General features: G+C 39.2%; 50 protein-coding genes and 2 tRNA genes (1 of these 52 cut by a window edge). 20 read left to right on the top strand and 32 right to left on the bottom strand.

Annotated elements, in window-relative coordinates; genetic code table 11:
- The first annotated feature begins 24 nt into the window (after window positions 1–24).
- Complete coding sequence (miaE, locus tag GLP24_RS03545; RefSeq protein WP_232615534.1) at window positions 25–828, top strand: tRNA isopentenyl-2-thiomethyl-A-37 hydroxylase MiaE; 804 nt, start codon at window positions 25–27, stop codon at window positions 826–828.
- Between the two features lie 74 nt (window positions 829–902).
- Here miaE and topA read toward each other — a convergent pair whose 3' ends face one another.
- On the bottom strand, window positions 903–3,554 hold the full coding sequence (topA, locus tag GLP24_RS03540) for a type I DNA topoisomerase (RefSeq protein ID WP_232600030.1): 2,652 nt from the start codon (window positions 3,552–3,554) through the stop codon (window positions 903–905).
- A 616-nt stretch (window positions 3,555–4,170) separates the two neighbouring features.
- Here topA and GLP24_RS03535 point away from each other — a divergent pair.
- The gene (locus GLP24_RS03535; RefSeq protein WP_101767082.1) at window positions 4,171–4,428 is read left to right on the top strand and encodes a DUF2498 family protein; all 258 of its coding nucleotides are present in this window, start codon (window positions 4,171–4,173) and stop codon (window positions 4,426–4,428) included.
- A gap of 56 nt (window positions 4,429–4,484) precedes the next feature.
- Here GLP24_RS03535 and sohB read toward each other — a convergent pair whose 3' ends face one another.
- Window positions 4,485–5,546, bottom strand: a complete 1,062-nt coding sequence (gene sohB, locus GLP24_RS03530; protein WP_101767083.1) for a protease SohB — start codon at window positions 5,544–5,546, stop codon at window positions 4,485–4,487.
- Between the two features lie 265 nt (window positions 5,547–5,811).
- Between sohB and GLP24_RS03525 the strand changes: the two genes are divergently transcribed.
- Window positions 5,812–6,582, top strand: a complete 771-nt coding sequence (locus tag GLP24_RS03525; RefSeq protein ID WP_232574849.1) for a YciK family oxidoreductase — start codon at window positions 5,812–5,814, stop codon at window positions 6,580–6,582.
- A 102-nt stretch (window positions 6,583–6,684) separates the two neighbouring features.
- Here the strand turns inward: GLP24_RS03525 and rluB are convergent, their stop codons facing one another.
- The 3 genes from rluB to rnm all read right to left on the bottom strand — a co-directional run bounded on the left by rluB (window position 6,685) and on the right by rnm (window position 9,673).
- On the bottom strand, window positions 6,685–7,860 hold the full coding sequence (rluB, locus tag GLP24_RS03520) for a 23S rRNA pseudouridine(2605) synthase RluB (RefSeq protein ID WP_101767085.1): 1,176 nt from the start codon (window positions 7,858–7,860) through the stop codon (window positions 6,685–6,687).
- 302 nt (window positions 7,861–8,162) lie between these two features.
- Window positions 8,163–8,783, bottom strand: coding sequence for an L-threonylcarbamoyladenylate synthase (locus tag GLP24_RS03515; protein WP_101767086.1), 621 nt, complete (start codon window positions 8,781–8,783; stop codon window positions 8,163–8,165).
- The gene (rnm, locus tag GLP24_RS03510; RefSeq protein WP_232577118.1) at window positions 8,780–9,673 is read right to left on the bottom strand and encodes an RNase RNM; all 894 of its coding nucleotides are present in this window, start codon (window positions 9,671–9,673) and stop codon (window positions 8,780–8,782) included. Before rnm ends, GLP24_RS03515 begins: the two co-directional genes overlap by 4 nt.
- A gap of 583 nt (window positions 9,674–10,256) precedes the next feature.
- Here rnm and GLP24_RS03505 point away from each other — a divergent pair.
- The 10 genes from GLP24_RS03505 to gspS2 all read left to right on the top strand — a co-directional run bounded on the left by GLP24_RS03505 (window position 10,257) and on the right by gspS2 (window position 18,796).
- A complete protein-coding gene (locus GLP24_RS03505) occupies window positions 10,257–11,759 on the top strand; it encodes an anthranilate synthase component 1 (RefSeq protein ID WP_232615533.1) in 1,503 nt (500 codons plus the stop codon).
- A 10-nt stretch (window positions 11,760–11,769) separates the two neighbouring features.
- Entirely contained in the window at window positions 11,770–12,399 is a 630-nt protein-coding gene (locus GLP24_RS03500; RefSeq protein WP_221942668.1) for an aminodeoxychorismate/anthranilate synthase component II, read from the top strand.
- Between the two features lie 8 nt (window positions 12,400–12,407).
- The gene (trpD, locus tag GLP24_RS03495; RefSeq protein ID WP_232615525.1) at window positions 12,408–13,418 is read left to right on the top strand and encodes an anthranilate phosphoribosyltransferase; all 1,011 of its coding nucleotides are present in this window, start codon (window positions 12,408–12,410) and stop codon (window positions 13,416–13,418) included.
- 2 nt (window positions 13,419–13,420) lie between these two features.
- Window positions 13,421–14,821, top strand: a complete 1,401-nt coding sequence (gene trpCF, locus GLP24_RS03490; RefSeq protein ID WP_232615524.1) for a bifunctional indole-3-glycerol-phosphate synthase TrpC/phosphoribosylanthranilate isomerase TrpF — start codon at window positions 13,421–13,423, stop codon at window positions 14,819–14,821.
- 2 nt (window positions 14,822–14,823) lie between these two features.
- On the top strand, window positions 14,824–16,014 hold the full coding sequence (gene trpB / locus GLP24_RS03485) for a tryptophan synthase subunit beta (RefSeq protein ID WP_101767091.1): 1,191 nt from the start codon (window positions 14,824–14,826) through the stop codon (window positions 16,012–16,014).
- The gene (gene trpA / locus GLP24_RS03480) at window positions 16,014–16,820 is read left to right on the top strand and encodes a tryptophan synthase subunit alpha (RefSeq protein WP_232615523.1); all 807 of its coding nucleotides are present in this window, start codon (window positions 16,014–16,016) and stop codon (window positions 16,818–16,820) included. Before trpB ends, trpA begins: the two co-directional genes overlap by 1 nt.
- Window positions 16,821–16,946: 126 nt before the next feature.
- Complete coding sequence (locus tag GLP24_RS03475; protein ID WP_152652873.1) at window positions 16,947–17,486, top strand: septation protein A; 540 nt, start codon at window positions 16,947–16,949, stop codon at window positions 17,484–17,486.
- Window positions 17,487–17,499: 13 nt separating this feature from the next.
- Entirely contained in the window at window positions 17,500–17,901 is a 402-nt protein-coding gene (gene yciA / locus GLP24_RS03470; protein ID WP_045035667.1) for an acyl-CoA thioester hydrolase YciA, read from the top strand.
- A gap of 174 nt (window positions 17,902–18,075) precedes the next feature.
- Window positions 18,076–18,375 carry a YciI family protein gene (locus GLP24_RS03465; protein WP_152652875.1) on the top strand — a complete coding sequence of 100 codons (300 nt, stop codon included), beginning with the start codon at window positions 18,076–18,078 and terminating at the stop codon, window positions 18,373–18,375.
- Window positions 18,376–18,394: 19 nt separating this feature from the next.
- The gene (gspS2, locus tag GLP24_RS03460) at window positions 18,395–18,796 is read left to right on the top strand and encodes a type II secretion system pilot lipoprotein GspS-beta (RefSeq protein ID WP_101767095.1); all 402 of its coding nucleotides are present in this window, start codon (window positions 18,395–18,397) and stop codon (window positions 18,794–18,796) included.
- 95 nt (window positions 18,797–18,891) lie between these two features.
- Here the strand turns inward: gspS2 and sbmA are convergent, their stop codons facing one another.
- The 4 genes from sbmA to GLP24_RS03440 form a co-directional block, all read right to left on the bottom strand.
- Entirely contained in the window at window positions 18,892–19,893 is a 1,002-nt protein-coding gene (sbmA, locus tag GLP24_RS03455) for a peptide antibiotic transporter SbmA (protein ID WP_101767096.1), read from the bottom strand.
- Between the two features lie 266 nt (window positions 19,894–20,159).
- Window positions 20,160–21,101 carry a class I SAM-dependent methyltransferase gene (locus GLP24_RS03450; RefSeq protein WP_232615522.1) on the bottom strand — a complete coding sequence of 314 codons (942 nt, stop codon included), beginning with the start codon at window positions 21,099–21,101 and terminating at the stop codon, window positions 20,160–20,162.
- 87 nt (window positions 21,102–21,188) lie between these two features.
- Window positions 21,189–21,395 (bottom strand): hypothetical protein, encoded by a 207-nt coding sequence (locus GLP24_RS03445; protein WP_101767098.1) that lies wholly within the window; start codon window positions 21,393–21,395, stop codon window positions 21,189–21,191.
- Between the two features lie 138 nt (window positions 21,396–21,533).
- The gene (locus GLP24_RS03440; RefSeq protein ID WP_232615521.1) at window positions 21,534–22,220 is read right to left on the bottom strand and encodes a TIGR01621 family pseudouridine synthase; all 687 of its coding nucleotides are present in this window, start codon (window positions 22,218–22,220) and stop codon (window positions 21,534–21,536) included.
- Between the two features lie 278 nt (window positions 22,221–22,498).
- On the opposite strand from GLP24_RS03440, the gene cls reads away from it, so the two are divergent.
- Window positions 22,499–23,959, top strand: coding sequence for a cardiolipin synthase (cls, locus tag GLP24_RS03435; protein ID WP_101767100.1), 1,461 nt, complete (start codon window positions 22,499–22,501; stop codon window positions 23,957–23,959).
- Between the two features lie 133 nt (window positions 23,960–24,092).
- On the opposite strand, the gene yiaY is transcribed toward cls, so the two are convergent.
- Entirely contained in the window at window positions 24,093–25,241 is a 1,149-nt protein-coding gene (gene yiaY / locus GLP24_RS03430) for an L-threonine dehydrogenase (protein WP_101767101.1), read from the bottom strand.
- 628 nt (window positions 25,242–25,869) lie between these two features.
- Window positions 25,870–27,144: a DEAD/DEAH box helicase gene (locus tag GLP24_RS03425; RefSeq protein WP_152652881.1), complete on the bottom strand. Its 1,275-nt coding sequence runs from the start codon at window positions 27,142–27,144 to the stop codon at window positions 25,870–25,872.
- A 399-nt stretch (window positions 27,145–27,543) separates the two neighbouring features.
- On the opposite strand from GLP24_RS03425, the gene GLP24_RS03420 reads away from it, so the two are divergent.
- The 5 genes from GLP24_RS03420 to GLP24_RS03400 all read left to right on the top strand — a co-directional run bounded on the left by GLP24_RS03420 (window position 27,544) and on the right by GLP24_RS03400 (window position 32,480).
- A complete protein-coding gene (locus GLP24_RS03420; protein WP_232615520.1) occupies window positions 27,544–28,470 on the top strand; it encodes an NmrA family NAD(P)-binding protein in 927 nt (308 codons plus the stop codon).
- Between the two features lie 175 nt (window positions 28,471–28,645).
- Entirely contained in the window at window positions 28,646–29,992 is a 1,347-nt protein-coding gene (locus GLP24_RS03415) for a Na+/H+ antiporter NhaC family protein (RefSeq protein ID WP_232615519.1), read from the top strand.
- A gap of 22 nt (window positions 29,993–30,014) precedes the next feature.
- On the top strand, window positions 30,015–30,890 hold the full coding sequence (locus tag GLP24_RS03410; RefSeq protein ID WP_045035677.1) for an AraC family transcriptional regulator: 876 nt from the start codon (window positions 30,015–30,017) through the stop codon (window positions 30,888–30,890).
- 135 nt (window positions 30,891–31,025) lie between these two features.
- Window positions 31,026–31,835 (top strand): nuclear transport factor 2 family protein, encoded by an 810-nt coding sequence (locus GLP24_RS03405; RefSeq protein ID WP_232615518.1) that lies wholly within the window; start codon window positions 31,026–31,028, stop codon window positions 31,833–31,835.
- Between the two features lie 459 nt (window positions 31,836–32,294).
- Window positions 32,295–32,480, top strand: a complete 186-nt coding sequence (locus GLP24_RS03400) for a hypothetical protein (RefSeq protein ID WP_232615517.1) — start codon at window positions 32,295–32,297, stop codon at window positions 32,478–32,480.
- Between the two features lie 15 nt (window positions 32,481–32,495).
- Here GLP24_RS03400 and GLP24_RS03395 read toward each other — a convergent pair.
- The 6 genes from GLP24_RS03395 to GLP24_RS03370 all read right to left on the bottom strand — a co-directional run bounded on the left by GLP24_RS03395 (window position 32,496) and on the right by GLP24_RS03370 (window position 37,464).
- Window positions 32,496–32,586 (bottom strand) — tRNA-Ser (locus tag GLP24_RS03395).
- 27 nt (window positions 32,587–32,613) lie between these two features.
- Window positions 32,614–32,701, bottom strand: a tRNA-Ser gene (locus GLP24_RS03390).
- A 214-nt stretch (window positions 32,702–32,915) separates the two neighbouring features.
- The gene (locus GLP24_RS03385) at window positions 32,916–33,371 is read right to left on the bottom strand and encodes an L-alanine exporter AlaE (RefSeq protein ID WP_101767107.1); all 456 of its coding nucleotides are present in this window, start codon (window positions 33,369–33,371) and stop codon (window positions 32,916–32,918) included.
- Window positions 33,372–33,686: 315 nt separating this feature from the next.
- On the bottom strand, window positions 33,687–34,886 hold the full coding sequence (locus GLP24_RS03380; protein WP_101767108.1) for an L-lactate MFS transporter: 1,200 nt from the start codon (window positions 34,884–34,886) through the stop codon (window positions 33,687–33,689).
- Window positions 34,887–35,075: 189 nt separating this feature from the next.
- A complete protein-coding gene (locus tag GLP24_RS03375; RefSeq protein ID WP_279147195.1) occupies window positions 35,076–35,804 on the bottom strand; it encodes a LytR/AlgR family response regulator transcription factor in 729 nt (242 codons plus the stop codon).
- Window positions 35,805–35,811: 7 nt separating this feature from the next.
- Window positions 35,812–37,464: a LytS/YhcK type 5TM receptor domain-containing protein gene (locus GLP24_RS03370; protein WP_232615516.1), complete on the bottom strand. Its 1,653-nt coding sequence runs from the start codon at window positions 37,462–37,464 to the stop codon at window positions 35,812–35,814.
- Between the two features lie 303 nt (window positions 37,465–37,767).
- On the opposite strand from GLP24_RS03370, the gene GLP24_RS03365 reads away from it, so the two are divergent.
- Complete coding sequence (locus GLP24_RS03365; RefSeq protein WP_101767109.1) at window positions 37,768–38,343, top strand: UPF0149 family protein; 576 nt, start codon at window positions 37,768–37,770, stop codon at window positions 38,341–38,343.
- A gap of 113 nt (window positions 38,344–38,456) precedes the next feature.
- Here the strand turns inward: GLP24_RS03365 and nadA are convergent, their stop codons facing one another.
- The 15 genes from nadA to cydA form a co-directional block, all read right to left on the bottom strand.
- Window positions 38,457–39,518 carry a quinolinate synthase NadA gene (nadA, locus tag GLP24_RS03360; RefSeq protein ID WP_232615515.1) on the bottom strand — a complete coding sequence of 354 codons (1,062 nt, stop codon included), beginning with the start codon at window positions 39,516–39,518 and terminating at the stop codon, window positions 38,457–38,459.
- Between the two features lie 373 nt (window positions 39,519–39,891).
- Window positions 39,892–40,257 (bottom strand): hypothetical protein, encoded by a 366-nt coding sequence (locus tag GLP24_RS03355; protein WP_101767111.1) that lies wholly within the window; start codon window positions 40,255–40,257, stop codon window positions 39,892–39,894.
- A 21-nt stretch (window positions 40,258–40,278) separates the two neighbouring features.
- A complete protein-coding gene (locus GLP24_RS03350) occupies window positions 40,279–40,599 on the bottom strand; it encodes a hypothetical protein (protein ID WP_232615514.1) in 321 nt (106 codons plus the stop codon).
- Window positions 40,600–40,615: 16 nt separating this feature from the next.
- The gene (locus GLP24_RS03345) at window positions 40,616–40,942 is read right to left on the bottom strand and encodes a hypothetical protein (protein WP_101767113.1); all 327 of its coding nucleotides are present in this window, start codon (window positions 40,940–40,942) and stop codon (window positions 40,616–40,618) included.
- A 238-nt stretch (window positions 40,943–41,180) separates the two neighbouring features.
- Entirely contained in the window at window positions 41,181–41,909 is a 729-nt protein-coding gene (gene ybgF / locus GLP24_RS03340; RefSeq protein WP_232615513.1) for a tol-pal system protein YbgF, read from the bottom strand.
- A gap of 21 nt (window positions 41,910–41,930) precedes the next feature.
- On the bottom strand, window positions 41,931–42,485 hold the full coding sequence (pal, locus tag GLP24_RS03335; protein ID WP_101767115.1) for a peptidoglycan-associated lipoprotein Pal: 555 nt from the start codon (window positions 42,483–42,485) through the stop codon (window positions 41,931–41,933).
- 65 nt (window positions 42,486–42,550) lie between these two features.
- Entirely contained in the window at window positions 42,551–43,873 is a 1,323-nt protein-coding gene (gene tolB, locus GLP24_RS03330) for a Tol-Pal system beta propeller repeat protein TolB (RefSeq protein ID WP_101767116.1), read from the bottom strand.
- A gap of 83 nt (window positions 43,874–43,956) precedes the next feature.
- Window positions 43,957–45,054 (bottom strand): cell envelope integrity protein TolA, encoded by a 1,098-nt coding sequence (gene tolA / locus GLP24_RS03325; RefSeq protein ID WP_232615512.1) that lies wholly within the window; start codon window positions 45,052–45,054, stop codon window positions 43,957–43,959.
- A gap of 3 nt (window positions 45,055–45,057) precedes the next feature.
- Complete coding sequence (gene tolR, locus GLP24_RS03320; RefSeq protein ID WP_101767118.1) at window positions 45,058–45,510, bottom strand: protein TolR; 453 nt, start codon at window positions 45,508–45,510, stop codon at window positions 45,058–45,060.
- 6 nt (window positions 45,511–45,516) lie between these two features.
- Window positions 45,517–46,203 carry a protein TolQ gene (tolQ, locus tag GLP24_RS03315; protein ID WP_221942685.1) on the bottom strand — a complete coding sequence of 229 codons (687 nt, stop codon included), beginning with the start codon at window positions 46,201–46,203 and terminating at the stop codon, window positions 45,517–45,519.
- Window positions 46,204–46,608 carry a tol-pal system-associated acyl-CoA thioesterase gene (gene ybgC, locus GLP24_RS03310; RefSeq protein WP_101767120.1) on the bottom strand — a complete coding sequence of 135 codons (405 nt, stop codon included), beginning with the start codon at window positions 46,606–46,608 and terminating at the stop codon, window positions 46,204–46,206.
- A gap of 272 nt (window positions 46,609–46,880) precedes the next feature.
- Window positions 46,881–47,183, bottom strand: a complete 303-nt coding sequence (locus GLP24_RS03305; protein ID WP_227990233.1) for a cyd operon YbgE family protein — start codon at window positions 47,181–47,183, stop codon at window positions 46,881–46,883.
- Window positions 47,176–47,283 carry a cytochrome bd-I oxidase subunit CydX gene (gene cydX / locus GLP24_RS03300; protein WP_036795409.1) on the bottom strand — a complete coding sequence of 36 codons (108 nt, stop codon included), beginning with the start codon at window positions 47,281–47,283 and terminating at the stop codon, window positions 47,176–47,178. Before cydX ends, GLP24_RS03305 begins: the two co-directional genes overlap by 8 nt.
- A 14-nt stretch (window positions 47,284–47,297) precedes the next feature.
- Complete coding sequence (cydB, locus tag GLP24_RS03295) at window positions 47,298–48,434, bottom strand: cytochrome d ubiquinol oxidase subunit II (RefSeq protein WP_101767122.1); 1,137 nt, start codon at window positions 48,432–48,434, stop codon at window positions 47,298–47,300.
- 18 nt (window positions 48,435–48,452) lie between these two features.
- Window positions 48,453–49,744: the 3' portion of a cytochrome ubiquinol oxidase subunit I gene (gene cydA / locus GLP24_RS03290; protein ID WP_101767123.1), read on the bottom strand. 295 nt of this gene lie beyond the right edge of the window; 1,292 of the gene's 1,587 nt are visible here — the last part of the coding sequence; the start codon falls outside the window, past its right edge — the gene reads right to left on this strand; the stop codon is at window positions 48,453–48,455.

The raw sequence follows: 49,744 nt of genomic DNA, 5'->3' as shown, positions 1-49,744 counted from the left end.
ATAACAATAAAAAAGATATGCCTTATGAATATCGATAGCACTCAACACATGGTTAATGAATTACTTAAACCTATCAATCAATTTCTTCAATGTGGCACCCCTGATAGCTGGATCAAGGAAGCTATTAAACCTGAAAATCTGATCCCATTATTGGTCGATCATTGTAATTGTGAGCTTAAAGCAAGTCAGACGGCCATGTTTATGGTGCGTAAATATGCCGTCGATAAACAAAGTGGTGAGGCACTAATGGCATGGGCGAAACCTTATGAAGATTTCGTTTATAGTGGAAATAACCGCTCAACAGCCCATTTTCACAGTAAGAAAAATGGCCTACTCGCCCCACTCACGCCTCGCAGTGATTTTTATCATGGCCAAGAATTGATCGATAAAATGGTGCGGCTAATAAAAGAAGAATTTCATCACTTTGAACAAGTGTTAGAAATTATGGATAAGCGTGGTATCCCTTATAGCAACCTTCATGCTGGACGTTATGCCAAAGGGTTAATGAAAGCCGTACGTACTCATGAACCAGCAACCTTAATCGATAAGCTTATTGTCGGTGCATATATAGAAGCACGTTCTTGTGAGCGATTCGCCAAACTTGCTCCTTATTTAGATCCAGAACTTAAAAAGTTCTATATTTCATTATTACGTTCAGAAGCGCGTCATTATCAAGATTACCTGACATTGGCTGAAAAAATCGCTGGAACAAATATTGCCGATCGTATTCGAGCAATTGGTAACAAAGAAGCAGAATTAATTATGACGCCAGATGATACATTCCGGTTTCACAGTGGTCTTCCTGTCACCACCAACGCTTGTGTTTAAAATCATAAGATCACGTGTAGCACCTACAAAAAAACCGCCAAATTTGGCGGTTTTTTTAATCACAGAATAATGAATTACTCTTCTTCTGCTACTTTTTCTTTTTTAGGCTTTTTACGCTTATCGGTAATTTCCCACTTACCGTCCACAAATAGACCCGTCCAACCACTTGGCTTACCGTCTATTTCTGAGCGCACATAGTTTTCTTTCGTTTTACGAGAGAAACGAATCACTGTTGGTAAACCATCAGGATCAGCCACTGGCGCGTCAGTTAAGTATAAGAACTTAGGTGATAAACGTTCTTTAAAGCGTACAAGCTCTTCCACTAACGGTGCACGGGTTTCACGTGATTTAGGGAAGGTACTCGCTGCCATGAACAAACCAGACGCACCATCACGTAAAACAAAGTACGCATTAGTATCTTGTGTACATGGAATTTCAGGTAAATGTACAGGATCTTCTTTTGGTGGCGCAACTTCGCCATTCTTTAGAATCTTACGGGTGTTCTTACACTCTTCGTTAGTACACCCCATGTACTTACCAAAACGACCGTTCTTCAGTTCCATATCAGAACCACACTTGTCGCATTCAATCAGCGGACCTTCATAGCCTTTAAGCTTGAACTCACCTTTCTCAACAATGTAACCATCACAGCTTGGGTTATTACCACAAACGTGAAGTTTACGATCTTGATCAATCAGGTAAGCATCCATTGCTGTGCTACAAATAGGACAACGTTTCTTGGCACGTAATGCTGCCGTTTCAACGTCTTCCTCTAGAACATTAACAATGCCTTCTTCACTGCCTAAATTGATCGTTGTTTTACAACGCTCTTTAGGTGGCAATGCGTAGCCAGAACAACCAAGGAATACCCCAGTTGATGCGGTACGAATACCCATTGGACGCGAACATGTTGGACATTGAATGTCAGTTAGCACGATATTGTTAGGCTGCATACCGCCTTCTGATTCATCTAACTCCGCTTTTTGAAGCTCAGTCGTAAAATCAGAGAAGAACTCATCGAGTACTTTCTTCCAGTTTTTCTCACCTTCAGCGATTTTATCAAGATTACCTTCCATGCGGGCAGTAAAATCAAAATCCATCAAATCAGGAAAACTGTTATCAAGGCGGTCAGAAACAATCTCACCCATCTTTTCTGCATAGAATCGACGTTGATCAACACGTACATAACCACGATCTTGAATGGTTGAAATAATCGATGCATATGTTGATGGTCGACCAATACCACGCTTTTCAAGTTCTTTAACCAATGCTGCTTCTGTAAAGCGAGCTGGTGGCTTAGTAAAATGTTGTTTAGACTCAACGTGTTCTAACTTCAAGACATCGCCAACGTTTACTTCTGGCAATGTTGTATCTTCATTTTTACCAGATGGGCGCTGTACTAATGTCCAACCTGCAAAACGTAATGTACGGCCTTTCGCTTTTAGCAAGAAATTACCTGCTTTAACGTTGATCGTACTTGAATCGTATTTTGCTGGCATCATCTGACAAGACACAAATTGACGCCAAATTAAGTCATATAACTTAACTGCATCTTGATCCATGCCTTCTAAATTTTCAGCTTTCACATCAACACTTGAAGGACGAATGGCTTCGTGCGCTTCTTGAGCATTTTTCTTATTGCCATAAACATTGATATTTTCAGGTAAATATTCATTACCATACTCATTACCAATAAACTCACGAGCAGCTTCAACGGCCTCTTTTGAAAGATTGGTTGAGTCAGTACGCATGTAAGTAATGTAACCCGCTTCATACAGACGCTGTGCAAGGCCCATAGTGCGCTTAACACCATAACCTAAACGTGTACTTGCCGCCTGTTGAAGTGTCGAGGTGATATAAGGCGCTGATGGCTTACTGCTGGTTGGGCGATCTTCACGCTCAATCACTTTATAAGCTTCTTTTTCAAGTAGCGCATGCGCTGCCATCGTATCGACTTTATTCTCAGGACGGAAAGCTTTACCCGCCTGTTGCGCAACCATTAACCGTAATGCATCTTTGCCTACAGTTAGTGTATCAGCATGAATATCCCAAAACTCTTCAGGATCAAACGCGTTAATTTCATGCTCACGCTCAACAATCAGTTTTACCGCAACTGATTGTACACGACCAGCAGATAGCCCACGGGCAACTTTTTTCCACAATAGTGGTGATACCATGAAACCAACAACACGGTCGAGGAATCGACGTGTTTGTTGTGCATTCACACCATCAATATTTAGCTCACCAGGTTGTTCAAACGCTTGTTGAATCGCATTTTTAGTAATTTCATTAAATACAACGCGTTTGTAGCGTGATTCATCGCCGCCGATGATCTCACGAAGGTGCCACGCAATGGCTTCTCCTTCGCGGTCTAAATCCGTTGCGAGATAAATACAATCAGCATCTTCTGCTAATTTTTGAAGTTCACTAACGACTTTTTCTTTACCAGGAAGTATTTCGTAATGCGCATTCCAATCATCATAGGGATCAACACCCATCTTGCTGATTAACGCTTTACGATCTTTCTTGTGTTTTATCGCCGCTTTTTCTTCAACACTCAACCCTTTAGTCGATGTTGCCACAGCTTTTTTACCGCCACTTCGGGCGCCCGTTGGTAAATCACGTACGTGACCAACGCTTGATTTTACAATGAAATCCTTGCCCAAGTACTTATTGATTGTTTTCGCCTTGGCAGGGGACTCCACGATAACGAGAGATTTACCCATAATGACCCTATTACGTCCTCGTGCTCGCTAATTCTAAAAATATAAATAACTGCTTAGCTAATCATTAGCGCCACAACATTCGACCAATCTCATTAAGTCACTGATCGAAATATCTAAGAGCAGTGAATTAATATGATGAGTTACAATTTGAGAATGATACATATTTACAATTAATTATTGCACTTCATTTTTGTAAAATACTCTTTACATATTGGGCTAGAAAACAAGAAGGTCAACTGCTTTTTAATTAATTTCGTCTATTTGGTTGTACCTTCCGCACTTGTTATTAATTTGTAAATATTTTTCACGTTACGTTTTAGCCCCTTACAACGTACTGATTATCAAGGTGATAAAATCCTAATTTACCTTACAGGACAACCACTTTGATGCTTTATAACTATAGTAAGAATATAACGCTACACCATCATTATCATCTATATAGAATTATTTGATCAGTTTTACTAAATTTTTTTGCATTTAATCACAATATTGATTCTTTTTAGTAAAATCCTTACTCATATTTGAATAGATATTAACCAATTAACAATCCCGTTATTTGTTTTCTAGCAGCAACTTACTTAAACTGTATCCATTCTACTATCGATGAGTATTAATCATGGCTAATAAAGCTGAAATTTCAATCAATGAACTATTAATGATCGCTAACCAAGTCATTCAAGATCACCAAGATTACGTTGACGGCATGCGCGCAACATCTGTCATAGAAAAAGATGGCGTATTGATATTCAAAGGTGAATATTTCCTCGATGATGACGGTTTACCAACAGCTAAAACTACCGCCGTATTTAATATGTTTAAATTTCTTGCGCATAAATTATCACCTGAATTTACACTCAATACACTGCTTGTTTAAGTAAAAAAACCCGCAATAAAATGCGGGTTTATTTTATTTAAGCAAAACGAACCATATTACATAAATGGACGCTGACCGCGTGCAACCCACTTCATTAATAATGTATCAGCAGCTTCACTTGAAGCACCTGATAGTTTTTCGATTAACTTCTTACGACGCACATATTTAACTTGTAACACTTCACGCACTTTACATGCTTCAGTGATCAAATCATCACTGGTGCTAATTTGATCAACTAAGCCTAATTCAAGTGCTTGTTGACCAAACCAATGCTCACCTGTTGCGACTTTATTAAGATCAAGCTCAGGACGGTGAACAGCAATAAATTGCTTAAATAGACCGTGTGTTTCTTCAATCTCTTCTTTGAATTTTTCACGCGCTTTATCTGAGTTTTCACCAAACATAGTTAACGTACGTTTGAACTCACCCGCTGTGATTTGTTCAAACTCAATATCGTTTTTCTTCAATACCTTACTAAAATTAGGCAACTGTGCAATAACACCAATTGAACCTACGATAGCAAACGGTGCTGATACAATTTTATCCGCAACACATGCCATCATATAACCACCACTTGCAGCCACTTTATCAACAGCAATCGTTAGTGTAATGCCTGCTGCTTTTAAACGGTCAAGTTGTGATGATGCCAAGCCATAAGCATGCACCATACCGCCACCCGTTTCTAAACGTAGCAATACTTCATCGCCTTCAATTGCAATCGCTAAAATAGCACTGATTTCTTGACGCAATGACGACACTTCACGCGCATCAATACTGCCATGAAAATCAATCACGAATAAACGTGGATCACGCGTTGTCGTTAAATCGCCATTTTTTACTGCTTGTTTAATTTCATTTTGGCGTGCTTTATCTTGCTCTTTCTCTGTTTTTTTATCCGCTTTATCACGTGCTTTTAACAGTGCTTTATCAAATAAATGTAATTCTAACTGATCAATAGTGTCTTTATATTGTTCAGTTAAATCGATAACTTCTAGTTCACCTTTTTGTGAACCATGGCGACCATTTAACGCTTTTGCTAACACCAATACGCCAACAATCGCAATCACAACTGTCGCTATTTTGGCAAAAAACAAACCATATTCAAACAAAAATTCCAAGATTCAACCCTCTATTTTGGCAAGAAAAAATGCCATAAATTATTATAAATGTGTAATCACTATCGCCGTTATTAACTCAACTTATCGCTATAATAAATCAAATTCACCGTTACGATATTCAAATAAAAGTACATTCTCTCAGAATGTAAATTCTGATATGTTTTAGTAGTAATCGATATTACAGCCAAGCTCAAGACTTGATACGTTCTTCGACGAAAAAACAGTCAAATAACGACAAAAAGACATTTTTCAAAAGGAAGCGACTGTGGATTATCAAATTGCTGCAAACAATTTAAAAGATCGCGTGATATTAGTAACAGGCGCTGGTGATGGTATCGGCCGTGAAGCGGCAATCCAATATGCAGCTCATGGTGCAACTGTGCTTCTACTAGGAAGAACCGTTGCCAAACTTGAAGCGGTTTACGATCAAATAGAAAAAAATGGCAATAAGCAAGCTGCGATTATTCCTTTAGATTTAATGGGTGCTACCAAACAACACTACCTTGATATGGCAAACACCATCCAGCAACAATTTGGGCGTTTAGACGGTGTACTACACAATGCGGGATTATTAGGCGCATTAAGTCCACTTGAGCACATTGAAGAAGCAATTTTTGATGATGTTATGCAAGTTAACGTTAAAGCACAATTGTTACTTACCCAAGCAATTTTGCCATTAATCAAACAGTCACCGGATGGGCGCATTATCTTTACCTCATCAACCGTTGGTCACAGCGGACGCGCATTTTGGGGTACGTATGCTATTTCTAAATTTGCTACAGAAGGTATGATGCAAGTACTAGCGGATGAGCTTACTGATACAACGGTAAATGTTAATGCCATTAATCCTGGTGGCACTCGCACCAGTATGCGAGCGCAAGCCTTTCCCGCTGAAGATCCACGTTTATTGAAAACACCGCAAGATATTATGCCACTTTATTTATATTTAATGGGACCTGAAAGCCGTCATATTTCAGGGCAATGTATTGATGCTCAGCCACAACGTAAACCAGGTATCAGTGGCGAAGAAGAATAATGACTCTGTGCTGTAATCAGTAAATAATAGCCATAAAAAAAGCCGACATCACTGTCGGCTTTTTACTATTCATTGTATGCGTTTACTAATACTGTCTAAGTATTACTGACGTGTACGAGGCTTAACGGGCTTATTCGCTAACGGGTTACGACGATTTGCCGCATTACCTGAAGGCTTACGCTTGCCAGATCCACCTTGTGGTTTATCTGATGCATTATAAGGCTTCTTCTCATCATCTCGTGGCTTACCCGCAATGTGCACAGGTTTGCTTTGAGCACGATCTGAACGTGGTTTAGTATTATCACGAGTAGGTGCTGGTTTAATTCGACCACGGCCACCACGTTGCTCTTGTTGTTGTGAATCAACCTCAGTATTACGGCTTGCACTTGATGGTGCACGACGGTCATTATTACGACCGCGACGACCGCTAGGACCCGTTGTATCAACACGCTCTTCATGACGACGAACAGCACGACGAATCTGACGAATACCTTTCTTACGCTTCTGACCTTCAACGGTTAATAACGTTTCAGTTTCAGGTGGCAATTCTACTGCTGTACGCAGTTCATTTACTTCTTTTAATTCAAGCTCGCTCCAACCACCACGAGGCATATCTTTAGTTAAGTAAACATCACCATAACGAACACGTTTCAAACGGCTAACGGTTACACCTTGTGAATCCCATAAACGACGTACTTCTCGGTTACGGCCTTCAGTGATCATAACGTAGAAAGTATGATTCATACCTTCACCGCCAGAATAAACAACATCTTCAAAACGTGCCACGCCGTCTTCTAGCTCAACACCTTTAACGACATTTTTTATCATCTGTTCGTTTACTTCACCAAATACACGTACCATGTATTCACGTTCAACAGTACGGCTTGGGTGCATTAAACGGTTAGCCAATTCACCATCGGTGGTGAAAAGTAACAGACCTGATGTGTTCGCATCTAAACGACCAACAGAAACCCAACGGCCTGTTGTTAGACGTGGTAGACGATCGAAAACAGTACGACGACCTTCAGGATCATGACGAGTACATAGCTCACCTTCAGGCTTGTTATAAGCCAAAATGCGACAAATTTCTTCATCTGATGAAATTAATGTAATGTTATTACCATCAATACGAACATTAACACTAAGATCTTCAAGACGATCACCCAGTGTAGCAACAACACCATCAACACTAACACGGCCGTTTTGAATCATTAATTCAATTTCACGACGAGAACCTTGACCAGCACGCGCTAGTACTTTTTGTAATTTTTCGCTCATTGTAAATAAACCTTTGTCGCCTTCACAGGCGTCGAAATTCTCATCAAAAAACCACCAATTGATACGTTCTAGTAGCAAGAATTGCTTTAAAAAGAAAGTGACATGGGGTGATTGATGCGAATAGCAATAATTTGGATTCTAACGCGATAATCTATCATGCTAGATATGTAGCCGATTATTATCGCAAATATAACGATTATTTACCATAAAAATAGCGATAAAAAAAACGTATCATAAACAACATGATACGTTTATAAAAACACATATAACAACAATATAATTACTACACAAATTAAACGGTTTTATTCAAAAGGCGTAATATCACCAGCGCCAATACGTACAATATCAATATTGCCGTCACTAAAATCAATAACCGTCGTTGGTTGTTCGCTAAGATAACCGCCGTGCATAATCAAATCGACAGCATGTTCTAATTGATCACGGATTTCATCGGGATCCGCTTCTGTGGTCTCTTTACCCGGTAAAATCAAACTGGTCGACATCATCGGTTCACCCAATGCTTCAAGCAACGCTAAAGCAATATTATTATCGGGAACACGAATACCAATCGTTTTACGCTTAGCGTTCATTAATCGACGTGGTACTTCTTTGGTACCTTTAAAAATAAAAGTATAAGCACCAGGGGTATTATTTCGCAATAAACGAAACGCGATATTATCAACTCGGGTATAAAGCGATAACTCAGATAAATCACGGCATAATAACGTGAAATTATGCTTATCGTTTAAACGTCGTATTTGACAAATACGCTCAAGCGCTTGTTTGTTTTCCATTTGACAACCCAAGGCATAACCTGAGTCGGTAGGATAAACAACAACACCACCATTTTTAATAATATCAACAGCTTGAGTTATCAGCCTTGCTTGAGGTGTTTCTGGATGCACATAAAAAAATTGACTCATTTATCCTCCTTCGAGGCAGATAACTCTGCAGTTATTTCTACCTCTACTCGCTTTTTCTCTACCGTCCAATCTTGCCATAGCGGCACTACATCTTTAGGTAACCACAAATTACGGCCTAATTCGGTCCATGGTGATGGATAATGAAAATCAGACCCTTGCGAAGCGAGTAAATTATATTCGATGGCGTAATCCCCAAAGGTACGTCGTTCTTGCGGTGCTTGTTGAGGCTGAGCAACTTCAATGCCATCGCCTTCTGCTTCAATAAAGTGCTGAATTAAGCGCTTTATCCATTTTGCCGTCATTTGATAACGACCGGGATGAGCAATAACAGCTTGACCACCAGCAGCATGGATCACGGTCACTGCATCAGCAATTGAGCACCAACTTGGTGGTACATAACCGGGATTACCTCGGGTTAAGAATTTCTTAAACACCGCTTGCATGGTTTTGGCATAACCTTGTTCAACTAACCAACGAGCAAAATGCGCACGCGTAATCGACGCGTCGCCCGCTAATGCCATCGCACCTTCAAAAGCACCTGGCATTTTGTTTTTTTCTAACCGTGCGCCAATCTCTTTTGCTCGTTCAAGCCGATGCGCAGCTTGAGCGCTAATAAATGAAATTAACTCAGGATGATTGGGGTCTATATTAAGCCCAACGATATGAATATCAAAATTTTGCCACACCGTTGATATCTCAATACCATTAATTAATGTAATTGGTAATTGCTCTTGTTCGATAACCGCATGAGCTTGTGCAAGCCCATTAATCGTATCGTGGTCAGTAATTGCCAACACATCAACCCGCTTTTCAACAGCACGGCGAACAAGATCTTGCGGCGATAAGCGGCCGTCTGACGCTGTAGTATGACAATGTAGATCAAACAACATAACTTTACTTCTTGACTTTGTTTTAATGAACTAGTTTACTAGTACGCGATTACTGAGGCAGTTATTATTATTTTTCTAACTGCTACTTTAAGCTAGTTTAAACCTATTCACTCTTATATACCTCAATGAACCTAGGATATAGAAACAGGCAAAATAAGATAACGTCATGTTACAGCAAATTAGTATCCAACGACCGCCTTTCTTGATTATTTACGAATGGCAAGCAATGTTACAGAAATAGTAAAAGACAGTAACATTTGGTACTTTTACTCAAGCCCGTCATTATATAAGACTTTTTTTAGTCATAACAACATGAGTAATAATTACCCAACATATTGATTATTATCAATTTGACTAAAATAAAATATCACAAGGTATTTTGTTAAAAATTATCAGTAAAAGTAAAAAACTAATCTTGCTCAAATGATCAGTTTACGCCACTATCGAATAATAAAAGCAGGATCGCATTAGTACAAACGACAGGGAGAACGCTGTGACAACTCACTCTATTGGATCGCATATCGATAACACAACACCAGAAAATCAACATCAAATTAAGGTACTTAACCTCGATGTACCTTATATGGCTGACCCTACTGATGCTTATTTTACACTGTGTGGTGATAGCCCTTGCCATCTATTATTAGAATCAGCTGAAGTCAATTCGAAACAAGATCTTAAAAGCTTATTATTGATTGATGCCGCCGTGCGGATAGTTTGTCGTGGCAAAAAGGTTATATTAGAAGCTCTGTCTGACAATGGTCAACGCATCCTGCATGTTCTCAACAGCCATCTCAAGTCTGATATTAAAGCGACCTATAGTGCTGATACGCTGCGCTTACATTTTCCAACCCATGTTCAGACGTTAGATGAAGACTCTCGCCTACGCCAAACCTCATCTTTTGATGCATTACGACTGATTCAACATGCCTTTGATACCAAAAACCATCCTCGCGATGCATTATTCATTGGTGGCTTATTTGCTTATGATTTAGTGGCAGACTTTGAACCACTTATCGCCGTTGATGCGGATAATAGCTGTCCTGATTATATTTTCTATATCGCTGAAACATTGTTGATTATCGATCATCAACACCAACAAGCACACTTACAAGCAACCTTGTTTGAGCATGATACCCCGTCAATTGCTGATGATCTTCAACACCGTTTAGTCACACTTAAAACCCGTTGTCTTAATCCTCAGTCATTACCCGTTGCACCCGCTATCACCGCTTGTGTACCCGTTCCAACGATAACGGATCATGACTTCAGCCAAACCGTTGCCGCCCTAAAACAATTTGTTATTCGAGGTGATGTGTTTCAAGTTGTGCCATCTCGACAATTTAAGCTGCCGTGTCCCTCGCCGCTTAACGCGTATAAAGCATTGAAGATTGGTAACCCAAGTCCATATATGTTTTATCTGCATGATACTGACTTTACCTTATTTGGTGCCTCGCCAGAGAGTGCATTGAAATATTGTACCCAATCTAACCAAGTTGAAATTTATCCAATTGCAGGTACACGTCAGCGCGGTAAAAACAAGGATGGTTCAATTAATCTCGATCTCGATACGCGTATCGAACTAGAACTTCGCTGTGACACCAAAGAAAATGCTGAACATATGATGCTGGTTGATTTAGCCCGTAATGATGTCGCCCGTATTAGCCAAGCAGGAAGCCGCCACGTAGCTGATTTATTACATGTTGATCGTTATAGCCATGTGATGCATTTAGTGTCACGAGTCGTGGGTCAACTACGCCATGATCTTGATGCCCTGCACGCTTATCAAGCTTGTATGAACATGGGTACCTTAACGGGCGCACCTAAAATTAGAGCCATGCAACTTATCCGTGAAGTTGAACAACGTCGCCGTGGAAGCTATGGCGGTGCGGTTGGTTATATTACAGGGCATGGGGATATGGATACCTGCATTGTGATCCGTTCCGCTTATGTCGAAAACGGTATCGCCAGTGTTCAAGCAGGTGCAGGGGTGGTTTATGACTCCATACCACAAGCTGAAACAGATGAAACCAAATCGAAAGCACAAGCGGTAATCAATGCCATTCGTCACGCCCATCAAGGTTAAGGAGCACAAGATGACCATCACGAAAAATCACCATAATGCCCATATTGTGCTGTTAGATAACTTTGATTCCTTTACTTACAACCTTGTTGATCAATTTCGAAGTCTGGGTTTTCCCGTCACGATTTATCGTAATAATTTATCAGCGCAACAAATCGAACACGCATTACTTGAACATAAAAACCCGGTATTAGTGTTATCACCAGGCCCTGGCGCACCAGCTGATGCCGGATGCATGCCTGAACTAATTCAACGCATCAAAGGCAAAATCCCAATGTTGGGTATTTGTCTGGGTCATCAAGCGATTGTTGAAGCTTATGGAGGCACCGTTGCCGGCGCTGGCGATATCGTACATGGTAAAGCGGCAATGATGACCCATAACCAGCACCCTGTTTTTGGTCAACTTGCCAGCCCACTTACTGTCGCCCGTTATCATTCTTTGGTCGCAACCCATGTTCCTGCGAGCCTTGAAACGATTGCTGAGGTGAATGGATTAGTGATGGCGGTTGTTAATGAACACGATAAAGTCTGCGGCTTTCAATTTCATCCTGAATCTATCCTCACCACTCAAGGCGCGGAACTACTTACTCATACACTGGCTTGGGTTATCAAAGCACCCACCACATGCCTAAATACCCATTAAGGAAGATGATGAACGCTACTATTGCTAAACTCGCCGATAAACTCTACGCCCAGCACCCCTTGAGCGAAGAAGAAAGCCATGTTCTCTTTGATGCGATCATCAACGGTGATGTTGAGCCGATTGTATTATCAGCCGTATTAACAGCATTAAAAATTAAAGGTGAAACCCCCGCAGAGATTGCAGGTGCAGCTAAAGCACTGGTTAAAAATGCCAGCCCTTTCCCCCGCCCAGATTATGATTTCGCAGATATTGTTGGCACGGGTGGCGATGGCGCTAATACCATCAACATTTCTACTACCGCCGCCTTTGTCGCTGCTGCCTGTGGTGTAAAAGTGGCTAAACATGGCAACCGTGGCGTATCAAGCAAATCAGGATCATCCGATTTATTAGATAAATTTGGGATTAATTTAGCCATGCCAGCCCAAACAGCACGCCAAGCATTAGATGAGCTCGGGATCTGTTTTCTATTTGCGCCTGAATATCACGGTGGCGTACGTCATGCGATGCCGGTACGACAAACATTACAAACGCGCACTATTTTTAATGTCTTAGGCCCATTAATTAACCCTGCCAAACCTAATATTCAATTAATGGGGGTTTATGATATCGCTTTGGTTCTCCCTATTGCTGAAACCTTAGCAACAATGGGATTAAAACGTGCTGCGGTGGTACATGGTAGCGGACTTGATGAAGTTGCCATTCATGGTGAAACCCATGTAGCTGAAATTATTGATGGGGTGATCACCGAATATACTCTTACTCCGGCTGACTTTGGGCTCAAAAGCTATCCTTTAGAAGCTATTCGTGGCGGTGAGCCTGATGAGAACTGTACCCTCATTAAACATATTCTAACGGGTAAAGGAACACCCGCTCAAGAAGGTGCCATCGCTGTTAATGTTGCACTCTTATTGCGCCTTTTTGGCCATCAGGATCTTAAAGCAAATACTCAACGCGCAATCACCATCATGCGTTCAGGTAACGCGTATCAACTTGTAGAACAACTGGCAGCACGAGGTTAATCATGGAAACAGTCCTTGCTAAAATTATCGCGGATAAAAAAATCTGGGTCGACGCCCGCAAAGAAGCGCAACCACTCGCCAGTTTTCGCCACCAGCTTACGCCTAGCGATCGTGATTTCTACCACGCACTTACCAATACAGATCAACATGGGTGCCATCGCCCTGCTTTTATTCTTGAATGTAAAAAGGCATCACCATCAAAAGGCTTAATCAGAGAAAATTTCGACTTAGATTATATCGCGACGGTTTACAACCAATACGCCAGTGCCATTTCAGTATTAACTGACGAGAAATATTTTCAAGGCAATGTTGAGTTTTTACCGAAGGTACGCAGCCAAGTTACCCAACCAGTATTATGTAAAGACTTTATGATTGATAGCTACCAAGTTTATTTGGCGCGTCATTATCAAGCAGATGCGATTTTATTGATGTTATCTGTACTGGATGATGAACAATACCAAACGCTTGCCGCTGTGGCTGAATCACTCCAACTCGGTATTTTAACCGAAGTAAGTAATGAAGCTGAACTCACGCGCGCCATCACACTCAAGGCAAAAGTCGTCGGTATTAACAACCGTAATTTACGCGATTTAAGTATTGATCTAAATCGAACTAAACAGCTCGCGCCCGATTTACCTAAAGGCACAATTGTTATTTCTGAGTCAGGGATTTATACCCACCAGCAAGTACGTGAACTCTCGCCTTATGCCAATGGTTTTTTAATTGGTAGTTCATTAATGGCAGCTGATAACCTTGATTTAGCGGTTCGAAAAGTCTTATTTGGTGAACATAAGGTTTGCGGGTTAACCTCAAATGAAGATGCTCATCAGGCTTATCAACAAGGGGCAACCTATGGGGGTTTGATTTTCGTACCATCATCACCACGAGCTATTGATCTCGACCACGCTTTAGCGGTTACCACCTCCGTTCCACTTAATTTTGTCGGTGTATTTCAAAACAGCCCATTGACAGACATTGTGACGACAGCAACAACTTTAGCCTTAGCGGCAGTGCAATTACACGGTAATGAATCACCACAATATATTGCGCAATTACGTGAACAATTACCGGTTAACTGCCAAATATGGAAAGCCCACGCCATCACTGACAGCGTACCTGATCTTACTCAATGGTCAGTCGACAAGCACCTATTTGACAGTAAAACTGAAGGCAAAAGTGGAGGCACAGGTATCACCTTTGATTGGTCTTTAATTACACCAGAAAATAGATCAAACAGCTTACTTGCTGGTGGGCTCAACCCAGATAATGTACACCATGCCGCCTCGCTTGGTTTTAGCGGCTTAGATTTAAATTCCGGTGTAGAGAGTGCCCCGGGTAAAAAAGATCCCCATAAATTAGCGGCAGCCTTTACGGCAATCAAACATATTAAGGACAATAAATAATCATGAGTAAATTGAATGCCTACTTTGGTGAATTTGGTGGTCAATATGTCCCTCAAATTCTAGTACCAGCCTTAGACCAACTTGAAGATGCTTTTATTGAAGCTCAACAAGATCCCGACTTTCAGCTGCAATTTATAACGTTATTAAAAGACTATGCAGGACGACCAACAGCGTTAACGTTATGCCAAAATTTAACGCAAGGCACAAAGACCAAGCTTTATTTAAAACGTGAAGATCTTCTTCATGGTGGCGCGCATAAAACTAATCAAGTATTGGGCCAAGCATTACTGGCACTGCGTATGGGTAAAACTGAAATCATCGCAGAAACAGGCGCGGGTCAACACGGGGTTGCTACAGCATTAGCGTGTGCTTTACTCGGGTTAAAGTGTCGCATCTATATGGGCGCGAAAGATATTGAACGTCAAAGTCCTAATGTTTTTAGAATGAAATTAATGGGCGCAACGGTTATTCCTGTAACGTCAGGTTCAGCAACCTTAAAAGATGCATGTAATGAAGCGATGCGCGATTGGTCTGCTAGCTATGACAAAGCCCATTATCTATTAGGAACTGCCGCCGGTCCTCACCCATTCCCAACCATCGTGCGTGAATTTCAAAAAATCATTGGTGAAGAAACAAAAACCCAAATTATTGCAAAAGAAGGCCGTTTGCCCGATGCGGTTATTGCTTGTGTCGGTGGCGGATCAAATGCAATTGGTATGTTCGCTGATTTTATCGAAGAAAGTAGTGTCCGTTTAATTGGCGTTGAGCCTGCTGGAAAAGGGTTAGATACCAACATGCATGGCGCGCCATTGAAACACGGAAAAATCGGTATTTTCTTTGGTATGAAAGCACCGCTAATGCAAGATGAACATGGTCAGGTTGAAGAGTCATATTCAATTTCAGCAGGGTTAGATTTTCCTTCTGTTGGCCCACAACACGCGCATCTTAATGCGATTGGTCGTGCAGAATACGGTGCTGTTACCGACGATGAAGCATTAGATGCATTTCAACTATTAGCCCGTAAAGAAGGCATTATTCCAGCACTTGAATCTGCACATGCATTGGCTTATGCACTAAAAATAATTGCAGATGAACCTGAAAAAGAACAATTATTGGTGGTTAACCTTTCAGGCCGAGGTGATAAAGACATTTTCACTGTGCACGATATTTTAACGGCAAAAGGAGTTTTATAATGGATCGCTACCACAATTTATTTACTCAACTTAGTGCCCGTAATGAAGGTGCATTTGTCCCTTTTGTTACCCTTGGTGATCCAACGCCACAACGCTCAATGGATATTATTGATACTTTAGTTGCCGCAGGGGCTGATGCCTTAGAGTTGGGGATCCCTTTTTCAGATCCTTTAGCTGATGGCCCAACGATTCAAGGGGCCAATATTCGAGCTCTTGCAGCCCAAACCACCCCCATTGTTTGTTTTGAAATGCTCACTCAGATTCGCGCTAAATATCCTCAATTACCGATTGGATTACTGATGTATGCCAATTTAGTGTTTGCGACAGGTATTGATAATTTTTATCGTCGTTGTGCTGATGCTGGAGTTGACTCAGTATTAATTGCTGATGTACCTGTTAATGTGTCACTTGAATTTAGAGTTGCAGCAGAAGCTCAGGGGATTCACCCTATCTTTATCGCGCCACCTAATGCTGATGCTGCAACCTTAAAAACAGTCTCAGAGCTTAGCGGTGGTTATACTTACCTACTTTCACGCGCTGGCGTCACAAGTGCGGAAACGAAAGCAGAAATGCCGATTGAGCCATTATTAGCCGCATTAAAAGCTCATAATGCGCCACCTGCGTTACTCGGTTTTGGTATTTCAACCCCAGAACAAGTTAAAGCCGCCGTAAGTGCTGGTGCTGCAGGCGTGATTTCAGGTTCAGCCGTCGTTAATATTATCGAACACAACCGCAATGATCATCCCGTTATGCTGCAGAAATTAAGCGATTTTATCTGTACGATGAAGTCAGCCACACTTCGCTGATTAAACAATATAGCGTTAATAAAACAGCAACTAATAACTAGCTACTTAGACAACTAAGTGGCTTTTTTTCATTCAGAGCTTGGAACAGGTATACTCTGATTAATTATTTTTAATGAGCTTGCATCAATGAAGCAACTGATAGAATTTATTCCGTTACTGATCTTTTTTGTATTATTTAAAACCAATGGCATTTTTGTCGCGACAGGTGCGTTAATTGTCACAACAGCAATTCAATTAATCGTGACATGGGTTATCTATAAAAAAATAGAAAAAATGCAGCTAATCACCTTTGTTATGGTGGCTATCTTTGGTGGTTTAACACTGTTTTTACATGATGAAAACTTCATTAAATGGAAAGTGACCATCATTTATGGTCTATTTGCTCTCGCATTACTTATAAGTCAATTGATGCATAAGCCATTAATTAAATCGATGCTAGGCAAAGAGATGACACTGCCAGAGAACGTTTGGTTACGTATCAATCTAGCATGGACAATATTTTTTGTTGTTTGTGCTATTGTAAACATTTATATTGCATTCAATTTTCCGCTTGATGTCTGGGTGGATTTCAAGGTATTTGGTTTGTTAGGACTAACATTACTCTTTACCTTCGCTACGGGTGGCTATATTTATCGCCACTTACCGAAAAGCCCTGATGATCAATAAAGTTGTATAACTGATGACTACTGAAAACAATATCCCTCGTGGACAGCTTCTACTACGCACATTAGCGATGCCTGCCGACACCAATGCAAATGGTGATATTTTTGGTGGTTGGATCATGTCGCAACTAGATTTAGCGGGTGCTATTTTAGCCAAAGAGATCTCTCGCGGCCGAGTCGTTACCGTTTCTGTTGATAAAATAGAATTTAAAGCCCCTGTTGGCGTTGGCGATGTCGTTTGCTGCTACGGTGAATGTAAACGTATCGGTAATACATCGATGAGTGTGGGTTTAGAGGTGTGGGTAAAACCTGTTGCTGTTGATGGCATCGGTGAACGTTACCGCGTCTGTGAAGCGACATTTAATTATGTCGCAATTAACAGCGAAGGTCGTCCACGTAAGATTGAAGTCACACAATAATCCCATAAATAAAAAAGCACTTAATTAACAATAAGCACTAACTAACGTTGGTGCTTTTTATTATTTGCCTAAATCTACTTGTCCCCTCTCAATATTTAGTTAGTATGGTGCATATTAAAACAGCACGAAGCGTTATTCGTGGTTTAAACCATAACTGAATAAGGAATACCCACGATGTGGTATGTGATTTTTTCTCAAGATGTTGAAAATAGCCTAGAACGCCGCATGAGTGTTCGTGAACAACACTTAGCTCGATTAAAAGAATTACAACAACAAAACCGTTTATTGGTTGCAGGGCCAATGCCTGCGATTGATAATGAAAATCCAGGTGACGCGGGATTTACAGGTTCCACCGTTATTGCTGATTTTGATTCATTAGAACAAGCACAGCAATGGGCCAATGCCGATCCGTATATTGATGCAGGTGTTTACGCGAATGTGATCGTTAAACCCTTCAAAAAAGTCTTACCTTAAATATATTCAGGATCAATTTGTGAACCTAACTAAAACAAAAAAATTACTGGTTGCCGCTGTCGGTCTGTTTATCCTTGGTGGCTGTGCATCACACGACCAACAGATGGTGGCTGAATCACTAGCACAATCACGAGCAGCAGCGATTGATAGTAAAGCACCCTACCCAAGAATTGATGCTTACCAAATCACTCAAGCCTACGCGAGTAAAAATGTTGTAAAAATCAATATTATTTATGGTGGCAATGGGCGCATAAAACCCACAACAGCGATAAAAACAGCCAGTACCAATTACTGTAATAACGCTGAATTAATACCTTTGTTTAAACATGGGGTTAATTATTTAATTACCGTTCGAGATGTGAGTGGTCGACAGTTAGTATCACAAACCATTTCAGAAGAATATTGTGACTCGTTAAAATAACCAGTATGCAATAATCAAGAAATCCCTAACTGCAACGACCATTTTATAATGTCAATATTGCTGGTTAGGGTTTTTTATTTCTTCATAATAAGCCACTATTCAACAGGAATAGTTTCAACATTAATTGCATCATTAATTTGCACTTCAAACGATCGTAGTCTTTTATAAATAGACATTAATTCAACAATCGTGCTCCATGAATGCACTAGAAATTGAAATGATTCTTCTACTTTTCCAAACGCTCTGAGTATCTGCTGCAATACCCCCAACGTTAATGCGCCAGAAATAATAGCAGGACCCAGTGCGATATAAGGCACAATCACGGTATATTGAATATATGACCATTTTGCGATATCAAAATATAAATAATGACGATAAAGATTAAAGTAATTTTTACGAACATTAAAAAAGAGGTCTTTCACTGTTTCTGGTTTTGCTCGCTGTGGATTATCTTCCCCAAACACTAACTCTTTACGATAAGCGGCTTCTACTTTTTGATTTTTAAATTCTAAGCCCGGTAAACGAATACCAACAATCGCCAATAATACCGTTCCAAATAATGCCGAAATAATGGCTAAATACACCAACGAACGATCGACACTGCCTATCCATGGTAACTCGGTAACATTTTCACTTAACGTCCATAAAATAGGTAAAAACGCAACCAACGTCATTAAGGAGCGCATAAAACTCACGCCAAGACTTTCGACTATACGAGCAAAACGCATTGTATCTTCTTGAACCCGCTGTGATGCACCTTCAATATGGCTAATTTTATCCCAATGTTTCATGTAATAATTATTCATCGCAGTACGCCAACGAAAAACATAATGACGAACAAAAAAATCGAGAATAACCGCAATAATGATATACATTGAGACAATATTGAAGAACTCAATACAACCCGCCAAAAATTCATCAAATGTCACAGCGTTAGGTTTAGCGAGTGCCTTTTGAATAAGATCATAAAAACTCCCAAACCATTGATTCACTTCTACATCTATCTGAACTTTATACCAAGTAACATATAAAATAACGATACTACCGACAATCGACCATAGAAACCAACGCCGATCAAGAAAGAACGATTTAAACATAGTCACACATCCTTAATGTATTTATATTGAGTGCACCCCTTGCACTAACAACGTAATCAATTCATTTAATTGTTAATCACTTATTTTAGTATTTGTCACCACACACGAAAGCGCAACAAAATCCTTACAATAAAGTTCATATCGCTTATTATAATAAAAAGATGACTACTAAATTTAGACAAAAAAATCCCTTATAAACGCTTAACTAAAAATAGTAGAGTCGATAAGGGATTCTTGTTTTAGCTGTCTATTCTGACGCTAAAAACTTAGCAATGACGCTCAAAAACTAAAGCTTTAAGCCCTCCTTCTGGCTCAATATCTTTAAACTCAGCAGGGTTATCTAAACGGTGAGAAAACACCATATCAGGCGCTTCAGCAGCCATTCCATCAATCAAGAATTGACTGGTTAAGGTTGGATCATTAACACAAGCTAATACAACACCCTCTTCCGTTAATAATTCAGGTAAACGGCGCAAAATCTTTTGGTAATCTTTGGTCAGTGCAAAACTGCCTTTTTGAAATGATGGTGGATCAATAATGATCAAATCATAAGGACCCATCTTCCGTACTTTACCCCATGACTTAAATAACTCATGGCCTAAGAAACTCACTTTCTTTAAATCATGGTTATTGAGGTGATGATTATCACGCCCGCGACTTAAAGCCGCTTTTGCCATATCAAGATTAACCACATAATCTGCGCCACCCGCAATGGCTGCCACAGAAAAACCACAAGTATAAGCAAATAAATTCAACACTCGTTTACCTGCGGCATGCTCACGTACCCAATCACGACCATAACGCATATCAAGAAATAGACCGTTATTTTGATTACGGCCTAAATCTAATTTATACGTTAAACCACTTTCAATAACATCTTGATAGTCAGAGCTTTGTCCCCACAATACATCCATAGGTGAACCTTGACGATCACGATGTTGCAACAATAAAGAACGCGCACCACTTGCTTGCCAAGCATCAGTTTCTGTTAACGTAATGAGCAAATCAGTTAACACTTGCATAAAATCAGCATCGGGCTCTTTGAATAAGGAAACCAGTACTTGACCTTGAAGCCAATCAACAGTGATTTGTTCAAGCCCTAGCCAACAACGACCGCGGCCATGAAACAATCGGCGAACTTCTGATGGTGGTGTCGCTAAAGCCGTTAATAAATGGGCTTCTAAAGTAGGTAAAGCGCTAATTTCCATAACATCATTCAAAGTAGTCAATTAAGGCGGGCTATTCTATACGTTGAGCCTCAGAATACCAACCGTGGGATAAAATAGAGTCATTTACTAATGTTGAGCACGTAAGACATATTCAACCGAATAATCAATAAGACTCGTGGAATGTAATGTCAGTGTTGCTGATGATGAAATAAAGTGACGCGGGGTAGTTTCAGGTAATATCAAATGTTGTTGAGCACGATTTCGACGATGATGTGATTGACGTTTTTGTTGAGAAACTCGCATTTTCAGCGTACGTGAATGAGCACTGCGCATTGTAAACCTCTAACTAATACATTCTTGGATACAGTATAAATTATCAATACCAAAAAGAAATGCACATCCACGTTTTACTTTTCAACTGCTTATAATATGCTCAATTAGCATGTGCATATCTGCATTTAATTCATGTTATTATTTTTTATTCGCTAATACAGGCCATGATAGCATCCAAGGTTGCTGCCATTTAGTTAATGCTAGCTCAGCCTCAGGTGTTGACCATAACTCTCCGATAGTAGGCGGACATAAAAATTGTTGTAGCTCACCTTGATAAGGAAAACGTAAACCATAAGCATGTAAATAGCCGCGATCTGCCGCTTCATTACCATAAATATCATCACCCGTAATACCAGAACCAACGCTGCGCAATGCCACCCGAATTTGATGGGTTTTTCCTGTATAGGGTTTACATAAAAAGATACGACGGCCTTCGCCACCAGCAGTGGAAAAAAACTGAGTAATTGCAGGGTTTACTTTGGTTGTTTCTAACTTCCAACTACTACGGCGTGAACGGGTCATATCACCAATCACAACACCTTGTTTTTTCTTTGGTTTTTTAGTACTAATCGCTACATAAAACTTTTCAACCCGACGTTCAGCAAAATTAGCGCACAATGCAGCTGCGGCCGTTTTATTGCGTCCAAGTAGCAATAAACCTGATGTCATTTTATCAAGCCGATGAATTAAATACAGTTTTTCATCGCCAGTTTGCTCGGCAACGGCTGCAAGTAATGGCTGATCATTATCGTCTTTATGTACACTAATCCCTGGGTGTTTATTAATAATTAAGAAATCAGTGTGCTGGTAAACAAGATCAAACATAATGAAAATAACGCCTTTACGGTACAAAGATGGCGCGAGTATAACTAGCCACTAAAAAAATAAAAGTATTAAGATTAAAGTTATAACAGTGCGCAACATTTAATCACCGCTAAGACAATCAAAATTACCTTATTTTTTTATACTAAAATGGTAACGCCTCCTCAAAAATAACCTTGATAATTCAACATAAGCATTAAAGAGCACTGAATATTAGGTTTTTTTTCCGTTTCAATGCACTATATATACAAATTGTATTTATATATTGATGAAGTCATTCGATGGAACAGTTTTATCAAATCTTAACGTGGATTGGCATTTTCGCCTATTGGCTGTTAATTGCATCTGTCACTGTGCGTGTGGTCTTTAAACGCCGAGCTGTTGGTGTATCTCTCGCATGGATGATGATTATTTATATCGTCCCCATTGGCGGTGTTATTGCTTATCTATTATTTGGCGAGCTTAATTTAGGAAAAAAACGGGCGGAACGGGCTCGTGAAATGTTTTTCCCCTTTCAAAGCTGGTTTCAATGCCTAACTGATTGCCCCGGCCACATGCCACAAAAAATGAGTGATGTTGCAAAACCAATTAACGATCTGTGTGAGAACCGTTTTGGGTTACCCGGATTAGTCGGTAATCACCTGTCATTAAAATCATCAACCGATGAGATTTTACGATCGCTTATTGCTGATATAAATAATGCACAACATTCAATTCATCTAGAGTTTTATATTTGGTATCCAGGCGGCCTTGCTGATGAAGTAGGTGTTGCCCTGATTAAAGCAGCAAAACGTGGTATTAGAGTTCGCATATTGCTTGATTCCGCCGGTAGCATGCGTTTCTTCCGCTCTCATTGGCCGAAATTGATTCGAGGTGCAGGTATTGAGCTTGTCGAAGCACTCGCTGTTTCACCATTTCGTATGTTCTTACGCCGCTTAGATTTACGTCAACACCGTAAAATAGTGGTTATTGATGACAACATTGCTTATACCGGTTCAATGAACTTAGTTGATCCCGCCTTCTTTAAAGTTGATGCGGGTGTCGGTCAATGGGTGGATGTCATGGTCAGAATCAGTGGTCCTACGGTTTCAGTACTTAATTGCATTCAAGCATGGGATTGGGAAGTGGAAACGGGACAACGTTTTTTACCGCCATTACCTACTTGCCAGATACCAACAGAAGATGAACCAGAGTATGACACGGTACAAGTGATCCCTTCAGGTCCAGGTATGCCCGATGACATTATCCATCAGGTGTTGCTATTAAGTATTTACCAAGCAAAGAAAAGTATTGTTATTACTACGCCTTACTTTGTGCCAAGTGAACACTTATTGCATGCAATGAAAGGTGCCGCTGAGCGTAATATCGATGTTCATATTGTACTACCCGATAAAAACGATTCGACCATGGTTGAATGGGCAAGTCGTTCTTTCTTTAGTGATTTATTAAAATCAGGCGTGCATATTCACCGTTTTCATGGCGGTTTATTACACACTAAATCAGTGGTGATTGATGATACTCACTGCTTAATCGGTACGGTTAACCTTGATATGCGCAGTTTATGGCTTAATTTTGAAGTCACAATGGCGGTGGATAATCTTGAGTTCACCCATAAACTGAGCCAATTACAGCAAAGTTACATTGCCGATTCAGAGCCGGTAGATAAAGAACAATGGGAAAAACGTTCAGTACGTAATAAATTTGGTGAACGCTTCTTCTATATGTTTAGCCCATTATTATAATACGGTAAATATACTGATAATAATTTGATAATAATTTGATAATAGCTTAATCATAAAAACAAAAACGCCTCAACTAGTGAGGCGTTTTTTATACATTATATATTGCTAATCTTGTTTCACTAACAATGAGCGATTACATTGCAGCCATAAAAATTTGTGAAATTTCTTCATGCGTTGCTTGCTTAGGATTAGTAAAACCACACGCATCTTTTAATGCATTATCCGCTAACAATGAAACATCTTCAGCTTTCACATTAAGATCTTTTAAGCCAGCAGGAATACCTACATCTTGAGATAGCGCCATGATTGCATCAATGGCAGCAGCAGCGCCCTGTTGTGGCGTCATTTCAGTCACATTCACACCCATTGCTGCGGCAACATCACGTAAACGCTCAGGACAAACCTGCGCGTTATAACGTTGAACATGAGGCAATAGAACAGCATTACATACACCGTGTGGCAAGTTATAAAAACCACCTAACTGGTGCGCCATTGCATGAACATAACCTAACGATGCATTGTTAAATGCCATGCCAGCCATAAATTGAGCATAAGCCATTTGCTCACGCGCATTTAAGTTTTGACCGTCTTTAACGGCTGTACGTAAGTTCGCTTCAATCAATTCAATCGCTTTAATCGCAACTGCATCTGTGATTGGTGTAGCGGCAATAGACACATAAGCTTCAATAGCATGGGTTAATGCATCCATACCTGTTGCAGCAGTCAATGAAGCAGGTTTTGCTAACATTAATTTAGGATCATTAACTGACATTAATGGCGTAGTGTTCTTATCAACAATTGCCATTTTAATATGACGTGCTTCATCTGTAATAATACAGAAACGGGTCATTTCAGAAGCAGTACCCGCAGTGGTATTAATGGCTACAACAGGTAGTTGTGGTTTTGCAGAACGGTCAACACCTTCGTAATCACCAATCTGACCACCATTCGCTGCTAACAATGCAATACCTTTTGCACAATCGTGAGGTGAACCACCACCTAATGAAATAACAAAGTCACAGCCGTTATCTTTTAACAGTGTTAAACCTTGATCAACATTGGTAATGGTTGGGTTTGGTTGAGTACCAGCGTAAACAACTGAATCAATTCCACGCTCAGTTAATAGCACAACAACTTGCGAAACCACACCAATTTCATTTAATACTTTATCGGTTACTATTAATGCTTTTTTAAAACCGTGAGCCTTAACGGCATCCGCCGCTTCTGTCAAACAACCAGCACCCATAAAATTAACACTTGGGATATAAAATGCACTGCTCATAATAACTTACCTTATTTTTCAAATATTCATTATTAAATATGTCTTATTCTATAAAACAGGTTTAAATAATGACACTCAGCGAAAATACGTCTTAAGTATTTTTACGCCTTTGGTTTTAAAATCTATTTGATCTAAAACAAGTATTGAAAAAACATTGCAACTTATATGCAAAACCATGAGCAAGATCTCAAAAAAACACCCACATTGTTTCCCTATAAAAACAATAACATTCATTAAGGAAACATAAAGCCTTAAAATAACTTATGAAGCAATATCACATCTCAATTTAATCGGTACAAAAGTCCAGTAAATGATCACTTTGTCATCTTACTATGAGCAGTATTTCCACCTACTATGCAACTAAAGCAACTTATTATTACTCTTAGTGCCTTAGAATATTCACGATTGATCAATGTGAACATTCCTGAGCTACATATTTGTTAGGTGGAAGATTATGACGTTTAAATTGACTCCAATTGCTATCTCTCTGGTATTATCCTTCGGTTTATTTGGGTGTAACAACGATAAGAATCAGCAGATATAAAAAATCCCTCGTTAGTTATAACGAAGGATTTTTATGTTTAGCTCAAGCTATTATGACAGCCTGCTATCAATCTAATAATCAGTCTTATGACCAAAAATCATCAACGGGTGCAGCTTTATTTTTACGTTTCTTTTTGCCTGTGCCTTCAGGTTTTGCCATTGGCTTTTCTGCCGCTAATAAGGCTTCTGACTCATCAACTTCAAAACCGGCAACTTGTTCACGCTCAAGTCGAATTTTATTTTTCTTCTCGATAACTTTAAAGTGATGGCTGTCTTCATAATCAATCAGTGATAATGCTAAACCAACTTCACCCGCACGACCACTACGACCAATACGGTGCATGTAATCTGCTGGGCTACGCGGTAAATCAAAGTTAATCACAACAGGTAGCTTTTCAATATCAAGACCACGTGCCGCAATGTCAGTTGCAATCAATACTTCAATATCGCCTAATTTAAACGCTTCTAATACACGAGTACGTGCACCTTGACCTTTATCACCGTGGAATACTTCAGCACAAATACCACGTCGAGAAAGTTTATCCGCTAAGTGTTCACACGTGTTTTTAGCATTCACAAATATAAGCGTTTGACGCCATTGATTTTCTTTAATCAATTGCGCTAATACTGCGGTTTTTTCGCCTTTATTAACGGTAAACACACGCTGTACTAACGTACTTGCATCAACACTTTGTAATTGAAGCTCAACCGGATCATTAAGTAATTCTTGAGTTAATGTCTTTACTTGCTCAGGAAACGTTGCTGAGAATAATAACGTTTGCTTGTTTTTAGGTAACAATGCTAATAATGATGATAATTCTTCAGTAAAGCCAAGACTTAACATACGATCAGCTTCATCAAGCACTAAGGTTTTAACCCGATCAAGCTTAATAGCATTACTTGAAATCAAATCTAATAATCGACCCGGTGTTGCCACTAAAATATCTGTACCACCACGTAATGCTAGCATTTGGGTATTGGCTGATACACCACCAAATACAGCAACAGTTTTAATTGCGCCGTTAAAATGGGTCGCATAAGATTTAATGCTATCTGCAACTTGTTTTGCTAGCTCACGGGTTGGAACTAAAACAAGCCCTGAAACATAGTTACCCTTTGCATTCTTATTTTCAGTAGCTTTAGTTTGATGCAACTGTTGTAACAACGGCAAAGCAAATGTTGCCGTTTTACCTGAACCTGTATTTGCACCCGCAATTAAGTCACGTCCCGCTAATACACTCGGAATAGCTTGTGCTTGAATAGGCGTTGGCTGTTGATATTCCAGCTCCGTTAATCGTGCTAACAAAGGTGAAATAAGGCCAAGTTCTGCAAAGTTGGCTGGTGTTGTAATAGTGGTCATTAATATACAGGCTCAAAACTAAAATAATTGCTGTCATTTTAGCTTATTTAGCCTGTACTCAGTTAGTGATATTCTGTTATGAAGGTAACTTGAGGGTTTATCGGGCTATTGCTGATGGGTTATTTTCAGTCCCCCACTTCATTTGAGCTTGTTCTATCGCACGACAGAAAACAACCGCAAATTAACTGCCAGAACATATTCTAATATAAGTACGTATTGCAATACCTCTTACCCCCCCCTTTTGGGTTTGTTATTTACCATTTAAAGTCTCGCTCTGACCATGAAATGAACGTTGTTATCTATTAACATTACAACAAGAAAAACAAGGCAGGGAATAATTCAATTAGATCATTTTGATACTCATCCCCCCTGTTACTAAATATCACCTAGGAGCTTTCTATGAACAAAAAACACGTTGCTGTTATTGGTGCTACAGGTCAAATAGGGACACCTTTAACTAACGGTTTACTCACGTTAGGGCATGATGTCACCGTCATCACTCGTGAGCGTAACGCAAGAAATAGTGCTAAATTAGCGCAGTTTGAAAAGCAGGGAGCGAAGATCGTTGAGTGTGCATATATGCATGATGTGGATTCAATGGCAAACATTCTTCAAGGGATTGATACATTAGTAGCAAGCGTTCCTGGCTCTAAAGAAATCATCCAGAAATCCGAACCGATTTGGCTAGCAGCCGCGGTAAAAGCAGGTGTTGAGCGATTTGTACCTACCGAGTTTGGTTCCCACACTCAGGCGATTGAAATGGGAGATGGTGAAATATTTGACCAAAAAAAACACTTCCATGATTTACTCATGAACTCAGGTATTGGTTGGACACTTTATTATAATGGTGGGATTTTTGACTATTTCTTACCTAACTTAAGATTCTTTCGCAAGATCACCACATTTGGAAATCTTGAGTTACCTATTTATACCCACGATATTGAAGATATTGGCTACCTCGCCGCTATGGCAGTGACGGATGAACGGACGATTAACAAATGTGTCCAGGTTGATTTCAATGCCTTAACTCAAAACGAAATGTTAGCTCAAATCAAACAGAATTGGCCTAATTATCCCTTTGAATATGAACACTTCTCTTCAGAATACATCACAGAAATGAAAGAAAACTCAGGTGATGAGATCACATCAAAGAAAGGGAACGAAACTGACAAAGAGCGTTGGGGCATCAACTATGTTAATTATGTAATTGATAAACTTGCTGCATTTACCGAACAAACTTTACGAGCCAGTGATCTATACCCTGACTATGTGTGTAAACGCCCAGAAGAAGCATTGAACGATGCGAAATTTGTCTTCGAGGATTAATCAGCCAACATGATAAAAAGAGATAACCTTCTCGTTATTTCTTTTTATCCAAGGTACAAGATATAGCAATTTCAACGTTCGATATTAACCATTTTTCGCCAGAGGTTGACCGTGAATGTCATGTGTTGAGACATTAATATAAAGGCATCACTAACCTAATATACAAGTTCTCATTATGGATTCTTGGTTAACCTTATTACCTCCCTGTTTATCAATACTGCTTGCCATCACCACAAAGCAAGTTTATGTGGCCATTTTTGCTGGCATCATGGCGGGATCTATCCTGCTATCTCATAATGTCTTACTGGGTATTACAAATAGTTTCAATGCGGTCGCTGATACTTTTCAGTCATCAAACTCAGTAAAAAGCTTGATATTTATCTTGATGATTGGCGCAATTATCAATGTGATGAAACAATCTGGTGGCATTGATACGCTCATTTATCAACTGGTATACAAACGAAATATTGTAAAATCAAAAGGGAGTGCACAGCTTATCACCATCGCCTTTGGCTTTTTAATGTGCCTAGAAGGAGTTGGCTCCATGATGTTAATTGGTCTTGTTGGCCGTCCGCTATTTAATCAGTTTGATATTTCACGCGAAAAGCTTGCGTTTATAGCTAATTGCACCGGAGCACCCTTAGCCTGGCTGATGCCATTTAGTGGCGCAGGGATTTTTCTTGCCAGCCTAATTGCAGTTCAAGTGGAAAATGGCACTTTGGACAAGCCGCCGATGTACTATGTATTAGCCGCATTACCTTATCAAATCTACACGATGGCTATACTGGTTTTAGTGCTATTGCTGGCGTTGAAGCAGCATGATTTCACTGCTCAAAGTACATCTGCAAATCAAGTTAATATTGTACCTTCATCTGATCATCAGCCACAAACCAGCATCTTGGCTATTATATTACCTGTTGCTATCTTATTAGCGTCGATTCTTGTTATTACTTACGTAACCAGAGACATCAGTTCAGCGGTTTATTGGAGTGGTTTCATCTCGCTTATCGGATCAGGGATCTACTTTCGAGTCTGCAAAGTTAACATTAACCAATATGTAGAATGGTGCGTAAAAGGGATGGAAAACATGCTACCCGCAGCCATCATACTGACATTAGCATTTTCATTAAGCGGAATTACCGGAGAACTTGGCACGGGGAAGTATCTGGCTAGTTTTGTATCAAACGAGGTACCTATATGGCTTGTATCGGCTTCTATCTTTGTTATTTGTGTGCTGATTTCATTTTCTACAGGTAGTTCTGGTGCAACCGTTAGCATCATGACCCCTATTATTATACCGCTTGCTGTTAATATCGGAATATCGGTACCGCTTGTTATTGCCACAGTAATTTCAGGCGCTGTATTTGGCGACCAAAGCTCACCAACATCTGATTCAGTGGTTGTCGCCTCATCGGCAGCTAATTGCCCACCAGCAAAACACTTTGCAACTCAGTTGCCTTATACTTTGGCTGTCGCTCTACTGTCACTGATGTTTTATCTTATAATGGGTTTTTACACTTAAATATTGAATGAGTATTTATGATATGAATATCCCTTTAGTCGGCTTTAATCACGTTAAAACATCAAATTGTGAAATTGAAGTTATTGATTTAGAAGCGTTGTATCAATGCAAAGAAAGACTCACTCATAACCCCACATTGCCACATCGAGTCAATTTTAATCATATCATTCATATAGAAGAAGGAGAAGGTACCCACCTGATTGACTTTGTGAACTACCCCTATGAGTCAGGGGCATTTATTTTTATTCAAAAGAACCAAGTGCATGCGTTTGATTTCAGCCATAAACCAAAAGGGAAAGTACTGATATTTACTCAAGAATTCATCAATCAAGCACTTACCAATATGAGACTACCAGAATTTGTACCAACGCATCTCGAGTACACTTATAAGCCTGTTTTTATTCCTGACCCAGAAACAATTAGCAGTAGTGAAATATTGCTAACTGAAATCAGCAAAGAACTTCATTATCAGGAATCTAATCCGCTCATCACTATGTTTTTATTTTCTTCACTGTCGCTCATATTACGCCGAGTCATGCCAGAAAATCATCATGATAAATTAAACAAAAATCAGTTATCTAAGTTCAATGATTTTGTTGCACGGCTTGAAACAAACTTCCACCACACCCGAGATGCAACCTATTATGCAGACCAACTGCACACGACCTACAAAACCTTAAATCAGATATGCAAATTAGCTTGCAACCAAACAGCTAAGCAACTCATCGATGCCTACACTATTTTAGAAGCCAAACGACGGCTGGTTCTGGATGGTCTACCAACCCAGCAGCTTGCTTACGAACTTGGCTTTGAAGATGCCAGTAATTTTGTAAAATATTTTAAAAAACATACCTTGATCACCCCATCCCGTTTTCAGAAACAATTCCAAGGTGTGTGATTGACCATTTTCTTACTTATACTGACCTTATTATCCTCGGCCTTTATAGTATTATTTACTCATTCCAATAAAAGGGAATGATGACAAAAAAGGTCTTTCTACCGTTTTATCCACAACGGTTTTAATGCGCACTGCATGTACAAGTCAGTTTCAGCAGAGGAAAATACGATGAGCATATCTAACAAAGACAAAGCAATTGCCCTGCTTAACAGCATTGAAACTAGAGAGCAGCAGGCTGTCGCTTATGTCAATCCAGATAAATATATTCAACACAACCTAGCTATTAGTGATGGTCTTGCAGGGTTCGGTGCAGTCCTTCAAGCACTCCCAGAAAACAGTGCCAAGGTTGATATAAAACGTGCTTATCAAGATGGTAAATACGTATTTACCCATACCGATTACACTTTCTTTGGCCCTAAAGTTGGTTTTGATGTATTTCGCTTTGAAGATGGCCTAATCGTCGAGCACTGGGATAACCTGACTGAAAAAAGTGCGCTAAACCCAAGTGGTCGCACGCAGCTAGATGGCGCAACAGCAGTCAGTGATTTAGATAAGACAGAAGAAAACAAAGCACTCGTTACTGACTTTGTTGATACTATTCTTGTTAACGGTAAATTAGCACAACTTGGTCGTTTTATTGCTGACGGTGACGCGAACTATCTGCAACACAATTCAGCGATTGCAGATGGTCTTTCTGGCTTAGGCAACGCACTGGAAGCTATGGCCAAACAAGGCATTAAAATGGCTTATACCCAAAACCATATCGTCTTGGGTGAAGGTAACTTTGCTTTAAGTATCAGTGAAGGTAGTTTTGCTGGCGAGCATGTTTCTTTCTATGATTTATTCCGCATTGAAAACAACAAGATTGTAGAGCATTGGGACACCATCGAGCCAATTCCAGCAAAAGACTCATGGAAAAACAACAACGGTAAATTTGGTTTCTAAGCTAAATCAATCATCCAATAAACCGTAGCAGCCATATTGCTACGGTTTGATTTTCTGTTTAACCATCCTTCCTTTTATCTCATTACCTCTATTACGAGGATATCTGGTGCTGTCGTAAAATTTTGGTAAGTACAAACGTATCGAATTCTAAATACAACTATGCAGTGAATACAATAACTCTACGACTCACTGTAGAGAATGACGGGGTGAGTTTTGCCATCACTGTAAAAAATAGCTGGAATTAATTGCTATATTTCAGCAGCAAATAACGCGGGTTATTTCCCGTCATCTCGGAAGCGAAGCATGAGCTATCCGTGATCTATTCACCACGCCATTGAGCATTAAAGATGCCAATAAAAATATGCCTAAACATCAACGTAAATAGTAACCTTACGACATGCTAATAGTAGATTCCCTATCTCGTTAGTAACCTCACTGTAGGGAATGACGGGGTGAGTTATGCATTCACTGCAAGGAATAACGAAATTTGATTTATTCAGACGTAAAAAAGCCGCTGTAAAAACAGCGGCTTTCTTGAATGTGGCGGAGCTGCTTCGAGGATTAGCGGATTTGAACCCTGCTTTACTCACTCAGTCCAAACGCCCACTTTCATTCAGACGTAAAAAAGCCGTTAACTTTCGTTAACGGCTTTTTCAAATGTGGCGGAGAGATAGGGATTTGAACCCTAGATACGCTATAAACGTATGCTGGTTTTCAAGACCAGTGCTTTCAACCGCTCAGCCATCTCTCCAATTTTTATATCTCTCTAAAAGAGATATGGCGGTGAGGGAGGGATTCGAACCCTCGATACGTTGCCGTATACACGCTTTCCAGGCGAGCTCCTTCAGCCACTCGGACACCTCACCACATTGTTGCCAACAACGCTTTGCTTGTCGACGGCGTGTAATATATTGATTTATGGGATATAGGTCAAGGGTTTTTATTGAAGTTTTTTCTATTTGCTTACTTATATTGCAATTCGCATTGTTTTTATACCAAAACCATGACTTGCTCTCATTTAAAAACAATAAAAGCACCTCAAAGGGTGCTTTCGACTAATAGCAATAAAACTAACACAGGTTAAATAAGAGGTTGAGAAGTCACTGTAACACGGAACATTCTGCGGCATAGCTCAAGAAATTGACCATAAACCACACCTAGTGCGCCTGACACTAAAATGTTACTCATTACCGCCGCTATAATTTGTTCTTTATTCGCACCAACAACCAAAAGGATACATGCATAGATAGGAGACTGGAATACCACATATGCCACCATATCTGATAACCCTTTCATCCATCGTGTTGGCGACAACTTCCGACCCCAACCAATAACATAATCACGGAACATACCGTAGGGCCATGCAATCGCAATATTAATCGGAATAGATAACGTACGAGATGCTAATGACTGTTCAAAAGACATGCCTGAAATAAAAATTTCAATCATCATCCCAGTAATAAAGCCAAACACAACCATTGCAAATATATCTGCAGCGGCATTTCTAACTCTAAATGGCACTTTAATAACAGACATTCACTTCCCTTACTCTAGCAAAATCAACCAGTATTGGATCTACATACGTTACTTAAAACTACCTAATCAACACGATGTAGTTCATGTGCGAATTAAAACAGCTTTTTTATAAAATAAGGTTCTGTATTTAATATTGGTTTCGAGTTAATAACTACTATTTGAGTTAAATGTAGGGTTTTTATCTAGTCTAAAAATAACCATTAGAGCATTTAATTGTCACTATTAGTTTATTTAATACGGCAAATTAATAACAACTAAAAATCCGAATTTAAGAATAAATTCGGATTAGTTATTTATATGTATTTATCGGGCTTATTACGCCAAAGATGGCTGTGGTAATTTAGGTAACTTAATCGTTAGTGCGATAATTAATGAAACAATTAACAATGCAAACATTAAATAGAACGTCGCGATAAAACCGCCGAAGATAGAAGCAACAATTGAACCAATGAAACTACCAACACCAAACCCTAAATAAATGATACCGTAATTTTTAGTAAGGTTATTCAAACCAAAGAAATCACTAACTAATGAAGGGAATACAGTAATTGTGCCACCAAAACTAAAGGCAATACAAGCAACAGCAACATAGAAACTCATCTGACTTTGATGAGCAAATAATAAAGCACACACACCGATTAGACATACTGCTAATGATATTGCGACAACCTTAGTACGTGCCATTTTATCGGATAACACACCTAAAACTAGTCGACCACCTAAGTTAGCTACAGCAATAATAGCCACGCTAGATGCAGCAACATCTAATGATAAATGTACGTAGCCCTGACCGATGTCTTTTGCAACACCAATAACGTACAAACCACTCATACAAACAGTTAAGAAAACTAAAGCTAACATCCAAAATTGAGGACATTTCATTGATTGTGAAAGACTAAAATCACGTACTTCTGCAGCAGATTCTGTGGCAGAGACTTGTTGTTTAGGTGCATCTTTCATCATTAAGCCGCCAATGATAACCATGACCATTGCAATGATGCCCCAGTAATCAAATGTGCTTTCTAAACCATTATGCTCAAGGAAGTACATATTAATGAATTTAAAACCTAAACTCCCTAAACCATACGCACCAATCGCACAGGCAGAAATTAACCCTTTACGCTCAGGGAAAAACTTAACGCAGTTAGAGAGCGTCATTAAATAACCCGTACCGTCAGCAAAGCCAATTAACAATCCAGCAAAAATATATAATAGCCAAATATTGGTAGCATGAGCAGTAAGCAATAAACTCACACCCAATAAAACACCCGCCCCCAGAGTAACGTTACGTACACCGAACCGTTCTTGCATTTTACCCGCCATTGATGATGCAACGGCTAATGCCAAGCTCATAATACCAAAAGAAAAAGCGACACGACTTACAGGCTCAGATAACTTACCTGCAAGTTGAGAATTAAATAAACTCCATGTATAAACTGAACCTAAAGCAAACTGAGTAATAACAGTACCGAGTAACGTGAAATAACGGCTACGACTGGTGAGTTGAGTGGTCATGGTGACGTCCTTTTTTGGTGAAATACTCAAGGCCATATTGCAGATTGCCTTGCTGCTGTTCACCAAAATACGACAATAACCATAGATAACAAGAGGGTAATAAAACAATAAAATCAATGGTAACGTATAAGGAATAAAATGCAGTATAGCGGCATGAAATACATTTAGCCGCTAATCATATGTTGTGATTTACAACTGCATTAGATTACGAAAAGCTTTTAAATTACTGCGACTCACAGGAATCTGTTGATCAACATGGTCCATTTTTATCATATAAGTACTATTGACCCATGGAATAATTTCTTTAACCTCATTAATATTAATGCAATAAGAACGGTGACAACGGAAAAAATCACTAACAGGTAAACGTAACATTAATTCACTGATCGTCATTGATGCAATAAAGCACCCTTTCGCAGTATAAACCTGTGTTACTTTTTCATTGGCAATAGCACAACAAATATCGCTAATCGCTGTAACATGAATATGATTATTAAGTATTAAATTAATACTCTTACTACGTATATTAAGGATTGGTTGCGGTAATTCTTGTTCTTGAGCCCGCACCTGTAACTTAGTTAATAATCCCATCACTCGTTGCTCATTAAGCGGTTTCAGTAAATAATCGACCGCTTCTAATTCAAACGCATCTACCGCATATTCTTTATAAGCGGTGGTAAATATAATTTGAGGCTTATGGGAAAATTGGGCAATATTACGTGCTAACAACATGCCATCAATTGACGGAACATTAATATCTAAAAAGACAATATCAACCTTATTAGATTGTAAAAATTTAAAAGCATCTAAACCGTCATCAAATGCTGCCACAATATTAATGGTGCTATGCTTTTCAATTAAATAGGTTAATTCTTCACGGGCTAAATATTCATCTTCTACAATCAACGCATTTAATATCATGATCTTAATCCTGATCTTTTATAAAAAACTGCATACTCGTTCCTTGCTCAAGCCGAGCAATATGTAATCCATCGCTATACAATAACAACAACCGCTGATGAACATTATTGAGTCCAATATGATGCGAATCTATTTTACCTTGATATAATCTATCAATCGTTTGCTGATCGATACCAACCCCAGTATCTGTAATTGTAACAACCACATCATCAACATTTTTTTTAACTGAAATAACTACTTTCCCAGCGACTCGTGACTGCTGAATCCCGTGTAAAATAGCATTCTCAACTAACGGTTGAATCAATAAACACGGTATTCGAGGGTGAACATCATCAATATCAAACACCACCTCAAGTTTTGATCCAAACCGTGCCTGTTCAATGGCAACATAATCACGTACTTGTTGAATTTCTTCTTGAATATCAATTAACCCAACATCACGTTCTAAATTGTAACGTAAAAAATCAGCCAAATTAGCAATCAATTGTCGCGCTTCATCAGGACGAATACGAATTAAAGTCGAAATAGCATTAAGTGCATTAAATAAAAAGTGTGGATTTATTTTACTTTGTAGGGCTGAAAACTCGGCTTTTGCTGCCATTTGCTTTAATTGTTCAATCCTTGAAACTTCCATTTGAGTGGATATTATTTGTGATAAACCAATCGCCATTTCACGCAATGACATGCGAATATGATTAGGCTGACAATAAAATATTTTAAGGGTGCCACTCACCTCGCCATTTTCCCACAATGGAATAATAAGCAATGAGTGAAAATTATGTACGTTAAGGTTATTACTTATTATTTGTTCGCCACTTTCTACTGCTTGACGAGTCATTTGGCTGATTTTATGATGGGCATCTAAAAAGTGTTCTTCCCCACGGCCAACATAAGCACGAACATCTTGCGTATTAGTAATAGCTACCGCATCAGCTCCCGTATAAAAACGAATAATACTGCACACTTTTTGTAAGGCCTGTCGCGTGTTAATACGAAAATAAGGTAAGGTTTTATTGGCAATCTCAAGGGCGAGCTTAGCTTGTTGCGCCGCTATCAGCTCTTGCTCTTCATCTAAATCTTGCACTAATTTAATAATTAATCCAATTGATAATGTACCAAAAATCATTGGAAAACTAATATGGGCAACAATATTATAAGCTTGGTCTTTATTATGTGATAACACCATAATCAATACCATTGTCAGTATTTCACAACACATTCCCGCTAAAATACCCAATTGGGCATAATTTTTTTTAGTACACTTACAATGGATCCATGTTGCTAATAAACCCGCAAAAATACTTGTTATTAAACATGCAACAGATGTAGGGCCATCAACATCAATTAAATAGCGATGAATACCCGCAATAATACCCGCGGGAATACCCACCCATGGACCAAAAATAATACCACCCGATAACACCGCAATAATGCGCACATTCACTAATGAACCATCAACATATAAACCGGTATAGGTACTAAATACTGCAAATAAAATAAACAATGCTGAAATCATTGCGGTTTCAACGGGTCTTCGATGCGTTTTCTTTACTATTGATTGAAACAATTGGGTACGCGTTAATAAAAATAATGTCATCAACATCAAGGCCGCGCGTTCAAATACGGCTAATAACATCATGAATTGTTCGATGTACATCGCTAAATCCTAACTATAAGTAAAATAATGAGACTCTTTAATCTATTTTCATAACATAAATCTATTACATATTTAAAGATTATGTTATTAGTGACGTCTTCATGTTTTAATTAAAATCAACAATAACCAATTTAATATCAGTAATCGTAATTTGTGCCTCTTTTTTGATGCAATATGATAAATATTTTTAACCGTGACTAGGTTGTTATCAGGAGGCTGTTACAATAGTGATCTAAAGTTCAGCTATGCATGTATAAGTTAATGCACCTGAACACTTCACCATAATTAACTTGAGATTGTTTTATGCCTTCACACCTAAGTACTATTTTGCAAAACGCTCAACTAGCAGATCAATTGCTATCTGAATCACAAACTCGCGGCTTTGTAACGGCAATGGCGGCAGCACCGCACCTTATTGATCCGACTGAATGGTTAGCTTTTATGTGGGGTGGCGAAGAAACATCACCTTTCGATAGCCATGAAGACTTAGAAACTTACGCAAAAGCTATTATTGAGATCTGGAACGAAGCTCGTGCAGCATTATTTGAAAGCACTTGGCAATGGCCTGAAGGCTGCGCTTTAGATAATAGCCAAATTGTTACCGATGCTACCAGCAACTTTTGTGAAGGTATGCTACAAGGATGGCAATTAGCGCGTGATGATTGGGAAACAATTATGCCACCAGATAGTGAAGATAACGCGTTACTTGGCGGTGTATTATTATCTTTTAGCTTATTATTTGATCCTGAAACTGCATTAGAAGCGTTAAAAGAACAAAATGCCGATGCACTAGCGCAATTTGAAGAAATCTTTAATGCGATTCCCGTTATGCTATGTGGCCTAACACAACGTGGCGCGCAATTAGTCGCAGCCCAGTAATATTCCCCAAAACAAGACTAAAAAAGGCGAGTTGATTTTTTAATGAATACTCATTTCAAATCAACTCGCCATTTCGTTTTTATTTAGTTCGTTTTAATTAAGTAAGTAACTACTTACGCATTACCCTTTACTTGCAATTGTAAATCGGCGGCAAACGCTAACATTCTGTTGAGTGGAATAAGTGATTTCACACGAATGGCTTCATCAACAAAAATTTCATGTTGCGAGCCACCTTCAGCCAAGGCTGTATAAATAGCTTTTAAGCCATTCATTGCCATCCACGGACAATGTGCACAACTGCGACACGTTGCGCCTGCACCTGCAGTCGGTGCTTCAATTAATTCTTTATTGGGCACCATTTGTTGCATCTTAAAGAAGATACCTTTATCGGTTGCCACAATTAATTTGGTCTGTGGTAATGTTGTTGCGGCTTTTATTAATTGACTGGTTGAGCCAACAGCATCAGCTAATGCAACCACACTGGCAGGTGACTCTGGATGCACCAAAATAGCAGCATCAGGGTGTAGGTGCTTCATCTGTTTTAGGGCTTGTGCTGAGAACTCATCATGCACAATACACTCCCCTTGCCACAATAGCATCTCAGCGCCAGTTTGTTTTTGAATATAACCACCTAGATGGCGATCTGGACCCCAAATAATTTTATGCCCTTCACTATCTAAGTGATCAATGATTTCTAACGCGATACTCGATGTTACCACCCAATCAGCGCGGGCTTTAACAGCGGCTGATGTATTTGCATAAACCACAACCGTATGATCAGGATGCTGATCACAAAACTCAGTAAACGCATCAACAGGACAACCAAGATCGAGCGAACATTCAGCCTCTAATCTTGGCATTAAGACTGTTTTTTCAGGGGTTAATATTTTTGCAGATTCGCCCATAAATCGGACGCCACAAACAATCAATGTTGTTGCTGAATGTTGATTACCAAAGCGCGCCATTTCAAGTGAATCACCAACAAAACCTCCCGTCGCTTCAGCGAGAGCCTGAATCTCGGGATCAGTATAATAGTGAGCTATTAGTACGGCATTATTGTTCTTTAGTAGTTGTTGGATTTCTTTAATGTAAACCTGCTTTTCATTATCCGATAAAGCGGCAGGTTTGGCTGGAAACGGATAGATCATTTCCGATGGATCAAATGTAATATTCATTATTCATTTGCTCGTCAGCATTCCTTACGTGTTTGATCATTATACGCATGATTTTTTAAATATCATCATTAACTAACATAGCCATAACATCACAGACATATAAAACACCATTTGTGCGCATTATATTTCTAAAAAACATATATAAAAGTGAAAATTTATTAATTTTATTCTGAGAATCCTCTGAGAACATCTCAGAAAAAATATTATTGATATACGTCACAGTTTTAAAGGTCACTATATTAAATAATATCTTATCGCTTTATTGCAACGATTTAACTACCTGTAGAAGAGGTGAGACATTGGTGAAGGTCTATAACTATCATCAAGCTAGCCCTTACGGCATACAATTATAAATTAAGCCGAAAAGCCTTTCTCATTTGAGAAAGGCTTTATTTTTAAATATCAGGCTATTTTTTGAAACACAAAAAAACGTATTAATAATCTCTTTGGGTAAATGAGTATTACTTAATACTTTCACTATATTTACGTTTTGGCCAAAAAACACATTTGTTTCAAGATCTGTAACAGAAATAGGCTTATCGATATGTTCAAATATATACTTTATAAAGCGATAATTACCACTGCCATCACGCACTGAAATTACTTTGTGTCCATCACAAAAAACAGTTTTCGTCTTGTCATCAAAAGAAAGTCGTTTTTCTTTATTCTCAAAAGACATTAATAAATAGACATAAGAAACAACCGTCATAATACAAAAGAAAACAAATATCACAATCATAAAGAGCTCCATATATTTAACCTATTTAGCCTCTTTACAAATTTGAGGTATATTCTTCACACTAACCCACTGCTGGAATCGTTGAGGATCACTTTGACATAAGGTAATAATTGAACCTATTTGTGCAGTCCAACCATCTTGTTTCCATAATTCTATATTTGCTAAAATCACTGCTTCTGAATGATCATTATGTAATGATTGCTCAATAATATTAAACGCATTCTCACCAGCCATTTTAGTGGCATAATCACGATTTATGTTAACACCATAAATCAATACACCACCAGTAATCCAACCAGAAAAAGCCAATAATACTAAGAATACCGATATTATTTTATTCATAGAATAACCTTGGTAGCTATATACGCAAACGGCATATTGTTACAATGGCAGAATCAGAAAGAATTTGCTTCAATTTGTCACGATCATTATCACAAATAGTCGTTACAGATCCTGTTTGAGCCGTCCAGTCATTTGCAAACCAGAATTGTATTTGTTCAATAATTTCTTGATCTGATTTTTTATTTTGCAGAGATTGAGAAACAATATTATAAGCATTTACCGTAATTTTATCATTAATAAAATCACGATCATTATTTAAATGGATAAATATTAAATAAGCGGCAAACAACCAACCTGAAATGGAAATTAATGAGTAACATAATATTTTTTTTTGACTTAGCAAAACAACTCCAGCTATCCATAGTATTAGTATTACATTTAGTAAAATTTACTGATTTATTTAACAACAGCAAATAATACCAAAAAAAATAGTAAATTCCATGATAGTTTATGTTAGATAAAAATCATTTTAATACAGTTATTATTAATAGGCTAAAAAAGAATAATACCTAGCCAATAACAAATAAATAGCAAAAAAAACCCACATAAATGCAGGTTTAAATAGATTAATAACAATAAGTCTAGTGCTTTGATAACTTCAATAACGCAGACTGTGCTTGCTTAGCACTGGTCGAGTTCGGATATTCCTTCTCAACTTGAGTGTAGTAAGACATTGCTTTAACGGTATCATTACCTCGCTCAGCAATAACACCCAGTTTTAATAATGCATTTGCACGCTTGCTTGAATCTTTAATGCTCACAACAACTGCAAAATTCTTTGCCGCTTGAACTAAATCATTTTGAGCGAAATGAAGCTGACCAAGCCAATAACTTGCATTAGGCCTGTATACTGACTCAGGATAAGTGATTAAGAAAGATTCAAATGCTTGAGTCGCCCCTTGATAATCTTTCTTTTTCAAAATTAAATTTACTGCATTTTGATACGCATCATTCTCATTCATATTTTTAGAATATGTTTCTACTGATGTGTGACTTACCGCTTTAACTGCTGGCGTTGCTTTTACTGGTTGGCGACTTAACTGATCAACATCATTGTACAGCTGTCGTTGACGCTCTTTCATCTGCTTAATATCGTAACTATTACGTTCTACTTTGCCACGAATATTATCAATATCAGCCGACATTTGATCTAGCTGACGTTGAACTTGCAATTGTGATTGCCCTTGAGCTTCAAGCATACGTTCTAATGTTTGTAAATTAGCTGCTGAAGCAGGCGCGGCGACCACTTGGGTCGCCGCACCAACCAGCAACACTAATGCAAACTGACGCATTATTTTGTTACTGTTCATAATTATCAACCTAAATCTTAATTAATAAACGATCACTGCACGACGATTCTTCGCGTAATCAGCATCCGTATGTCCAAATAATAATGGTTTTTCTTCACCATAACTTACAATCGACATTTGATTAGCCGACACACCTAATGCTTGCAGGTATTGAGATACAGCGGTAGCACGACGCTCACCTAACGCAATGTTATATTCAGGCGTACCGCGCTCATCAGCATGACCTTGAACAACAACCTTGGTATTAGGATGATTACGTAAATATTCTGCGTGAGCCTCTAACATGTTTTGATACGCAGGTTGAATTTCAGCGTTATCAAATTTAAAAAAGACTGTTTGCTCTTCTTGACGCAACTTTTTCATTTGTTGCTCATGCAATTGTTGCTCAGTCATCGATCCACTTTGATCAATCGGCGTAGAGATTGTTGTTTGGCCAAGACCACTATTAATACCAACATTACCATTCTGGTTTTGAGACGCGGTAGAGCTGCCAGTACTATCTGTTGAACTACATGCTGCCAATGTCATCATTGGTAACGCAATGGCTAAGCCTTTTAAAATTCGGTTAAATTGCATCTATTTTCATCCTTCATCATTCAGTAATACCCATTAATTGGATATATTATTGTTCTATAATCCTATTATAGGAATGGACCCCAAGCAGGTGCTCGTACTCGTTTACTTGTCGATGGTAAACGCGCTTGGAATCGACCGTCAATAGACACTAGAGACAATTCATAACTATTATTTTGTGCTGAGCTATAAATAATCATACTGCCATTAGGGGCAATGCTTGGTGATTCAGCTAAATTTGCTTTTGTTAATATCTGAACAGCGCCACTTTTTAAATCTTGCTTAGCGATGTTGTAACCACTATTTGAACGATTCACCATCACTAAAAAACGGCCATCAGGGGTAATTTGAGCCCCCATATTTTGGCTGCCTTGCCATGTTACACGTTGAGTCTCACCTGTCGCTAAATCAAGATGATAAATTTGTGGACGACCACCACGATCTGACGTGAAATACATAGATTTTCCATCGGGCGTCCAAACTTCTTCCGTATTATTAGCGCGACCATGGGTTATCTGGCGTAATTGCTTTGTTTTAAGATCTTTAATATAAATCTGTAAACTACCCGTTTTTGATAATACCATTGCCAATTTTGTACCGTCTGGTGAAAATTGTGGTGAACCATTATGACGAGGATAATTAGAAATTAATTCACGCGTACCTTTATAAATATCCAGTACAAAAATTTCAGCTTTACCATTTTCAAAGCTTACATACGCTAACTTACTGCCATCAGGCGACCAAGCGGGTGACATTAACGGCTGCTTTGATTTTAAAACTACACGCTCGTTATAACCATCATAATCAGCCACACGCAATTGATACGGAAATTGTGCGCCCTGATTATCATCGACATAAGCTATTCGAGTTAAAAATGCACCTCGTTGACCCGTCAATTTTTGATAGATCATGTCTGAAATACGATGTGCATATTGACGCATCCGATTCGGTTTTACGACCGCACGGTTATTTAACAGTAAGTAATCACTCGCAGTACCTTGCGCATCACTATTTAGTTTACCTTTAACTATATCAACCAGTTGATAATTAATAACATAATTACCTTCTGCATTTTGAGTAATACTGCCAGTTACAACTGCATCAACCCCTAACTTAGTCCATGCACTGTAATTAATTTGACTTTCATTATAAGGGCGTTGTGGTAATTTATTATTCGCTATTGGACTAAATTTGCCACTTCGCTGCAAATCAGAAGCAATGACAGCTGATATATCGGTAGGTAATTTATTTTGACCTTGCCACTCAAAAGGTACTATTCCTATTGGGCGGGCGGAATCAACACCATCAGTGATGACTAAATCAAGTGCAGCATGTGCAAATTGGCTAACGCTTAGTAAGGCAAAAAATACGCCTATCATCCAACGTTTCATCAATCGCTCCTTAATAGTTACAAAAGCCGCAATCACTCTTACGGCAAAAAATAAAGTCAGTATTCACAAGTTCTACGAATAATCTACGGACTAACCGTTAAGTTGATTTCCCGTAATTGTTTAACCACATTTGGGTCATCTGGCATAGGAAACACATCCACTTGTAACACCGCTGATTTAGCAGCACGGCAAAGGGTGTCATTACCGGCTAACTGTGAGACATTCAACACTAAACCATTAGCTGCCAAACGTAATCTTAGCTTACATTTCTGACCTTTAAGGCTTTGATCGACCAATAAATTTTGTTGGATCAGTCCTTTAAACATCGAGCTATACTTAGCAATTTCATCATCAATATGCTGGTCTTTCACACCATCACGTTGCTCATTTTCAGCTTCTAATCCTGAAAGCATATCATTTAATGCTGCATCTTGTTTAGCTTGAGCATCTGCCTTCGCTTTAGCGTCTGCCTTCGCTTTAGCATCTGCCTTTGCTTGAGCATCTGCTTTCGCTTTAGCGTCTGCCTTCGCTTTAGCGTCTGCCTTCGCTTTAGCGTCTGCCTTCGCTTTAGCGTCTGCCTTCGCTTTAGCATCGGCCTTCACTTTAGCATCGGCCTTTGCTTTAGCGTCTGCCTTCACTTTAGCATCGGCCTTTGCTTTAGCGTCTGCCTTCGCTTTGGCGTCTGCCTTCGCTTTAACGTCTGCCTTCGCTTGAGCATCGGCCTTTGCTTTAGCGTCTGCCTTCGCTTTGGCGTCTGCCTTCGCTTTAACGTCTGCCTTCGCTTGAGCATCGGCCTTTGCTCTGGCTTCTATAGCCTGTTGCTGCTGTACTTGTTGTCGTTTTTTAGCTTCACGAGTTGCTTTTTCTGCTGTTAGCTTATCTTCTTTCAGCTGACGGATCCGCTCGGCATCAGTTTTGCGTTGTGCTTCAAGTGCAGCGGTTTGTTGTTGTAAACGAGCTTGACGGGCCAACTCAGCATTTTTAGCGGCTTGGCGTTGCTGACGAATTTGCTGAGCTTGTTGATTCAATATTGCAGGATCAATCATTGTCGCTTGAATGGTATTTCCTACCGCTTGTTTTTTCTCAAAGGTAAAATCAGCGCCCCACAATAACAGCACAATAAATAATACATGTACAAGTACGGATATAATAACTGATGTCGAATAATTACTCTTTTTCATGCCTTAATTTCCAGGCTTATCGAGAGGATCCGTCATTAAACCTACAGATCCAACACCAGCATGGCTTAACGCATCCAAAGTTTCTACAATATTTGAATAAGGTGTGCGTCCATCCCCCCCCACCATAACCAATGTTTTAGGATTCGCCGCAAGCTCTGCTTTTACTCGAGCGACTAATTCATCAAGACTAAGGTCGTGTGCCATCTCTGCATTATTAATGCTCACCCCTAAGTGGCCATCTTTATCAACTTCGACAATAATAGGTGGTGTATTAGAATCAGGATTCATATCTGCAACGGTTTCAGCTGTTTGCGTCTTAGGTAAATCAACATCGACACCTTGGCTTACAAACGGTGCTGTCACCATGAAGATAATTAATAAAACCAACATTACATCAATATAAGGAACGACGTTAATCTCTGCCGTTATTTTGCGTTTCTTCGGTTGATAAGCCATTGCTTATTACTCCTGATTCGCTGCAAATGCCTGGCGGTGTAAAATACTTGAAAACTCCTCCATAAAAGTGGCGTAAGTATGTTCAAGTTTAGTTACTTTATTAGTAAGGCTATTATAAAACATCACTGCAGGAATCGCAGCGAAAAGACCCATCGCGGTCGCAACCAATGCTTCAGCAATACCTGGTGCAACCATCGCTAATGTTGCTTGTTTTACAGCACCAAGTGCAATAAATGCCGTCATAATGCCCCATACTGTACCAAAAAGGCCGATGTAAGGGCTGATAGAACCAACAGTCGCAAGAAACGGCAAGTTAGTTTCTAGTTCATCAACTTCTTTTGATAATGAAACCCGCATAGCACGTCCAGTACCTTCCATTACCGCTTCAGGTACACTGCCATTACTACGATGTAAACGTGCAAACTCTTTAAAACCTGAATAGAAAATCCGCTCAGAACCTGAGAGATCATCTTTACGTTCTTGAACTTCTTGATAAAGCTGTGAAAGATCAACACCAGACCAGAATCTGTCTTCAAATTGACTGGCGTTACGTTCAGCACGGTTTAAAACTTGTGAGCGCTTAATGATCATTGCCCAAGAAGCAATCGACATTCCAAGTAAAATAAGCATAACCAGTTTTACCAACAAACTTGCTTGTAAAAAAAGGTCTAAAATGGTTAGTTCTGAGTTCACCTAATTTATCTCCGGCTTTAATTGTGCAGGTAATGCGATGGGTTTCATGATAGTTGGATTAACGCAGGCAATTTTCACTATAGCGCGGCAAAATACCACATTATGATCATCAACCAATTCTTGGTTAAATTCTATTGATGCGCGACGTACATTTTGAATGGTTGTATTAACAATAAGTTGATCATCTAGCTTTGCACCACGAATAAAATCAATATTCATACTACGTACAACAAAACTCATATTATCCGCAAATAATTGCTGTTGGTTTAAGCCAATATAACGCAATAATTCAGTTCGAGCTCGCTCAAAAAACTTTAGGTAATTAGCGTGATATACCACCCCGCCTACATCAGTATCTTCATAATAAATGGTAATTGGCCATTTAAAAATATCTTGTTCTTTCATTTAGTATCCATAACCACCATGTCTCCACGATGCTAACAATCACGCTTAATACTACTATACCCTAAGTCATCCACAGATAGTTACCATGACACTAATAGATAAGTGCATTTAACTAAAAAATGAAATTTGTCCGTAAGTTCTGACAATCAAATTACAATTCTGTTCAGTTATCATGCAGCAAAAAAATTGCTCATGATCACGATAATTTCATCCCATAAAAAAAGCCTGCTTCCATTATGGTAACAGGCTTTTTTATGACTACAGGTTAAACGTTATAAGAAGCGTAACCCGAGAATATACAGCAATATAGGCAGTGCGATATAAGGTGTAAATAACACCTGAAAATACCACCGATGAGGAACAAAACCCATACCAAATACTATCGCACTACAGGTTGCCCAAATCATCAGCGGCGCTAGTCCTACACTAAATCCACCAATATCTTTGGCAAATTGTTGAGGCTCCCACATTAATAGCCCTGTAATAGTCAATGCTATTACTACTGCTAATAATTTAAGAGGCAACACATTCAATGGTGCATGAAGTAGCTTAACCGCACGATCTATCTTACTCACTGTCTTTATCCATATTTTCAGTCGTTTCAAGCCATAACGCATTGACAATACCGAATGAACAAGCCAGTAAAACACCTAGAATCCAAGCGAAATACCACATAGTTCGTCTACTCCTTAGTACAGTGAAGTCTTGTTGTCTTCGATATATTTAGTATCAAGACGACCAAACATTTTGTAGTAACACCATGAGGTGTACACCAAGATTACAGGTACCATAACAAATGCTACCACGGTCATAATCTTCAATGTGTATTCAGATGATGTTGCATCCCAAATAGTCAAACTTACATTAGGATCTAAGCTTGAAGGCATAATAAATGGGAATGTTGCAAAACCAAATGTTAATACCACACCAACAACCGTTAAGCTTGAGAACAAGAACGCAAAACCTGCACGTTCAGCACGTGAGCATAATGCTGTTAGTAATGGCATCGCCACTGCAAGTATTGGTGCAATCCACAATACTGGGTAGTTATGGTAATTAATAAACAACGCACCCACTTGACGAACAACATCTTTCGTTAATGGATCTGAGGCTACATTTGGCAATACTTGCGATGTAATCACATAACCGTTAATACCTTGAGAGACAAAACCCGCAATAATAAATACAACGGCCATCAATATTGCTGAAATTGCAGCAACATTACGGGCACGAGTATGAATAGCATCGGTTGTTTTCATCTGTAGGAATGTTGCGCCTTGGGTAATAACCATTAATACGCTAACAACACCACAAAGTAATGCAAACGGATTCAATAAACCAAAGAATGAGCCAGTATACGTCGTCATCATAAATTCGTTTATTTCAAACGGTACGCCTTGCATAAGGTTACCAAAAGCAACACCAAAAATAAGCGGTGGAACAAAGCTACCAACGAAGATTGCTTTATCCCATAAACCACGCCATTTTGGATCAGTTAGCTTAGAACGATAATCGAAACCTAATGGACGTAACCATAGTGACGCTAACGTTATAATCATTGCCACATAAAAACCAGAGAATACCGTTGCGTAAACTAATGGCCATGCCGCAAATAACGCACCACCAGCGGTGATCAACCAAACTTGGTTACCATCCCAGTGTGGTGCAATTGAGTTAATCATTACACGACGTTCGCCATCTGTCTTACCAATAATTGGAGACAGCATACCTACGCCCATATCAAAACCATCTGTGATTGCAAAACCGATGCACAACACACCAATTAGTACCCACCAAATGATTCGCAAGCTTTCATAATCAAACATTATTCTGTTTCTCCCTGCTTACACTTCAACCTGACGTGAAACCACATCTTGTGCTGTATCTTTTTGCTCAAAATGATAACGGCCTGTCTTCAAGCTACTTGGACCTAAACGTGCAAACTTAAGCATCAAGTACACTTCAGCAATCAAGAACAAAGTATAAAGTCCGATAATTGCAGCTAACGAGAACCATAATTGTGAGGGTTCAAGGTTGGATGCGGCCATATGTACAGGCAGTATTTCACCAACAGCCCATGGTTGACGACCATATTCGGCAACAAACCAACCTGCTTCAATCGCAATCCACGGTAATGGCATACCAATCAATGCGGCTTTAAGTACCCACTTATTACCCGTGATTTTATGACGGCAAGACTGTACAAATGCAGCACCAATAATGGCAAACATTAAGAAGCCTGCACCCACCATAATACGGAAGCTAAAGAATAGCGGCCATACACGTGGAATTGAGTCATCAACGGCTTTTTGAATTTGCTCTGGTGTCGCATCAACAACTTTATCAGTATAAGGCTTCAACAATAGGCCATAACCTAAGTCGCCTTTGACTTCATTAAATGCTGCAACATTTGCTGGTGTTCTTTTACCTTCACGCAATTTTTCAAGCAAACCATATGCAACCATACCATTACGGATACGTACTGCATGCTGTTTTTTCAGATCGCGAATACCTAATACTTGAGTATCAAGCGAACGTGTAGCGATAATACCCATTAAGTATGGGATCTTGATCGCGTACTCTGTTTCCATCGTATCTTGATTAGGGAAACCAAAAGCGGTAAAGGCTGCAGGAGCCGGTTCGGTATGCCACTCTGCTTCAATTGCTGCTAATTTTGTTTTTTGAACATCACCGAGTTCATAACCAGATTCATCACCCAAAATCATTACTGAAACGATTGATGCAAGACCAAAAGCAGCAGCGATTGCAAATGAACGACGAGCAAAGGCAATATCACGCCCTCTTAGCATGTAGTATGAACTTACGCCAAGAATAAACATCGCACCACAAACATAACCAGATGCAACTGTGTGAACAAATTTAACCTGAGCAACAGGGTTAAAGATAACTTCAGAGAAGCTCACCATTTCCATACGCATGGTTTCATAATTGAAATCCGCGCCTACAGGGTTTTGCATCCAGCCATTGGCAATTAAGATCCACAATGCAGAGAAGTTAGAAGCTAATGCAACAAACCACGTCACTGTAAGGTGTTGACGTTTTGATAGACGATCCCAGCCAAAAAAGAACATACCGACTAAAGTGGATTCAAGGAAAAACGCCATCAGTGCTTCGA

The sequence above is a fragment of the Photobacterium carnosum genome (assembly GCF_021236965.1).
Lineage (GTDB): Bacteria > Pseudomonadota > Gammaproteobacteria > Enterobacterales > Vibrionaceae > Photobacterium > Photobacterium carnosum.
This window is presented reverse-complemented; position numbering and strand designations above follow the sequence as displayed.

What these genes read in the sequence shown, in the direction of transcription:
- GLP24_RS03355 (WP_101767111.1), bottom strand. Translation starts at nt 40,257, where the DNA reads ATGATTGTGATATTTGTTTTCTTTTGTATTATGACGGTTGTTTCTTAT.
- GLP24_RS03425 (WP_152652881.1), bottom strand. Translation starts at nt 27,144, where the DNA reads ATGACCACTATTACAACACCAGCCAACTTTGCAGAACTTGGCCTTATT.
- GLP24_RS03385 (WP_101767107.1), bottom strand. Translation starts at nt 33,371, where the DNA reads ATGTCTGTTATTAAAGTGCCATTTAGAGTTAGAAATGCCGCTGCAGAT.
- topA (WP_232600030.1), bottom strand. Translation starts at nt 3,554, where the DNA reads ATGGGTAAATCTCTCGTTATCGTGGAGTCCCCTGCCAAGGCGAAAACA.
- GLP24_RS03505 (WP_232615533.1), top strand. Translation starts at nt 10,257, where the DNA reads ATGGCTGACCCTACTGATGCTTATTTTACACTGTGTGGTGATAGCCCT.
- GLP24_RS03420 (WP_232615520.1), top strand. Translation starts at nt 27,544, where the DNA reads ATGAACAAAAAACACGTTGCTGTTATTGGTGCTACAGGTCAAATAGGG.
- pal (WP_101767115.1), bottom strand. Translation starts at nt 42,485, where the DNA reads ATGCAATTTAACCGAATTTTAAAAGGCTTAGCCATTGCGTTACCAATG.
- GLP24_RS03415 (WP_232615519.1), top strand. Translation starts at nt 28,646, where the DNA reads ATGGATTCTTGGTTAACCTTATTACCTCCCTGTTTATCAATACTGCTT.
- tolA (WP_232615512.1), bottom strand. Translation starts at nt 45,054, where the DNA reads ATGAAAAAGAGTAATTATTCGACATCAGTTATTATATCCGTACTTGTA.
- sbmA (WP_101767096.1), bottom strand. Translation starts at nt 19,893, where the DNA reads ATGTTTAAATCGTTCTTTCTTGATCGGCGTTGGTTTCTATGGTCGATT.
- GLP24_RS03475 (WP_152652873.1), top strand. Translation starts at nt 16,947, where the DNA reads ATGAAGCAACTGATAGAATTTATTCCGTTACTGATCTTTTTTGTATTA.
- cydB (WP_101767122.1), bottom strand. Translation starts at nt 48,434, where the DNA reads ATGTTTGATTATGAAAGCTTGCGAATCATTTGGTGGGTACTAATTGGT.
- miaE (WP_232615534.1), top strand. Translation starts at nt 25, where the DNA reads ATGAATATCGATAGCACTCAACACATGGTTAATGAATTACTTAAACCT.
- GLP24_RS03465 (WP_152652875.1), top strand. Translation starts at nt 18,076, where the DNA reads ATGTGGTATGTGATTTTTTCTCAAGATGTTGAAAATAGCCTAGAACGC.
- trpB (WP_101767091.1), top strand. Translation starts at nt 14,824, where the DNA reads ATGAGTAAATTGAATGCCTACTTTGGTGAATTTGGTGGTCAATATGTC.
- yiaY (WP_101767101.1), bottom strand. Translation starts at nt 25,241, where the DNA reads ATGAGCAGTGCATTTTATATCCCAAGTGTTAATTTTATGGGTGCTGGT.
- tolR (WP_101767118.1), bottom strand. Translation starts at nt 45,510, where the DNA reads ATGGCTTATCAACCGAAGAAACGCAAAATAACGGCAGAGATTAACGTC.
- GLP24_RS03380 (WP_101767108.1), bottom strand. Translation starts at nt 34,886, where the DNA reads ATGACCACTCAACTCACCAGTCGTAGCCGTTATTTCACGTTACTCGGT.
- trpCF (WP_232615524.1), top strand. Translation starts at nt 13,421, where the DNA reads ATGGAAACAGTCCTTGCTAAAATTATCGCGGATAAAAAAATCTGGGTC.
- GLP24_RS03450 (WP_232615522.1), bottom strand. Translation starts at nt 21,101, where the DNA reads ATGGAAATTAGCGCTTTACCTACTTTAGAAGCCCATTTATTAACGGCT.
- GLP24_RS03370 (WP_232615516.1), bottom strand. Translation starts at nt 37,464, where the DNA reads ATGTACATCGAACAATTCATGATGTTATTAGCCGTATTTGAACGCGCG.
- rluB (WP_101767085.1), bottom strand. Translation starts at nt 7,860, where the DNA reads ATGAGCGAAAAATTACAAAAAGTACTAGCGCGTGCTGGTCAAGGTTCT.
- cydX (WP_036795409.1), bottom strand. Translation starts at nt 47,283, where the DNA reads ATGTGGTATTTCGCTTGGATTCTAGGTGTTTTACTGGCTTGTTCATTC.
- GLP24_RS03365 (WP_101767109.1), top strand. Translation starts at nt 37,768, where the DNA reads ATGCCTTCACACCTAAGTACTATTTTGCAAAACGCTCAACTAGCAGAT.
- ybgC (WP_101767120.1), bottom strand. Translation starts at nt 46,608, where the DNA reads ATGAAAGAACAAGATATTTTTAAATGGCCAATTACCATTTATTATGAA.
- tolB (WP_101767116.1), bottom strand. Translation starts at nt 43,873, where the DNA reads ATGAAACGTTGGATGATAGGCGTATTTTTTGCCTTACTAAGCGTTAGC.
- cls (WP_101767100.1), top strand. Translation starts at nt 22,499, where the DNA reads ATGGAACAGTTTTATCAAATCTTAACGTGGATTGGCATTTTCGCCTAT.
- GLP24_RS03410 (WP_045035677.1), top strand. Translation starts at nt 30,015, where the DNA reads ATGAATATCCCTTTAGTCGGCTTTAATCACGTTAAAACATCAAATTGT.
- GLP24_RS03445 (WP_101767098.1), bottom strand. Translation starts at nt 21,395, where the DNA reads ATGCGCAGTGCTCATTCACGTACGCTGAAAATGCGAGTTTCTCAACAA.
- GLP24_RS03350 (WP_232615514.1), bottom strand. Translation starts at nt 40,599, where the DNA reads ATGAATAAAATAATATCGGTATTCTTAGTATTATTGGCTTTTTCTGGT.
- nadA (WP_232615515.1), bottom strand. Translation starts at nt 39,518, where the DNA reads ATGAATATTACATTTGATCCATCGGAAATGATCTATCCGTTTCCAGCC.
- GLP24_RS03400 (WP_232615517.1), top strand. Translation starts at nt 32,295, where the DNA reads ATGCATTCACTGCAAGGAATAACGAAATTTGATTTATTCAGACGTAAA.
- ybgF (WP_232615513.1), bottom strand. Translation starts at nt 41,909, where the DNA reads ATGAACAGTAACAAAATAATGCGTCAGTTTGCATTAGTGTTGCTGGTT.
- GLP24_RS03515 (WP_101767086.1), bottom strand. Translation starts at nt 8,783, where the DNA reads ATGAGTCAATTTTTTTATGTGCATCCAGAAACACCTCAAGCAAGGCTG.
- GLP24_RS03405 (WP_232615518.1), top strand. Translation starts at nt 31,026, where the DNA reads ATGTACAAGTCAGTTTCAGCAGAGGAAAATACGATGAGCATATCTAAC.
- trpD (WP_232615525.1), top strand. Translation starts at nt 12,408, where the DNA reads ATGAACGCTACTATTGCTAAACTCGCCGATAAACTCTACGCCCAGCAC.
- GLP24_RS03500 (WP_221942668.1), top strand. Translation starts at nt 11,770, where the DNA reads ATGACCATCACGAAAAATCACCATAATGCCCATATTGTGCTGTTAGAT.
- GLP24_RS03535 (WP_101767082.1), top strand. Translation starts at nt 4,171, where the DNA reads ATGGCTAATAAAGCTGAAATTTCAATCAATGAACTATTAATGATCGCT.
- GLP24_RS03440 (WP_232615521.1), bottom strand. Translation starts at nt 22,220, where the DNA reads ATGTTTGATCTTGTTTACCAGCACACTGATTTCTTAATTATTAATAAA.
- yciA (WP_045035667.1), top strand. Translation starts at nt 17,500, where the DNA reads ATGACTACTGAAAACAATATCCCTCGTGGACAGCTTCTACTACGCACA.
- trpA (WP_232615523.1), top strand. Translation starts at nt 16,014, where the DNA reads ATGGATCGCTACCACAATTTATTTACTCAACTTAGTGCCCGTAATGAA.
- rnm (WP_232577118.1), bottom strand. Translation starts at nt 9,673, where the DNA reads ATGTTGTTTGATCTACATTGTCATACTACAGCGTCAGACGGCCGCTTA.